Consider the following 48,566-nt stretch of genomic DNA (forward strand, 5'->3'; position numbering starts at 1 on the left):
GTACGGCGATGGCCATCGCCCAGAACGGACGCAGCATCAGTCGCCACGCGACGTAGGCCATCGGGCCGACCAGTGCGCTGAGGATCAGCTGCAGGTCCTTGAGGGCGTGGCCCACATCGGCGATGCCGTTGTGGAAGGCCTTGGCCCAGAGCGCGAGCAGGGCGGGGAACAGGGGCGGGTAGACCCCGGGCAGGCCCTTGTGGCGCATCATGTCGTTGGCCATGCCCATGAGGTTGCCGGGGTCGCCCTCCTGGCCGCCCAGGCCCCACGGCGTGCCGTTCAGGGCGACCGCGATGCCGCCCGCGACGATGCCGGTGGCCAGGCCCGCGAGGGCCGCGCACACCAGCCGCTGTGCGACCCGGTAGTAGCGCAGGGTGCCCCGGTAGGCGAGGAACAGCAGCGCCGCGAGGACGGGTATGCCGATCAGGGCCGCGTACTGCTGGACCTTGGCGAGGCCGCTGACCTGACCGATCCGGGTGACGGGGTTGACGCTGATGTGCGTACACAGCAGCATGAACCCGAGGGCGACGACGACACTGACCACGACCTCCGCCAGCGGGAGGAACCAGCGCTTCTGCGTCCAGCGGTCGAAGCGGCCGCCCGACCGGGCCGTCGACTTCCCGTCGGACGGGGCGCCTTTGGCGCTGTCCGGCGTGCTGGAGGGGGCGCCGATGATGTTCGGTGCCAAATCCGTCATGTCACATCGCTTCCGTGAAGCGGCACTCTGCCGCAGGTCGGGCCGGCTCGGCAGGGCGAGCGAGGTCAGCGGGCATCGGCCGGGGACTCCCCGGCGACACGCGTCCCCGGCATGACCGACGGGACTCCACGTCCGACACGCTAGCAAACCGGCGTCTTGCCCCCGTCGGCTACTGGCTAAACGGGGATCGGTCGGTCAATCGCGAGGCGGCCGACGTACGGTGACCGGACCCCCGTGCATCCCGGAGGTCCCACGGCCGGAGCCGGACCGGGACGCCGGAAGATCGCTGGCATCGTAGTGTTCCGCGTCGCAGACCGTGAAGTCCAGCCCGGATACCCGAACCGACGATCCGGCCATCAAGACGGCCGGGACCCGGTCGAGGTTCACCGGAACGCGCCCGAACCGACCTTGTGTGACTGACCTCACACCGACTTCGTCCACGTCGGCTTCGTCCGCGTCGCCCGCGATCTGGACGCCTCCTCCCACGAGCTCTGCCCCCGGACCCGCGAGGGCCCGGGGGCGGAACGACCGGTCGACGGCCTAGCGGCGGGCGGGCGCCACCCGGTGGGCCGGGTCGCGGACCTCGCCGACCAGCATTTCGAGGACGTCCTCCAGGGCGACCAGGCCGAGGACCCGGCCCCCCGGATCCGCCACCTGCGCGAGGTGCGTGGCGTCCCGGCGCATGACGCCGAGGGCGTCGTCCAGCGGGACGGTGGCGCACAGCGTGGTCATCCGGCGCCAGACCCGCTGCGGGACGGCCCGCTCCCTGTCCTCCAGGTCCAGTACGTCCTTGACGTGCAGGTAGCCCATGAAGGCGCCGCTGTCGGCACGGACGGGGAAACGGGAGTAGCCGGTGCGGACGGTCAACTGCTCGATCTGCCGCGGGGTCACCGCCGGGCCGACCGTGACCAGTCGGTCCGGTCCGAGGAGGACGTCGGTGACGGGGCGGCTGCCCAGTTCCAGCGCGTCCTCCAGCCGCTCCTGCTCGACCGGCTCCAGGAGCCCGGCCTGCCGGGAGTCCTTGAGGAGCCGGCCCAGCTGGGCGGAGGTGTAGACGGCCTCGACCTCGTCCTTGGGCTCCACCTTGAAGAGCTTCAGGACGAGCGCGGCGCAGGCACCGAGCGCGGTGGTGACCGGCCCGCACAGGCGGGCGAAGGCCACCAGGCCGGGACTGAACCACAGGGCGGTCTTCTCCGGGGCCGCCATGGCCAGGTTCTTCGGCACCATTTCGCCGATCACCAGGTGCAGGAAGACCACGGCGGCGAGCGCGAACGCGTAGCCGAGGGGGTGGATCAGGCCCTGCGGTACGTGGACGGCGTGGAAGAAGGGCTCCAGCAGCCGGGCCACGGTGGGCTCGGCGACCGCGCCGAGGGTGAGCGAGCAGACGGTGATGCCGAACTGTGCGGCGGCCATCATGCGGGGCAGGTTCTCCAAGCCGTGGAGCACCTGGCGGGCCCGCTTGGAACCGGCCGCGAGGGGCTCGATCTGGCTGCGCCGTACGGAGACGAGCGCGAACTCGGCGCCGACGAAGAAGCCGTTGGCGAGGACCAGCAACAGGGCGAAGAGGAGTTGGAGCGCGTTCATCGGGCGGCGCCTTCCAGCTCGGCCCGCTTCGGTTCGGGCACGGCCGCGCCGTCGGCCGCGGGCCGGTACGCACCGGCCGCGGGCACCGCCGCCAGCCGGACCAGCCGGACCCGCTCGGCGCGGTTGCGGCCGACGCGGCGGACGGACAGCTTCCAGCCGGGGAGTTCCGCGCGGTCCCCGGGGGCGGGGATCCGGCCGAGCAGGTCGGCGACGAGGCCGGCGACGGTCTCGTACGGGCCTTCGGGCACTTCCAGGCCTATGCGGCGCAGGGTCTGCACCCGGCAGCTGCCGTCGGCCTCCCAGGAGGGGCGGCCGTCCTCGGACGGTACGGCGGCCAGTTCGGGGGCCTCGTCCTCGGCGAGGTCGTGCTCGTCGCGGACCTCGCCGACGAGTTCCTCCACGATGTCCTCCAGCGTGACGACGCCGGCGGTACCGCCGTACTCGTCGACGACCACGGCCATCGGCTGCTCGCTGCGCAGCCGCTCCAGCAGCGGCTGCACCGGCAGGGAGCCGGGCACCAGCAGCGGGGCGACGCAGATCCGGCTCACGCTCGTGCGGTCGCGTTCGGTTTCGCGCACGGCGAGCGCGTCCTTGAGGTGGACGACGCCGGTGATCTCGTCGATGCGGTCGCGGTAGACGGGGAAGCGGGACAGGCCCGTGGCGCGGGTCAGGTTGAGCACGTCGGCCGCGGTCGCCGTGTGCATCAGGGCGCTGACCTTCACCCGGGGGGTCATGACGTGCTGGGCCGTGAGCTCGCCCAGCGAGAGGGTCCGGACGAAGAGGTCGGCGGTGTCCTGTTCGAGGGCGCCGGCCTGCGCCGAATGGCGGACCAGGGAGAGCAGCTCGCCGGGGGTCCGGGCGGACGCCATCTCCTCGGTCGGTTCCACGCCGAGCGCCCGCACGAGGCGGTTGGCCACGGCGTTGAGGCCGGCGATGACCGGACGGAAGGCGCGGGAGAAGACCTGCTGGGGGCCGGCGACGAAGCGGGCCACCTGGAGCGGTCGGGAGACCGCCCAGTTCTTCGGGACGAGCTCGCCGACGACCATCTGGACGGCGGAGGCGAGCAGCATGCCGATGACGACGGCGACACCGGAGACGGCTCCCTTCGGCAGGCCGGTCGCGGCGAGCGGCCCGGCCAGCAGTGCGGCGAGGGCGGGCTCGGCGAGCATGCCGACCACGAGGGAGGTGATGGTGATGCCGAGTTGGGTGCCGGAGAGCTGGAAGGACAGCTCCCGTAGGGCCTTGACCACCGTGCGGGCACGGCGGTCTCCGTCGGCTGCGGCGCGTTCGGCGTCGGGTCGCTCCACGGTCACGAGGCCGAACTCGGCGGCCACGAAGAAACCGTTGGCGAGGATCAGGGCGAAGGCCGCCGCAAGAAGAAGTAGCGGGATGGTCATGCCGCCGCCTCCGAGGGGAGGGCGGCGCGGGTACTACCGGACGATCCGTCCATTGCTGGAGGGAGTCACTCCTCAAGTCGCAGGTGCCCACGGGCCACGAGGTCCCGGGGCCGATGGGAGGGCGCACGGCTGCGCCCCGCCACCAGGGTAGTCATTGAGATCCCGGCCGCAACGGTACGCAGCCGTGGGGATCGGCCGACTCAGTGGTCGCCGGTGCCCGTTCCGTGGGTTTCGGCCAGGGTGCGCAGGGCTCGGGCGTCGCCGATCGCCTGCTGCTTGGCGATGCCCGGCTGGATGCCGAGGGCGGGCAGGCTGGTGCCGTCGCTGAGGTCGAGGAACACCCACGGGTCGCCCGGGCGGAGGTTGACCCGCAGGATCTGGGCCCACTCCAGGCGGCGGGTGTTGGTCAGGTTGACGACCGTGACGCCGGTCTCGTCCGCGACCACCTTGGGGCGGCTGAGCAGGACGAGTACGGAGCTCATCAGGACGGCGGTGAAGACGAAGCTGATCCGCTCGCCCGGGCTGAGGTTCTCCAGCAGCAGGGCGATCGCCGTGATGGTGACGAACATGGCGAGGCCGACGCCCAGCAGGACGACCCGGGTGCGGGTCGGCCGGAAGGTGACCGGCAGGGTGGGTGCGGCGGGCTGGGCGGCGGACTCGGCCATTGGTGCGGTGCCTTCTGGAGGTGGCGTGCGGGTCGGTGGGCGGCGTGCCGGGTTGCACGCCGGGCCCGAGGGACGGGCTAGAGGCGGCAGGCGTGGATCGAGGTGGTGAGGATCGCGCGCGCGCCGAGCTCGTACAGGTCGTCCATGATCCGCTGCGCTTCCTTGGCGGGGACCATCGCGCGGACGGCGACCCAGCCCTCGTTGTGCAGCGGGGAGACGGTCGGCGACTCCAGGCCGGGGGTGAGGGCGACCGCGCGCTCCAGGTGCTCGGCGCGGCAGTCGTAGTCCATCATCACGTAGCTGCGGGCCACCAGGACGCCCTGCAGGCGGCGCAGGAACTGCTGGACCTGCGGGTCGTCGGCGTCGGCGCCGTTGCCGCGGATGACGACGGCCTCGGAGGTGAGGATCGGCTCGCCGATGACCTCCAGTCCGGCGTTGCGCAGGCTGGTGCCGGTCTCGACGACGTCCGCGATGATCTGGGCGACGCCGAGCTGGATGGCGGTCTCGACCGCACCGTCGAGGTGCACGACGGAGGCGTCGATGCCCTTCTCGGCGAGGTGCTTGGCGACGATCCCCTCGTACGAGGTCGCGATCGTCATCCCGCCGAAGTCCTCGGGGCCCTTCGCCGTGCCGGGGGTGGTGGCGTAGCGGAAGGTGGAGCGGCCGAAGTTCAGCGGCAGGATCTCCTCGGCGCTGGCGCCGGAGTCGAGCAGCAGGTCGCGGCCGGTGATGCCGATGTCGAGCTTGCCCGAGGAGACGTAGATCGCGATGTCCTTGGGGCGGAGGTAGAAGAACTCCACCTCGTTCTCGGGGTCGACGACCACGAGCTCCTTGGACTCCTTGCGCATCCGGTAACCGGCCTCATGGAGCATCGCCGACGCCGGTCCGGAGAGTGAACCCTTGTTGGGGACGGCGATGCGCAGCATGGGGCTTCCTTTGGGGCGTGGATTACGGGTTTGCGGGCGGGTGTGCGTGCCGGGGTTCAGAGGTGCGCGTAGACGTCGTCGAGGGAGATCCCCCGCGCCACCATCATCACCTGGACGTGGTAGAGCAGCTGGGAGATCTCCTCGGCGGCGGCTTCCTTGCCCTCGTACTCGGCGGCCATCCAGACCTCGGCGGCCTCCTCGACGACCTTCTTGCCGATGGCATGGACGCCCTTGTGGACGAGCTCGGCGGTGCGGGAGGTGCTGGGGTCGCCTTCGGCGGCCTTGCGCTGGAGCTCGGCGAAGAGCTCCTCGAAGGTCTTGGGGGTCTTGTCAGCCATGATGCCCTTAGAGTACGGGCTCACCCGGGTGCCCCGGTGCCGGGGTTCACTCCTTGGACTAGCGCCAGGGCTCGCTCACGGTGCGCAGGGTCATGGCGGTGGCGACCGCGGCGGTGACCGCTTCGTGCCCCTTGTCCTCGTTCGACCCCTCGAGCCCGGCGCGGTCCAGCGCCTGCTCGTCGTTGTCGCAGGTCAGTACTCCGAAGCCGACGGGGACTCCGGTGTCGATCGAGACCTGTACCAGGCCCTGGGTGACGCCCTGGCAGACGTAGTCGAAGTGCGGGGTGCCGCCGCGGATGACCACGCCGAGGGCGACGATGGCGTCGTAGCCGCGACCGGCCAGCACCTTCGCCACGACCGGGAGCTCGAAGCTGCCGGGGACCCGGAGCAGGGTGGGCTCGTCGATGCCCAGCTCGTGCAGGGCCCGCAGGGCTCCGTCGACCAGTCCGTCCATGACCTTCTCGTGCCACTGGGCCGCGATCACGGCGACTCGGAGGTCTCCGCAGTTCTTCACGCTCAGTTCGGGTGCGCCCTTGCCGCTCACAGCTCTGCTCCTTGGTGGTTCGTGATGGGTGGGGTGGATGTGCGTACGGGTGGTGGTGCGTGCTTACTGGTTGCCGCAGGCGGAGGTGGTCACGGGCCCGTCCAGCCAGGGCAGGTCGTGACCCATTCGGTCCCGCTTGGTGCGCAGGTACCGCAGATTGTGCTCGCCGGCCTCCACCGGCATCGACTCCCGGCTGGTGACCGTGATGCCGTGCCGGACCAGGGCGTCGGACTTCTCGGGGTTGTTGGTCATCAGCCGGACGCCGTGCACGCCGAGGTCGGCGAGGATCTGGGCGCCGGCGCCGTAGTCGCGGGCGTCGGCGGGCAGGCCGAGTTCCAGATTGGCGTCGAGGGTGTCGCGGCCGCGCTCCTGGAGCTCGTACGCGCGCAGCTTGGACAGGAGTCCGATGCCGCGGCCCTCGTGGCCGCGCAGGTAGACGACGATGCCGCGGCCCTCGGCCTTGATGCGTTCCATGGAGGCGTGCAGCTGGGGGCCGCAGTCGCAGCGCTGGGAGGCGAAGATGTCGCCGGTCAGGCACTCGGAGTGGATCCGGACGAGGATGTCGGATCCGTCGCCGACCTCGCCGTGGACGAGGGCGACGTGCTCGACGCCGTCGACGGTGGAGCGGTAGCCGTACGCCGTGAACTCGCCGAAGGCGGTCGGCAGGCTGACCTCGGCCTCGCGGCGCACGGTGGGCTCGGCGGAGCGGCGGTAGGCGATCAGGTCCTCGATGGAGATGATCGTCAGGCCATGCTTGCGGGCGAAGGGGATCAGCTCGGGCAGGCGCAGCATGACGCCGTCCTCGCCGGCGATCTCCACGATGGCGCCGGCAGGGCGCAGGCCCGCGAGGCGGGCGAGGTCCACGGCGGCCTCGGTGTGGCCGTTGCGGACCAGGACGCCGCCGGGCTTGGCGCGCAGCGGGAAGACGTGGCCGGGGCGGACGAAGTCACCGGGCTCGGAGACCCCGTCGGCGAGGAGTCGCAGGGTGGTGGCGCGGTCGGCGGCCGAGATGCCGGTGGAGACGCCGTGGGCGGCGCTCGCGTCCACGGAGACGGTGAAGGCGGTCTTCATCGACTCGGTGTTGTTCGTGACCATCTGGGGGAGCTCGAGCCGGTCCAGCTCGGCGCCCTCCATCGGGGCGCAGATCAGGCCGCGGCACTCGCTCATCATGAACGCGATGATCTCGGGGGTGGCCTTCTCGGCGGCGATGACGAGGTCGCCCTCGTTCTCGCGGTCCTCGTCGTCGACGACGACGACGGGGCGGCCCGCCGCGATGTCGCGGATGGCCTGCTCGACGGGGTCGAGGCGGAAGGTCTCTTCGGGGATGTCGGGCACGGGCTTGAGGCTGGTCATGCCGTTGCTCCTTCCAGGGCCGGGGCGGGGTTGGTGCGGGAACGCTGGTACCAGTCGTAGGCGCCCCACAGCACGAGGGCGAAGTACACGACGTAGACGAGGCCGGAGAAGGCCAGCCCGTTGCTGAAGGCGAGCGGGACGCCGACCAGGTCGACGAGGAGCCAGGCGAACCAGAACTCGACGAGGCCGCGGGCCTGGGCGACCATCGCGACGATGGTGCCGACGAAGATGTACGCGTCGGCCCACGGGCTCCACGAGAGGTTCGGGAAGAGCGTGAAGAGGCCGCCGACGGCGAGGGTGCCGAGCGCCGCACCGGCCAGGAGGAGCCCGCGCTCCTTCCAGGTGGCGGTGCGCACGGCGATGGAGCCGTCCTGGGCCTGCTGGCGGCCGCGCTGCCAGGCGCGCCAGCCGAAGACGGCCACGCCGATGACGAGGAGCTGCTTGCCGACGCCGCCCGCGAGGTGGGCGGAGGCGTAGGCGGCGATGAGGATCAGGCCGGAGAGGAGCTGGGCGGGCCAGGTCCAGATGGAGCGGCGCCAGCCGAGCGCGAGCGCGGCCAGGCCCATCAGGTTGCCGATCATGTCGGACCAGATGACCTTCTGGCCGAAGACGGTGAAGGCCTCCGCGTTGAGCCAGTTCAGGGCGGTCACTGCTCGTCTCCCGCCGCGTGCAGGGGGTTCACGCCGGCGGCCAGCAGGCGCTCGACGTACTTGGCGAGGACGTCGACCTCGAGGTTGACGGGGTCGCCGCTCTGCTTGATGCCGAGGGTGGTCAGCGCGAGGGTGGTGGGGATGAGGCTGATGGTGAACCAGTCGGCCGCGGCCTCGACCACGGTGAGGCTGACGCCGTCGACCGTGATGGAGCCCTTCTCGACGACGTAGCGGGAGAGGTTCTTCGGGAGGGCGACCTTGACGATCTCCCAGTGCTCGGAGGGGGTCCGGGAGATGATCTCGCCGGTTCCGTCCACGTGCCCCTGGACCAGGTGGCCGCCGAGCCGTCCGCCGAGGGCCATCGGACGCTCCAGGTTGACCCGGGAGCCCTGGGTCAGGGCGCCGAGGCTGGAGCGGTTCAGGGTCTCCTGCATGACGTCGGCGGTGAACTCGCCGTCCGCGGTCTCCACGACCGTGAGGCAGACGCCGTTGACCGCGATGGAGTCACCGTGCTTGGCGCCTTCGGTGACGAGGGGGCCGCGCAGCCGGAAGCGGGAGGCTTCCTCGAGCTGCTCGACAGCGGTGACCTCGCCCAGTTCTTCGACGATTCCGGTGAACACTCAGTGCTCCTTGGTGGCGGTGGCGGTGGCGGTGGGTGCGGGGACGGGGACTGCGGTGATGCGGAGATCGGGGCCGATGTGGACGGCCTCGGTGATGTCGAGGCGCTGCGCGGCGGAGATGTTCTTGATCCCGGCGTCGGCGAGGGCCGCGGGGCCGGCGCCAAGCAGGGCCGGGGCGATGTAGCCGACGACGCGGTCGACGGCGCCGCCTTCGAAGAAGGCGCCGGCCAGGGTGGGCCCGCCTTCCAGCAGGACGGAGCGCAGGCCGCGCTGGAAGAGTCGGGTGAGCAGGTCGTGGACGGCGATGCGGCCGTCGTGCAGGGGCAGCCGGAGCAGTTCGACACCGGGCAGGTGCCGGGTGTCGGCGTCCTCGCCGACGACGAGCAGGGTGGGTGCGGCGTCGTCGAGGATGCGGGCGGTCGGCCGGAGCTCGGCGCGGGCGTCGAGGGCGATCCGCAGCGGCTGCACGGCGCCTTCCACGCCGCGGACGGCGAGGTGCGGGTCGTCGGCGCGCAGGGTGCCGCCGCCGACGAGGACGGCGTCGCTCTCGGCGCGCAGCCGGTGGACGTCGGCCCGGGACTCGGCGGAGCTGATCCAGCGGCTGCTGCCGTCCGCGGCGGCGCTGCGGCCGTCGAGGGTGGCGGCGTACTTCCAGGTGACGTGCGGCCGGCCCAGGCGCACGGAGGTCAGCCAGGCGGCGTTGCCCGCCTCGGCCTCGTCCGCGAGGAGCCCGGCCGTGGTGTCGATCCCGGCGGCGCGCAGGGTGGCGCCGCCGCCGCTGGCCTGCGGGTTCGGGTCGGATACGGCGTAGACCACGCGGGTGATCCCGGCGCCTGCGAGGGCCTGGGCGCAGGGCCCCGTACGGCCGGTGTGGTTGCAGGGTTCGAGGGTGACGTAGGCGGTGCCGCCGCGGGCGGCCTCGCCTGCCGCGCGCAGGGCGTGGACCTCGGCGTGCGGGCCGCCGGCCCGCTCGTGCCAGCCCTCGCCGACGATCGCGCCCGAAGCGTCGGTGATGACGCAGCCGACGACCGGGTTGGGGCTGGTGGAGCCGAGTCCGCGGGCCGCGAGCTCGATGGCTCGGCGCATGGCACGGGTGTCCGCGTCGGGTGCTGCGTGCGCGGCGTGTGTCGCCACCGGGTCCTCCTGCCTCATCGGGCACGGACTCCGGGGCCTGTCGGGATACGACAGATGAAGCGGTACAGCACACAGGGGACGCCGAGGCCGGAGAAACGGTTCGACCGGGCACATCCGCAGGGATGTGCCGATGAACCGCCGACGGCGGCGTACCGGTGACTGGCCCGCCGCGCACTGCCTCCCATCCGGACTTTAACCGTCGGTCCAGGAATCTCACCTGGTCAACCGGCCGCTGGCTGCGGACGGGTCGCGGACTATAACCGCCGGTTCGGAATTACACCGACCCCGGAGTGCGCTGCTACTGGTACTCCAGCCAGTCTGCCATGTCCGATCGGGCGCGATGCGGGTGATGTGGTGTGGCCTGGCTCACAGGGGGTCGGCACCGACGCGGACTTTGTCAAGTCGGACGGGATTGGTCCAGACCTATTGACGGGTTGGTCTAGTCCTCTTAACGTTCCCTTCAACTTCCCGGGAACGGCCCGTCAGATGTGCGCACGTCACGGGCCAACACGCTTCTGCACCAATCCTGTTGCTTCATGTTGTGTCCAGTTGTGTCCTGCATCCTCCCCTCCCCAGGAGGCACAATGCTGTCCCCCACACGTACGAGAGCGATGCTCCTGGCATCCGGCGCAGCGATCGCCGGACTCCTGGTGGGCGGGCTCTCGGCGGGCGTCTCGCACGCGGCCGACAACGAGGGCTGTCGCCCAGACGGGTTGTACAAGACCGCCGGCGTCGACGTCCCGTACTGCTCGGTCTACGACACCGAAGGCCGCGAGAAGATGGGCGCCGACCACCAGCGCCGCGTCATCGGATACTTCACCGGCTGGCGCACCGGCAAGGACGGCGCCCCCGCCTACCTCGCCAACAACATCCCGTGGTCCAAGGTCACCCACCTGAACTACGCCTTCGCCCACGTGGGCTCCGACAACAAGATCTCCGTCGGCGCGGACGGCGCGAACAACGCCGCCACCGGGATGACCTGGCCCGGTGTCGCCGGCGCCGAGATGGACCCGGCCCTCCCCTACAAGGGCCACTTCAACCAGCTGACGAAGTTCAAGAAGCAGTACCCGAACGTCAAGACGCTGATCTCGGTCGGCGGCTGGGCGGAGACCGGAGGCTACTTCGGCGACGACGGCAACCGGGTCGCCTCCGGCGGCTTCTACTCGATGGCCACGAACGCCGACGGCTCCGTCAACCAGGTCGGCATCGACACCTTCGCCGACTCCTCGGTCGAGTTCATCCGCACGTACGGGTTCAACGGCGTCGACATCGACTACGAGTACCCGACCACCATGAAGGACGCCGGCAACCCGCTGGACTGGCAACTGGCCAACGCCCGCCGCGCCGGCCTCGTACAGGGCTACGCGGCCCTGATGAAGTCCCTGCGCGAGAAGCTCGACCGCGCGGGCGCCGCCGACGGCAAGCACTACCTGCTCTCCGTCGCCGCCCCCTCCTCCGGCTACCTGCTGCGCGGCATGGAGACGTTCCAGGTCCAGAAGTACCTGGACTACGTCAACATCATGTCCTACGACCTGCACGGCGCCTGGAACGAGTACGTCGGCCCCAACGCCTCGCTCTTCGACGACGGCAAGGACGGCGAACTCGCGGCCGCCGGCGTCTACTCCACCTCCCAGTACGGCGGCATCGGCTACCTCAACACCGACTGGGCCTACCACTACTTCCGCGGCTCGATGCCGGGCGGCCGGATCAACATCGGCCTGCCCTACTACACCCGCGGCTTCAAGAACGTGCAGGGCGGCACCGACGGCCTGTGGGGCAAGGCGCCCGCGACCACCTGCCCGGCCGGCGCGGGCCTGACCAAGTGCGGCGACGGCGCGGTCGGCATCGACAACCTGTGGCACGACAAGGACACCAACGGGGTCGAGTCCCCGGCGGGCTCCAACCCGATGTGGCACGCCAAGAACCTGGAGAAGGGCGTCGTAGGCGACTACGTCACCAAGTACGGCTTCCCGGCGAACACCACGCTGACCGGCGCATACGTCCGCAAGTACGACTCCACCTTGGTGGCGCCGTGGCTGTGGAACGCGCAGAAGAAGGTCTTCCTCTCCACGGAGGACGAGCAGTCGGTGGCCGCCAAGGCCGACTACGTGATCAACAAGGGCATCGGCGGCACGATGGTCTGGGAGCTCGCGGGCGACTACGCGTACAACGCGGCCAAGGGCCAGTACGAGATGGGCGACACGCTCACCGACACGATGTACCAGAAGTTCAAGTCGGCCTCCCCCTACGGCGCGAAGAAGGCGGGCGCGACCGCGCTGCCCACCCAGGCCGTGGACATCAAGACGGAGTTCACCGAGTTCAAGCTGGGCGACTCCAACTACCCGCTCACCCCGAAGCTGAAGATCACCAACAACACGAACGCCACGCTGCCCGGCGGCACCGAGTTCCAGTTCGACTACGGCACCTCGGCCCCCAACAACGCCTCCGACCAGTCCGGCTTCGGCACGACCGTGATCAGCAGCGGCCACACCGGCACCAACGTCGGCGGCCTGAAGGGCGACTTCCAGCGGGTCTCCCTGAAGCTCCCGGCCTGGCAGACCCTGGCCCCCGGCGCCTCCGTCGACCTGGCCTTCAACTACTACCTGCCGGTGTCCACGCCCTCCAACTGGACGGTGAAGATCTCCGGCACCACCTACGCCCTCGCCGGCGACCTGGCCCGCGGTACGACGACGGTCCAGCCCGGCGGCGGCACCCAGCCCCCCACCACTCCCCCGACCACCCCGCCCACCACTCCTCCCACGACCCCGCCGACCACGCCTCCGGGCGGGACCTGCACCAACCCGGCGTACGCGGCGGGCACGGTCTACAACAGCGGCAACCTCGTCTCCCACAAGGGCCGCACCTGGAAGGCCCAGTGGTGGACGCAGAACGAAGAGCCCGGCACCACCGGTGAATGGGGTGCCTGGAAGGACCAGGGCGCCTGCTGACCCCCGCACCCTGATCCACGGACGAACGTGAGGACCCGGTGGCCCGGCGGCCACCGGGTCCTCGCTCGTTCCGCACGGACCCGGCCTCGTACGCTGCACCGGTGATCACACACATCCCCGCGTCCGACGCGGACTTCGAGGAAAACCGTCCCCGGATGTTCGGCATCGCCTACCGCATGCTCGGCTCCGCCGCGGAGGCCGAGGACACCGTGCAGGAGGCGTACCTGCGCTGGGCGTCGGCGGACCGCGAGGCGATCGAGCACCCCGGCGCCTGGCTCGCCAAGGTCGTCACGAACCTGTGCCTCAACACCCTCACCTCGGCACGGGTCCGGCGCGAGGCGTACGTAGGCCCCTGGCTCCCGGAACCCGTCCTCACCGGGGACGGCACGCTCGGCCCGCTGGAGTCCGCGGAGCAGCGGGACAGCGTGTCCATGGCCCTGCTGGTGCTGCTGGAGCAGCTGACGCCGGTGGAACGGGCCGTCTACGTGCTGCGCGAGGCCTTCACCTACAGCCACCGGGAGATCGCCGGACTCCTCGACCTCACCGAGGCCAACTGCCGCCAGCTCTACCGGCGGGCGGCCGGCCGGGTGGCCACGGAGCGGCCGACCGCGCCGGAGCCGCGCTTCGCACCGGACCCCGAGCGGTGGCAGAGCCTCGTGGAAACCTTCATGACGGCGGCGCGCAGCGGGGACCTGACCCGGCTGGAGGGGCTGCTGACGGCCGACGCCCGCTTCGTCTCGGACGGCGGCGGCGTGGTCAACGCGGCGCTCCGGCCGATCCTGGGGCGGGAGAAGGTGGCCCGGTTCGCGATCGGGGTGCTCAAGAAGTTCGCCGGGGACCTGCCGGTCAGCGTCGCGGAGGTCAACGGGGTACCGGCGCTGCTCTTCGGCGAGACGGGCGTTCTTCTGGTGGAATTCGAGAACGGGCTGGTCAGCGGGCTCAGCACCGTGCTCAACCCGGAGAAGCTGGAATTCCTCCATCGGCAGCTGTCACATTCCTGAGGGCCGTCCGGTCTCCGCTGCTGAAGGAAAGACATCGGCGAAAGGCGGAACCCGTGAGCACCATCCTCGTCACCGGCGGCACCGGCACCCTCGGCGTGCTGGTCGTGGACCGGCTCCGGAGCGCGGGCCACGAGGTCCGGGCGCTGAGCCGGCACGCCCCGGACTACCCGGTCGACCTGGCGGACGGCGGCGGGCTGGACGCGGCGACGGCGGGCGCGGAGGTGATCGTGCACTGCGCGAGCAACACGCGCGGCGGAGGCAAGGACGACGAAGCCGCCACCCGGCACCTCATCGAAGCGGCCCGGCGGGCGGGGACCGTCACCAACGTCGTCTACATCTCGATCGTCGGGGTCGACGTGGTGCCGCTCGGCTACTACCGGACGAAGCTGAAGGTCGAGCGGCTGCTGGAGGAGTCCGGGCTGGGCCTGACCATCCTGCGCACGACCCAGTTCCACGATCTGGTGGCGCAGTTGGTGGACACGGCGGCGAAGCTGCCGCTGGTGCCGGTGCCCGTGCCGAGGGGGGTACGGGTCCAGCCGATCGCCGTCGGTGAGGTCGCGGACCGCCTGGCGGAACTGGCCGTCCCGACCCCGTCGGGGCGGGTCCCGGACATGGGCGGCCCGCAGATCCACACCCTGGAAGACCTGGCCCGCACCTACCTGACCGCGACGCGCCGCCACCGCCGGGTGCTCCCCGTCCCCTTGGCGGGCAAGGCCTACGCGGGCTTCAGGCGCGGTGGCAACCTGACCCCGTCCCACGCGGTGGGCCGCATGACGTTCGCCGACTTCGCGGCGGAGCGGGGGCGGGGGCGCTAGGCGGGGGCTTCGGGGGGGGGCGGGGCTCCCTTGATCGGCATCAGGGTTGCGTATGGGGTTTTCCCGTCAGTCCGATGGTCTCCGTGTCGGGCCGGTCCCTCAAGGGCGCTCCTTCGTCGCGTCGCTTCGCGATGTCGCTGCGCTCCACCCTTGACCGACCGTCCCGCCCCGGAGGAACGAAGACTGCCGGGAAACCCCCAAAAGAACGGGCCGGGGATGCTTTCCAGGGACGGGGCGGTCAGAGACGCCCGTCCTGTCGGGCGCGAAGAGCCACGTCCGAGAGACGGGGCCCATGACAGCCGTCTGCCGGGTCGGGGGAAGCGCCCCCGATCGCTACGCGCTCCTCACCTCACAGCGTCTCCACCCCGTCCTGGGCCGGACATAAGCCGCCCACGGGCCCCAGGCGTTCCCGCCGAGAGCGCCCGACGACCGTCTACGGCTGGGCGTAGGACGCCCACGAGCTCGGGTCCAACGCTCGACCTGTGTCCGACGACCGACCGGGGGCCGCCTCGCACGCCCCTTGACGGAGTTCGACGCCGACAGCGGCGGCCCGTCCTGGACGTTCAGCTCGATGGCAGTGGCCCACCCACACGACGTCGATCTGCCACGGCTCCGACGCAACCAGTCCGCGAACGGCCCAACCGGAGCGAAGTCGAATCGCTCACCACATCGTGCACCTGCAGCGCGGCCGTCGCGAACGAACATCCCAGGACGTCATGAGCCTGAGCGAGTGATGGATCGCGACCCGTTTCGTCATGACCGCGACCGCCGGTCGTCAGCGGCTGATGAGAGCCGATGCGTCGGCCGCTCGGCGTCGTCGGTAGTACGCGACGGTGAGGATCGCCAGGAGCGGGCCCCAGGCGAGGAGGGGGGCGTACGCCGCCCACAGCGCCCAGGCGGCCGGACCGCTGGTAGGGCCTCCTTCGCCGCTCTCGTTATTCGGCTCCACGAAGCCGAAGATCTGGTTCAGGAAGGCGTACGCCCACAACAGCATGAGCAGCGTTGCCCCGAGTGCGGCCGGAGTGACCACCGCCCGGATCGGGATCCGCCTACCGTGCAGCCCCGGCACCCAACGGGGGACGACTTCGCCCCACGGCCGCACCAGCCCGAGGGCGAGCAGCGCGAGTCCTTCGCTGACCACGGACAGGCCGATCACGTAGGGGCGTTCCCACGCCGCCCACTCGTAGTCCGTGTCGTAGCCCGCCAGGCCCAGGACCAGCGCTACACGCCATAACCCCGACGGCAGGACGCAGAGCGGAATGGCGTGGGCCACCCGAACCGCCCAGCGGGGAACGGGCTCGGCGGGCTTGCGGCCGGTTGGCGCGCCGACCGTCATCTCGGCTGCCGGTACCGCCGTGTCCCTGGCGTGCGTGGTCATACGTGCCCTCCCCCGTGAGATCCGACGTTGTCAATCCTCGGTCGCGGGGTGAACCCTCAGCGTCCTCCCCCGGGTTGAACCGATGGGCGACCGCAGGATGACCCGTTCGCACGGGAGGCGTCCGATGACCCCCGTGCGCTGACCCGCATCCACGACGGAATGACCGCTGTCCCACTCTCCTCCGCCCCGGACAGCCGCCGGACGCCTCCCAAAGGAGCGCCAAAGGGGCGTGGCCGGCCTATGACCCGCCCAAGACGGCCGCCGGACGCATACCGGGCGTCGGGCCGAGGTCGTAGGCGGCTTGTGGCCGGCCACAGGCGGTCGTCGGGCGCTCTCGGCGGGAACGCCTGGGGCCCGTGGGCGGCTTATGTCCGGCCCAGGACGGGGTGGAGACGCTGTGAGGCGAGGAGCGCGTAGCGATCGGGGGCGCTTCCCCCGACCCGGCAGACGGCTGTCATGCGCCCTGTCTCTCGAATGTGGCTTTTCGCGCCCGACCAGGCTGGGCGTCTCCGACCGCCCCGTCCTGATCCTTGAACACCCGGCCCGTTCTTTCGGGGGTTTCCGGCAGTCTTCGTCCCTCCGGGGCGGGACGGTCGGTCAAGGGTGGAGCGCAGCGACATCGCGAAGCGACGCGACGAAGGAGCGCCCTTGAGGGACCGGCCCGACACGGAGACCATCGGACTGACGGGAAAACCCCATACACAACCCTGATACCGGCCGAGCGGCTCCCGCCTACCGAAGCCCCCCGCCCCCTACCCCCTACCCCCCGAACAGCACCGCCTGCGCGGCCTCCCGAGCCGCCAGTTCGGCTCCCGCCAGGACCGCCGGGTCGCCCAGGGTCGTGGCGCGGATCTCCGTCGGGACCGGGGTCAGTTTCGCCACGCGGTGGGCGACCCGGGCGGCCAGGGCGGGGCCGCCGGCGCGGCCCAGTTCGCCCGCCAGGACCACGCAGCCCGGGTCCAGGATCGCCGCGGCCGCCGCCGCGCCGAGCGCGAGCCGTTCGGCCAGGGCTTCGAGGAAGGCCTCCCCCGCGGCTCCGGCCACGGCCTCCTCCGCCGGGCCCGCGAAGCCGTGTGCGCGGGCCAGCGCGGTCACGGCTTCGCGGCCCACCAGGGCGTGGAATCCGCCCGCGCAGTCCTCGGCCGACGGCAGTCCGGCGGTGCCCGGTACGGGGAGGAAGCCGATCTCGCCCGCCCCGCCGGAGGCGCCGCGGCGCAGCCGGCCGTCCAGGACGACGGCCGCGCCCACGCCCGCGCCGAGCCACAGCAGGACGAAGGAGTCCAGGTCGCGGGCCACACCCAGGCGCTGCTCGGCGAGGGCGGCCAGGTTGGTCTCGTTCTCTACGACGACCACGGCGGGCAGGCTCCGCTGCAGGGCGGTGACGAGGTCCCGGTGCCAGGCCGGGAGGCCGCTGGTGTCGCGGAGTTCGCCGGTGGCGGGGGCGACCAGGCCCGGGGCGCCCATGACGACGGTGTGCAGCTCGGCGGCGCCGGCCTCGCGTGCGGTGCGCAGCAGGGCGGCCACGGCGTACTCGGGGGCTCCGACGGGCAGGGCGGCTTCGGCGAGGGGGCGGCCGAGGAGGTCGGTGATGACGGCGGTGACCCGGTCGGTGCGCACGTCGAGGGCGGCCAGGTGGGCGCGGTCGGCGACGATCCCGTACAGCTTGGCGTTGGGGCCGCGGCGCTGTTCGCCGGATTCGCCGGCGACTTCGATGAGTCCGGCTTCGGTGAGCCGGTCGACGAGGTCGGCGACCGAGGGGCGGGAGAGGCCGGTCATGGTTTTGAGCTGGGTGGCCGTCAGCGGCCCGGATTCCTGGAGGAGTTGCAGGGCGAGGCGGTCGTTGATGGCCCGGGCCGTGCTGGGCGAGGCGGGGGACGGTACCTGGGTGCTGGTGGGGGCAGGAGTCACGGCGCCCATCCTAGGGAGTTGGGCCCATTATCTATCAGGCAGGGTCCCTGATAGTTTAATCCTCATGACCGGGGACACCGACCTCAGCCCGGCGCGCCTGCGCCATGCCCGCTATGCCATCGCCGCCGTCTTCTGCACCCACGGTGCCGTCACCGGCTCCTTCGCCACCCGTATCCCCTGGATCCAGGAGCACGCCCAGCTCAGCCCGGGCACGCTGGGCCTGGCCCTCGCGGCCCCCGCCGTGGGCGCGGCCCTCGCCATGCCACTGGCGGGCCGGATCAACCACTGGCTCGGCGCGCGGGCCGCGCTGCGGGCCCTGCTCTCGCTCTGGACCCTCTCGCTGATCCTGCCGAGCCTCGCCCCGAACCTGCCCGCCCTCTGCTTCGTGCTGTTCGTCTACGGAGCCACCGCCGGCATGTCGGACGTGGCGATGAACGCGCTGGGTGTGGAGACGGAGAACCGGCTGGGTCGCTCGATCATGTCCTCGCTGCACGGCATGTGGAGCGTGGGGGCGCTGCTCGGATCGGCCGCGGGTACCGTCGCCGCCCACGCCGGGGCCGACGCCCGGCTGCACCACCTGGTCGCCGCGCTGGCCCTGACGGCGGTCGGGCTGTTCGCCGTACAGGGCGTACTGGACCTCAGGGCCGACCAGGAAGCGCAGGCTCCGCCGCACTTCGCGCTGCCGCCGAAGTCGGCGCTGCTGATCGGGGCCGTCGGGTTCTGCGCGGTCTTCGCCGAGGGCGCGAGCCTGGACTGGTCGGCGGTCTACCTGCGGGACGTCCTGCACACGGACGCGGGGCTGGCGGCGGCCTCCACCACCGCCTTCGCGCTGACCATGGCCGTGGCCCGGCTGGTCGGGGACCGGGTGGTGGACCGGTTCGGGGCGGTTCGCACGGTCCGGGCGGGCGGGGTGGTGGCCACGCTGGGCGGGCTGCTCGTGGTCGGGGCCCGGCATCCGGCGGGCGCGCTGGCCGGGTTCGGGTTGATCGGGCTCGGGATCGCGGTGGTGGTCCCGCTGGCCTTCGCGGCGGCGGGGCGCAGCGGCCCGGCCCCGGCGCAGGCCATCGCCGGTGTCGCGACGATCACGTACACGTCGGGGTTGATCGCCCCGTCGGCGATCGGTGCGGTGGCGGACGCGACCTCGCTGGTGGTGTCCTTCGGGCTGGTCACCCTGCTGGCGTTCGGGCTGGTCGCCGGTGCCGCGGTACTGCGCCAAGGGCCGCCGGTGGGGCAGGCTGGGGGCGATCCCGGCGGGGCGGCGGCCACGTCCGGTCCCGCCGACCTCGACGAACCTGCTCAAACCCGGCCGTAATATGTCGACTGGCCGCAGCGGCACGTACCCCGTGCGCTGCGGCCTCGACGTGTGAGCAGCCGGATCGGCGACCGTCCGGAGAAGAGGAGTGGAACATGGGCCTCGGCGTGGGCTGGACCCTGCACGGAGACGGGCGGACTCCCGCCCCCGGGGCGGTGGTCCGGCCGGAGGAGCGGCTGTCGTGGCCGCGGACCGCCGGGCTGGGCGCGCAGCACGTCGTGGCGATGTTCGGCGCGAGTTTCGTGGCTCCGGTCCTGATGGGCCTGGACCCGAACCTGGCCATCATGATGTCGGGCGTCGCGACGGTGATCTTCCTCCTCGCGACGCGCGGCCGGGTCCCGTCGTACCTCGGCTGTTCGCTGTCGTTCGTCGGTGTCGCGGCGGCGATCCGGGCCGCGGGCGGGGACAGTGCGGTGGTCACGGGCGCCGTCTTCGTCGTCGGCGTGGCACTGTTCCTGGCGGGACTGGTGGTCCAGCGGTTCGGCGCCCGCGTCATCCACACGGCGATGCCGCCCATCGTGACGGGCGCGGTGGTGATGCTGATCGGCTTCAACCTGGCGCCGGTGACGGCGAGCACGTACTGGCCGCAGGACCAGTGGACGGCGTTGCTGACGATGCTGTTCACGGGGGCGGCCGTGGTCTGTCTGCGCGGCTTCTGGTCGCGCATCGCGATCTTCCTCGGTCTGCTCTTCGGGTACGGGATCTCCTGGCTCTCCGACCTGCTCTTCGGGAAGATCCACTCGACGTTGGGCGGGGAGGCCGCCGTCGACCACTGGCGGCTCGACCTCTCCGCGGTCGCCAAGGCGGACTGGATCGGGCTGCCGTCCTTCCACGCGCCCGCCTTCGAGTGGTCGGCGATCCTGATCGCCCTGCCGGTGGTGATCGCTCTGATCGCCGAGAACGCGGGCCACATCAAGGCCGTGGGCGAGATGACCGGCGATCCGCTCGACGACAAGCTGGGCACGGCGATCGCGGCGGACGGCGCCGCGTCCATGCTGTCCACGGCGGTCGGCGGCCCGCCGAACACCACCTACTCCGAGAACATCGGTGTCATGGCAGCCACCCGCGTCTACTCCACGGCGGCCTACTGGGCGGCCGCGGGCTTCGCGCTGCTCTTCGGGCTCTGCCCCAAGTTCGGTGCGATCGTCGCCGCGATCCCGGGCGGAGTGCTCGGCGGCATCACGGTCATCCTCTACGGGATGATCGGCCTGCTCGGCGCGCAGATCTGGATCAACGGCGGGGTGGACCTGCGCAATCCGCTGAACCTGGTGCCGGCGGCGGCGGGCATCATCATCGGCATCGGCGGTGTGAAGCTGCAGATCACCGACAGCTTCGAGCTGGGCGGCATCGCTCTGGGCACGATCGTGGTGATCACCGGCTACCACGCGCTGCGCTACCTCGCGCCCGCGCACCTCAAGCAGGAGCCCCTGCTCGACGCGGGCACCTCCGGCTACGACGAGGGCTCCGGGGACGGCCGGGACAAGCCCCGTTGACGGTGTTTCGCCCGAACCGGGGAAGCGTACGGCCAAGTTCCCCGGATCCGCGTCGGCGCCTGGCACCCTGCCCCCATGGATGCGGTGCTGGCGCGGATGCGCGCCCTGGAGGAGCGGCTCCCGCCGCAGGACGGCGTCGCCGTCTTCAACCGGGTCTACCTGACGGTGACGGAGACCCTGCACCGGCGGATCGAGCACGGCGGGTTCCCGGCGCCCCGGCGGGCGCAGACGCTCAGCGTGCGGTTCGCGGAGCGGTACCTGACGGCGGTCGAGGCGGACCGGGCCCCGGCCTGCTGGCGCCCCCTGCTGCAGTACCGCCGCCACCCCGGGATCCGCCCGCTCCAGCACGCGCTGGCCGGGATCAACGCGCACATCGGCCATGACCTGGCGCTGGCGGTGGTGACCACCTGCGGTGAGCTGGGCTGTGAACCACAGGCCCTGGAGGCGGATTTCGACCGGGTCGGCGACACGTTGGTCTCGCTGGAGGAGCACATCCGGGAGGACCTGATGCCGGGCCCGGACCTGTTGGAGATCGCCGATCCGCTGACCCACCTGGTCGGCTCGTGGAGCCTGGAGCGCGCCCGCGCCGCGGCCTGGTCGGCGGCCCGCTTGCTGTGGACGTTGCGCCGGGTGCCGGAACTGGCCGAGGAGTTCACGGACTCCCTCGACGCGGGCGTGGGCCTGGTCGGCCGCTGCCTGCTGACCCCGCGGGGCTGAAACCCCGCTGCGGGCCGGGCGGGGCCGCCTTACGCTCCCGGAATGACCAGCTTCGCCACGCACCGGCTCCGGGTGCACGACGTCTCGCTGGCGCCGGTGCAGAGGTTCTGCGGGTTCCGGACCTGCGTGGCCGAGTTCGCGCCGTACGGCGTCCGCGCGACCTACCACCACTTGGTCCACAGCGCCCGGATCCCGGCGGACCTGGAGGAGGATCCGGACGCGCTGGTGAGGGCGGTGGAGGAGCTGCACGCCGCCCGGGAGATCTGGCAGGCCGCACACGCGACCTGGGTGGTCGCGCGACGCGCGCAGAAGGCGGCCGGGGTCCGGATCCCGGATCCGCCCGAGCCGACGCGCCGGCTCTGGTGCCCCGACCCGGAGTTCCACCCCGTGGAGCCGCTCACGGCCACGATGCCGCGCATCCTGCGCGCCCTGCCCGGGGAGTGGGCGAGCTGCCCCGTCTGCGACGTGGACCGCGGCACGACGCCGTACCACAGCGGTCACGGCGTCCACCGGCTGTGCGCCAGGTGCGGGGTGAGCCTGGGGTACCGCCCCACCGGACCGGAGGACGACGTACCGGCAGCGCGCGCCGCGATGGCCGCGCGCTGGAGGCTGGTCTGGAGGCGTACGGCCCCGCCGTGGCGCGGGCATTGAGAACGGGCCGTCCCCGCGCTGCTCGCGCGGGGACGGCCCGTGGCCTTGGGTGCCCGGAGGATCAGTCCTCGGGGAGTTCGACCGGGGCGATCTCGTCGTAGACGTCGCCCGGGCCCGGGTTGGTGGAGTCCGTGGACCCGCCGAGGTGGTGCATGACGCCCCAGACGGCGTTGAGGGCGGTCTGGACCGCGCCCTCGGCCCAGCCTGCCGTCCAGGAGATGTCGTCGCCCGCGAGGAAGATGCCGCGCTTGTCCTCGGGGAGGCGGTCCTGCATGAAGTGGGTGAACAGGCGCCGCTGGTAGCGGTAGTGGCCCGGGAGGTTGGCCTTGAACGCGCCCATGAAGTAGGGCTCGTCCTCCCAGGAGACGGTGACCGGGTTGCCGATGATGTGACGGCGGATGTCGACCTTGGGGTAGATCTCGCCGAGGGACTTCAGCATGACCTCCATCCGCTCGTTCGCGGACAGCGGCAGCCACTTGAGGCTGTCGTCGCACCAGGTGTACGAGAGGCAGATGACGGCGGGCTTGTCCGGACCGTTGTCCAGCAGGTACGTGCCGCGGGTCATGCGGTCGGTCAGCGTCATCGACATGACGTCGCGGCCGGTCTCCTCGTCCTTGTCCAGCCAGAACGGCCGGTCCACGGGGACGAACAGCTTCGACGACTCCATGTAGTGGGTGCGCTCGATCGCCGTCCAGTGGTCGATCGGGAACAACGTGTCGTCGCACTCGATCTTCGACAGGAGCATCCAGGACTGGGCCGTGAAGATCGCGGCGCGGTACGTGCGGATGTCGCCGGAGGAGTCGGTGACCGTGATGCGGTTGCCGGCCGTGCGGTGCAGGCGGGTGACCGCCGGGCGCGGGGTGCCGTCGTGCAGGGTGGCCAGGGAGGTGCCCTGGGCCCAGTGGACGATCTTCTCCGGCTCGCGCTCCCACAGGCGCAGCGGCAGCTGCTGCGAGCCGCCCACGATGCCGCGGTGGTGGTCGTCTGCCTCGGTGTAGACGACGCGCAGGATCTCCAGGATGGAGTTCGGGAAGTCGGTGTCCCAGCCGCCGGTGCCGAAGCCGACCTGGCCGAAGATCTCGCGCTTGCGGAAGGACTTGAAGGCCTCCGACTTGCAGAGGAAGCCGTAGAAGGTCTCGTCGTCGAGCTTCTCGACGAGCTTGGCCCAGATCTCGCGGATGCGCGGGACGTCCCGCTCGCGCATCGCGGTGTTCATGTCGGAGAAGTCGGCGCCCTCGTCGAGGCAGGCGTTCCACGCGGCGGACACGTCGCGGTAGATCTGCGGGAGGTCCGCGATCGTCTCGGCGTAGTGGGTCTCGCCCTTGAGGTCGACGACCGTCGAGGGGGTGGACTCGGCGAGCGGGTTCGGGAAGGGCTCCGTGACCAGGCCGACGAGGTCGATGTAGTGCTGCAGGGCCGTGGAGGAGGGCGGGAAGCGCATGGCGCCCATCTCCGCCGTGAGGCCCTCGGTCTCGGCGCCCTCGAAGCCGACGGTGCGCAGGCGGCCGCCGATCTGGTCGGCCTCGTAGACGACGGGCTTGAGGCCCATCTTCATCAGCTCGTAGGCCGAGATGATGCCGGACAGCCCGCCGCCGATGACGGCGACCTCGGTGCCGAGCTCGGTCGCCGGTATCTGGCCGAGGCCCGCCGGGTGGGCGAGGAAGTCGTCGTACGCGTACGGGAAGTCCGGGCCGAACATGGTGATCGGCGGCTGTCCGTCGCTGTGCGGGACGGCGGTGGTGGGCACCGTGGACGTCATGGGGGTACGTCTCCTTGCGGCAGGGCTGGGGGAAGAAGAGGGCTTAGACGAGGGAGGCGTAGAGCCCGGGTCGGCGGTCGCGCAGGTACGGGTTGTTCTCGCGCGAGGCCGACAGCAGCTCGGGGTCGGCCTCGCCGAACACCAGCTCCTCGCCGCGGCCGGCCCGGGTCCGGGTGACCCCGTCGGGGCTCGCCAGGCAGCTGAGTCCGACGAACTCGAACTCGCCTTCCGGACCGGTGCGGTTGACGTACGCGATGTACATCTGGTTCTCGAAGGCCCTTACGGGGACGAGCTGTTCGGCGACGAACTGGAACGGGTGCATCTGCGCGGTCGGCACCAGGAGGAGGTCGGTGCCGGCGAGCGCGTGCGCCCGGACGTTCTCGGGGAACTCCACGTCGTAGCAGATCATGATGCCGATGCGGAGGCCGTTCAGGTCCGCCTGGACGACGGGGGTGTCGCCGGGGGTGAAGGCGTCCTGTTCGAAGCAGCCGAAGAGGTGGGTCTTGCGGTAGTTCGCCAGCGCCGCGCCGTCGGGGCCGATGAGCTGGGCGGCGTTGTAGACGACGCCGTCCGCGCTCTCCGGGTAGCCGTACAGGACGGCGATCCCGTGGCGCCGGGCGATCTCGCCGATGGCCCGGGCGGAGGCGCCGTCGGCGGCTTCGGCGAGGCCGGGGATGTCCTGGAGGTCCAGCGCGTAGCCGGTCAGGAACATCTCCGAGGTCACGAGGAGCCCGGCCCCGCTCTGTGCGGCGCGCGCCGCTGCCTCGTCGAGCGCCTTGAGGTTCTCGGCGGTGTCGCCGAGAACGCCGGAGCTCTGGAGGAGGGCGGTGCGCAGCGGGGGCATGGGCTACCTCTGTGACAGGCGGGGAGGGGGTCATAAAACGGTACGTTCGCGCGTTCGACCCGGACAAGCCGTGAGCGTTGCGCTCCGCGCATCGATTCGTTGCGTGTTCCCTGGCCTACGCGGCGATTCGTTGCGCGGGCGCCCCGGGCCGCCCCGTGGACCCCGTACGGCCCCTGTTGCGGCGCCTGCTGTGCCCCTTGCTACGAACCCGCGCGGAAGGCGGGGTGGGCGGCCAGGAAGCGCAGGTCGTCGAGGATGTCGGGGGTGTGGTCGGAGACTACGCGGCCGCTCCAGGAGTCGACGAGGGCCGGGACGGTCAGGGCGCCGTCGAAGTGGTGGCCGGTGGCCTCGTAGGCCAGCCGCAGCGCGGTGTACCCGGCCGCCCCGGGCTCCGTACCGAGGACGGTGACGGCGATGGAGCGGGTCAGGCCCAGCGCGGCGAGGGCGGCGGTGACCTGCTGCGAGGGGAGACAGTCGGCGCGGAGGTAGAGGTGGTAGCGGTGCGGTACGGGGGAGAAACCGGCTCCGATGCGGCCCCGCGGGGCGGGCGCCGGGCCGGTGCGGGGCAGCGGGGTGAGGGGCAGCGGAGTGCGGGGCAGGACGGTGTGCGACATGACTCTCCTGGCGTGGAGGACAACACGGCTGGGCCCCGGGCGGCGCGGGGCGCGCGCCCGGTCCGGGTCACTCGTCTCTGAGGGGGTCAGCCGAGCGGGCCGAAAGCGCTGCACACCCGCAGGAGGTCGATGTGCAGGCGTCGGGTGAGCCAGCAGCGCCGGAGGGTCCGGGCCCGCGTGTCCGTGTCCGCCGTCCGGGCCGTGTCCACCGCCGCCCACCCCCGTCCTCGTCCTCGGTCGCCCGCGTCCGGTGCTGGTTAGGCTTCCGGTGGCGGGCGTTGTCCGTCATGGCTGTCCCCCGAGTCTCGTGGCGGCGCCCGGGGCCGTCAAGAAGGCGGTCACCAGCCGGACGCCGTCGCCCCGCTGAAGGAGTCCTGCACCCATGTCCCCCGAGAGCGGCACGCTGTGCGGCAGTGAAGTGCTCGACGAGGTACTCGACAATCCGGTCTGGGCCGCGCTGACCGGGCCGCACCGCGGTTTCGCCGAGTTCGGTCCCGCTGGTCTGGCGGCCCGCTACGCGCCGGACACGTCCCCGTTCTCGGCGCTCGCCGATCCCGGGGACCCGCGGGCGTGGGCGGATCTGGCCGTACTGGCCGGCCCCGGGCAGGAGGTCTGGGTGACGGGGTTGCTGACCCCGCCGCCGGGGTGGCACACGCTGGTGACGGTTCCGGGGGTGCAGCTGGACGGGCGGACGGTACGGGCCGGGGCGGCGCCGGAGGCGGTGGTGCTGGGGCTCGATGACGTACCGGAGATGCTGGAGCTGGTGGCGCTGACCAAGCCGGGCCCGCTCCTGGACCGGACGGTCGAGCTGGGCACGTACCTCGGGATACGTCACGAGGGCCGGCTGGTCGCGATGGCCGGGGAGCGGATGCGGCCGGCGGGCTGGTCGGAGATCAGCGCGGTGTGCACCCACCCGGACCACCGGGGCCGGGGCCTGGCGGCCGGGCTGATACGCGCGGTCGCGGCGGAGGTCCGCGGGCGCGGGGAGCTCCCGTTCCTGCACGCGGCGGCGGCCAACACCGGGGCCGTGCGGCTCTACGAGTCGATGGGCTTCGCCCTGCGCCGCAGCCCGCTCTTCCTGGGTTTGCGCACTCCGGAGGCGTGACCGCCCCGGCCCCGCCCCGCTCCCGGCCCGCCGCGGAGCGTTACGCGGGCGCGCCCGAGGTGAAGCGGCGCAGGAGCGGGGAGAGGACGAGCACCGACTTGGTGCGTTCCACGAACGGCTCGCCCGCGATGCGTTCCAGGACCCGTTCGAAGTGGCGCATGTCGGAGGCGAAGACCTGAACGAGGGCGTCCGCGTCGCCGGTGACGGTCGACGCGGACACCACCTCGGGGTATCGCTCCAGTCCTCGCCGGATGTCGTCCGGCGAGGTGTTGTGCCGACAGTAGATCTCGATGAAGCCCTCGGTCTCCCAGCCCATGGCGGCCGGGTCCACGCGGACGGTGAAGCCGGTGATGGCGCCTTCGGCGCGCAGCCGGTCCACGCGCCGCTTGACGGCGGGCGCGGAGAGCCCGACCTCGGAGCCGATGTCCGCGTAGGAGCGGCGGGCGTCCTCGGCGAGGGCGTGCACGATGCGTTCGTCGAGATCGTTCAGTCGCACGGGGGGTGAATCACTTCTATTCAGCGACCTCCGCGGCCGAGGCGGCCGTGGCGGCCACAGTGGCCAGGCTGGAGCGGCGCATGCCGTAGAAGAAGTAGATCACGAGCCCGACGGCCATCCAGCCACCGAAGACCAGCCAGGTGATTCCGGGCAGCTCCGTCATCAGGTAGGCGCAGAAGATGAAGCCCAGGATCGGGGTGACCGGGAAGAGCGCGACCTTGAAGGTGCGGTTCATCTCCGGGCGGGTGTAGCGCAGGATGACGACGGCGATGTTGACCAGGCCGAAGGCGAAGAGGGTGCCGATGCTGGTGGCGTTCGCCAGTTCACCCAGCGGGATGAAGGCGGCGAGCAGTCCGCAGAAGAGGCAGACGATGATCGTGTTGACCTTCGGGGTGCCGGTCTTCTCGTCGACCTTGGCGAAGGCCTTCGGCATCAGGCCGTCGCGGGACATGGCGAAGAGGATGCGGGTCTGGCCGTAGAGGACGGCGAAGACGACGCTGGCGATGGCGACGACGGCACCGGCGGCGAGGATGACGCTCCAGAAGGAGTGTCCGGTGACGTTCTCCATGATCTGGGCCAGGGCGGCCTCGCTGCCCTCGAACTCCTGCCACGGCATGGCGCCGACGGCGACCAGGGCGACGAGGCAGTAGATCACGGTGACGATCAGCAGCGAGAGCATGATCGCGCGGGGCAGGTCCTTCTTCGGGTTCTTGGCTTCCTCACCGGCGGTGGAGGCGGCGTCGAAGCCGATGTACGAGAAGAAGAGCATCGATGCGGCGGTGCTGATGGCGGTGACGCCGAGCGGGGCCAGCGGGGTGTAGTTCCCGGCCTTGATGCCCATGAAGCCGATGACGATGAAGACGGCCAGCGTCACGATCTTGACGGCGACCATGATCGTGTTGATCCTGGCGCTCTCCTTGGCTCCGCGGAGCAGGAAGACCATGCACAGGAGCACCACGACGAGGGCGGGGAGGTTGATGTAGCCGCCCTCGCCCAGCGGGGCGGAGAAGCCCTCCGGGATGGTGAAGCCGAGGGTGCCGTCGAGCAGCTCGTTGAGGTACTGGCCCCAGCCGACGGCGACGGCCGCGACGGAGACGCCGTACTCGAGGACCAGGCACCAGCCGCAGACCCAGGCTATGAGCTCGCCCATGGTGGCGTAGGCGTAGGAGTAGGAGGAGCCCGAGACGGGGATGGAGCCCGCGAGCTCGGCGTAGGAGAGCGCCGAGAAGAGCGCGGTCAGGCCCGCGACGATGAAGGCGATGAAGACGGCCGGGCCGGCGATCGGGGTGGCTTCGCCGAGGACGACGAAGATGCCGGTGCCCAGGGTCGCGCCGATGCTGATCATGGTCAGCTGCCACATGGTGAGCGAACGCTTGAGCGCGCCGCCCTCACCCTGGCCGCCCTCGGCGACCAACTGCTCCACCGGCTTGCGGCGGAGCAGCGGGTTGACGGGCCTCTTGGCCTCGGTAGCGAGCGGTGGCGCCTGGCCGTGGTCGAGCACGAGGGGACTCCTTGTCACTGCGGATCGGGGAGGTCAGGGGAGGCGTCGACCGCGACGATCCGGAGCAGGGCAGGGCCCGACGAAAGAAGGGTCTGCTCATGGGGGACCGCCGAGCAGGCGATCCGCGCCACTCCACGTACAGCGAGTGAGCCTACGAGCTGAGTGATACCGCCCGTAATGGACCATCCTTGCACATTGGCGCACGATCATTGCGCGGATCAGTCACTGACAGTCGTTTGTTGCGTAGGGATGATCGATCGCTGCGCAGGTCGCCGCGGACCCCCTCTCTTGACACTTCATCAGATCTGCCGCAGCGTGCCGCCGTGGATCCGGGCGTGCTCCACGGAGATCGGCCCCCCGGAGCCCCGTCCGGACCGCCGGGGCCGCCCCGATGGCATTGGTCCGCTCCGCGGCGGTGGAACCGGGCTCGAGCGGGGTACGGGTGAACGCGGTGGCAGTGGGGGTGGTGCGGCCCCCGCGGGTCACCGCCCCGCCGGGCACCGGGGGGCGGTGACGCAACGCGGAGGACGCCCTGCCGGGCCGGGTCGCCGAGACCGCGGGCAGCGCGGCCGCCCCGTACGTCCCGGCCTCGCCGCCGTCCTCGTTCGTCGCGGGGCGGGCGGTCGGGGTGGACCGCGGGGTCGGCGCGAGGTTCCCGTACCCGACGATCGGAGGCGACCGGTGAGACCAGCAGGACCAGCGGGGGCAGCAGGACCAGCGGGGGCAGCGGGGGCAGCGGGGCCGGACGGTCCAGGACTGCCGACCGGTTCGACGGGACCGACCTGGTCGGCAGGGCTGCAGCGCCACCCCGACGAGCCGGCGCCCTGGCAGGACGCGCTGCCCTTCCTGCGCGGGGTCGCCTGGCTGGACCGGGGGCGGCCGGTCCGCGCCGATCCGACCGACACCATGCGGCTGCCCTGGGACACCGGCGAGCGCTCCACCCTGCCCATCGGCGTCCGGCTCGAATTCACCACCGAGACCGCGCGTTCGGTGGAGGTCCGCTACCGGGCGACCGTGCCCGGCCCCACCGACGCGCTGCGCGACCTCGCGCACGGCTTCGCGCTGTGGGACCGGCACGGGGTGGTCACCGAGGTGTTCACCGAACCGGCCGCGGAGGCCGTCGTACGGATCGACCTGGGCGGCGGCACCGGCCCCTTCACCATCCACCCGCCGGAAACCCAGTCCCCGCTGATCCTCGGGCTGCGCGGGATCGGCGGCCCGCTCGCCCCGGCGCCGCCCGCACCGCGCTGGGTGGTGCACGGCGACTCCATCACCGAGGGCTGGTGGTCCACCCGCCCCGCGCACGGCTGGCCCGCCGTCACCGGCCGGGCCCTCGGTTGGGACACCGTCAACCTCGGCTACGCGGGCGCCGCGCGCGGTGAGCTGACCACCGCCGAACAGCTCGCGGGCCTGCCCGCCGACGTCCTGACGCTCGCCTTCGGCACCAACTGCTGGTCCCGGGTGCCCTTTTCGTCTCCCCTGCTGTACGAAACCACCCGCGCGTTCCTCGAACTGGTCCGCCAGGGGCACCCGCGGACCCCGATCCTGCTGGTCTCCCCCGTCCTGCGGCCCGACGCCGAGCGCACCCCGAACAAGCTCGGCGCCACCCTCGGCGCCCTGCGGCACGCGATGGAGCGCGCGGCCCGGGACCGGATGGCCGCGGGGGACGACCGGCTCGCCGTGCTGCCGGGCCGGGACCTGCTCGGTCCCGAGCACCTGGCGGACGGGCTGCACCCCAACGACAGCGGACACCAGGTGCTCGGCCTCGCTGTGGCCACGGCCCTGCGGCGCTCCGGGTTCGGCGTGGGGTGAGTGAAACAGCCCACACCGGACGAGTTGAACAGTTCCCTGCCATCGCGGCGTGTCCTGGGCAGAGTTGACGCCATCACGGTGGCGGACGCGAAGGACACCACGAGTGGGAGAGATCAAAATGGGCATCAAGCGCGGAACCACCCTGGCCGCGGCCGCGATCGTCGTCGTCCTGGCGGCGACGGCCTGCGGCCCCGCCGACGACAAGGCCGCGGACACGACCAAGCCGGTCGGGGCCGCCGCTGCCGCCCAGGACACCGGGAAGGCCTCGGACGCCGCCTACGGCTCCGACGGCGCTGCGGGTGCCGAGGGTGCTGCGGGCGCCTCGGGCGCCAAGCCGGCCGGGCAACTGGCGATCACCTCCAACGACAAGGTCGGGCCCGTCCTCACCGACAGCGCCGGAATGACCCTCTACCGCTTCGACAAGGACACGGCCAAGCCGCCGAAGTCCAACTGTGACGGGGACTGCGAGAAGACCTGGCCGGTGGTCGCCGCCGGTGACGTCACCGCCGCCGCCGGCATGGACGCGTCGCTGCTGGGCGAAGTGGTGCGCACCGACGGCAGCAAGCAGCTGACGGTGGGCGGCTGGCCCGCCTACCGCTACAGCAAGGACACCAAGGCGGGCGACGTCAACGGGCAGGGCGTCGGCGGGGTGTGGTTCGCCCTCGCTGCGGACGGCAAGAAGGCCGCGAAGGCGGCGCCGGCCGAGGGGGCGCCGCCGGCCGAGGGGGCGCCGCCGGCCGAGGCGGCGCCCCCGGCCGCGGGCGGCGCCGCCGAAGCCGACGGGAAGCTCTCGGTGGCCAAGGACCCCAAGCTGGGCGACCACATCGTCGACGGCAAGGGCATGACCGTCTACCGGTTCAAGCCGGACACCCAGTGGCCGATGACCTCCAAGTGCGTGGGCGACTGCCTGACCAAGTGGCCGGTCGTCGCGCCGGTGGAGAAGGCCAAGGACAAGGGGATCGTCGAGAAGAACTACACGGTGCTCAACCGCCCCGACGGCCAGAAGCAGCAGAGCGTCGACTGCTGGCCCGTCTACACCTTCTCCGGTGACAAGAAGCCGGGTGACGTCAACGGCCAGGGCGTGGGCGGCACTTGGTACGCCGTGTCCCCGGACGGCAAGCTGATCACCGTCCAGTAGCCCCTGTCCCCGTCCCTCCCCCACCACCCACCGATCCCCTCCCTCCCCCCACCCCGTTCGCGCGGCCCTCGCCCACCTCCCCCCTGGGCGGGGGCCGCGCCCCTTCGGCGTTCCGCCGCGGCCCGGTCGTCTCTAGACTCGGCCGCATGCTGCGCGTACTGGCCGTCGACGACGAGAAGCCGCTCCTGGAGGAACTCCTCTACCTGCTGCGCTCGGACCCCCGGGTGCGCAGTGCGGAGGGCGCCTCGGACGCCACCGAGGCCCTGCGCCGGGTCACCCGGGCGCTGGAGTCCGGCCCGGACGGGGCCGACGGCATCGACGTGGTGTTCCTGGACATCCACATGGCCGGGCTGACCGGGCTGGACGTCGCGCGGCTGCTGGCCGGCTTCGCGCGGCCGCCGCTGATCGTGTTCGTCACCGCCCACGAGGGTTTCGCCGTACAGGCCTTCGACCTGAAGGCCGTGGACTACGTGCTCAAGCCCGTGCGCCCGGAGCGGCTGGCCGAGGCCGTCCGGCGGGCCTGCGAGCAGCTGGGCCGGTTCGAGGAGGGTCCGGCTGCGCCGGCGGGCGCCGATGCCCCGGTGTCGGGCGCCCCGGCCGCGGCGGCGCCGCGCCGGCCGGTGGCCGAGGTCACCGTCGCCGACCGCACACCGGACCAGATCGCCGTCGAACTGGGCGGGGTCACCCGCTTCGTGGCGATCGCGGACATCTCCTACGTCGAGGCGCAGGGCGACTACGCCCGGCTGCACACCGACGAGGGCAGCCACCTGGTCCGGATCCCCGTGTCCACGCTGGAGGAGCGCTGGGCGGCGCGCGGGTTCGTACGGATCCACCGCCGCCATCTGGTGGCGCTCTCGCGGATCGACGAGCTCCGGCTGGAGGCCGGGACCACCAGTGTCCGGGTGGGGGCGGCGGAGCTCCAGGTGAGCCGCAGGCACGCGCGGGAGCTGCGGGATCTGCTGATGCGGCAGGCGACCGGCTGAAACCGGCCGATCCCCGACCGTTCCCCGGCCGTTCCCCGGCTGTCGTCGGGCCGTTCGCGCCCGACCGTCCGGCGCTCGGGGGCGCCGTTCGTCGCGCCGGGAGGGACGTACGGCGATCCGCCGGAGCCGTCGGCCGCACCGCCGCGCCGATCGGCCCTCGGGGCCGTCGCCCCTCTCGTATCGTGGATCTTCCGGCGCGGGAGGAGCGCGATGTCCGAGATCCAGGCGCTGGTCGACACCCTGAGCGGGCTGCCCCGGGCCCGGCCGGCCGGGCCCGCCGAGGCCGAAGCGCTGCTGGCTCGGTTGCGCAGTGCGGCCGCCCGCTGGGCCGACATCCTGTACGAGGCCCGCGAGGGGGTCCGCGAGCAGGTTCCGCCGCGTGCGGAGGCGGCCCTGACGCTGGCGTTCCGGCGCGCGGAGGAGTCGTACGTGGAGTTGGAGATCGCCCTGCGCGACTGCGCGGAGCACCGCGACCCGGCGCTCTGACGGGCCGGTCCGGCTGGGCGGATCCGACGGGTCCGGTGGGTCCGAATCGAGCCTGTCGCCCGGTCAGGGGGCGTGCATAGACTCCGGACACCCCTCCCCTGCCGAAGGACCGCCCGGTGAACCAGACGTACGCGCTGACCGCGGTCGCCGTCGTCGTCCTCGTCACGGTTCTGGTCGGCGCGCTGGGCCTGCGGATGTCCCGGACCACATCCGACTTCTACGTCGCCTCGCGCACGGTGGGGCCCCGCCTGAACGCGGCGGCCATCAGCGGCGAGTACCTGTCCGCCGCGTCGTTCCTCGGGGTGGCGGGGCTGGTGCTGCTCCAGGGGCCCGAGATGCTCTGGTACCCGGTGGGCTACACCGCCGGGTACGTGGTGCTGCTCGTGCTGGTGGCGGCCCCGCTGCGCCGCTCGGGCGCGTACACGCTGCCCGACTTCGCGCAGGCGCGGCTGGAGTCGCTGGTGGTGCGCCGGATCGCGGTGCTGTTCGTGCTCGGGGTCGGCTGGCTGTACCTGCTGCCGCAGTTGCAGGGGGCCGGGCTGACGCTGGGGATCCTGACCGGGGCCCCGCACTGGGTCGGTGGGCTGGTCGTCGCGTTCGTGGTGACGGTGGCGGTGGCGTGCGGCGGGATGCGCTCGGTCACCTTCGTCCAGGCCTTCCAGTACTGGCTGAAGCTCACGGCCCTGCTGGTGCCGGCCTTCTTCCTGATCGCGGCGTGGGCCGGGGACGGCGCGCCGCGGGCCACCTTCGACGCACCGGCCGTCTTCCGGGAGCACACCGCGGTGACGGTCGCGCAGGACGTGCGGCTGTCGGTGGCGCATCCGCTGACAGTGACGGTGACCGGGCAGGTCGACGGGCACGGCTACGTGTCGGCGCCGGTGACCCTGGCCGCCGGTGAGCATTCCGTACGGGCCCGCGCGCGGCTGGAGTTCGCCCCCGGCGCGCCCGTTCCGGAGACCCGGGCCGAGGCGCGGCCCGGTGTGTCCACCTGGACGGCGGCGACCTCCGGCGGGCTGCGCGCGCACCGGCTGTACGCCACGTACGGGCTGATCCTGGCGACGTTCCTCGGCACGATGGGCCTGCCGCACGTCGCGGTGCGGTTCTACACCAGCCCCGACGGGCGGACCGCGCGGCGCACCACGCTGATCGTGCTCGCGCTGGTCGGCGTCTTCTACCTGCTGCCGCCGGTCTACGGGGCGCTGGGCCGGATCTACACCCCGGAGCTCGCCCTGACCGGCGACGCGGACGCGGCGGTGCTGGTGCTGCCCGGGCGGATGCTCGGCGGGGTGCTCGGCGATCTGTTGGGGGCGCTGCTGGCCGGGGGTGCCTTCGCGGCGTTCCTGTCGACGGCCTCGGGGCTGACGATGGCGGTGGCGGGGGTGCTGCACCAGGACGTGCTGCCGGCGCGCGGGGTGCGCAGCTTCCGCGCGGCGGCGGTCGTGGCGATCGTGGTGCCGCTGGCCGGGAGCGTGGCGGCGACTCAGGTGCCGGTGGCGGACGCGGTGGGCCTGGCCTTCGCCGTGTCGGCGTCCTCGTTCTGTCCGCTGCTGGTCCTGGGCATCTGGTGGCGCGGGCTGACTCCGCCGGGTGCGGTGGCCGGGCTGGTCACGGGCGGCGGGGCGGCGCTGGGCGCGGTGCTGGCGACCCGGGCCGATCTGGCGCCGCCGGGCTGGACGCACACGCTGCTCGCGTGGCCGGCGGCGTGGTCGGTGCCGCTCGGGTTCCTGACGATGGTGGTGGTGTCGCTGGCCACCCGGTCGCGGATCCCGGCGGGGACGGCGGCCACCCTGGCCCGGCTGCACCTGCCGGAGGTCGTGGCCGGGGAGCGGGCGGGGGGTCCCCGGTGACCGGGGTGGCGCCGGCGGTTCTGGTGTTGCTGGCGGTGGCCGGTGCGGTGCTGCTGCTGGGTGCGGGCTGGGCGGCGGGCCGGTGGCACGCCCGCCGCGGGGAGCGGGCGGCCGGGATGGACCTGGGGACCCCGGTGGAGCGGGCCACCTTCCACACCCTGCACACGGCTTCGCTGGCCGCTCCCCCGCTGCGCGCCGGGCTGACCGAGGACGCCGCCCGCAAGGCGGCCCGGCGGCTGCGGTCGCTGCTGGGGACGGAGGCGCTGTGCCTCACCGACCGGGAGTCGGTGCTGGCCTGGGACGGGCCGGGCGCCGACCACCACCAGCGGCGGGCGATGGCCCGGGTGGCGGTGATGCTGGCGTCGGGGCGCAGCCAGAGCGTGCGGACCGAGTGCCAGCGGCCCGACTGTCCGCTGAAGTGGGCGGTGGTGGCCCCGCTGACCGGCGAGGACGGGGTGCTGGGTGCACTGGTGGCGTACGGCTCGCGCGAGTCGGCGGTGCTGGTGCGGGCGGCGACGGAGGTCGCGCGGTGGGTGTCGGTGCAGTTGGAACTGTCCGAGCTGGACCGGTCGCGGACCCGGCTGATGGAGGCGGAGATCAAGGCGCTGCGGGCGCAGATCTCCCCGCATTTCATCTTCAACTCCCTGGCCGCGATCGCCTCGTTCGTCCGGACGGATCCGGAGCGGGCCCGGGAGCTGTTGCTGGAGTTCGCGGACTTCACCCGGTACTCCTTCCGGCGGCACGGTGATTTCACGACGCTGGCCGACGAGTTGCGCTCGGTGCAGCAGTATCTGGCGCTGGCCGGTGCCCGGTTCGGCGACCGGCTGAAGGTGACCTTGCAGGTGGCGCCGGAGGTGCTGCCGGTGGCGCTGCCCTTCCTGTGTCTGCAGCCGCTGGTGGAGAACGCCGTGAAGCACGGGCTGGAGGACTCCACCGCGCAGTGCCGGATCACGATCACGGCGCGGGACGCGGGTGCGGAGGCGGTGATCACGGTGGAGGACAACGGGGTCGGGATGGATCCGGCGCTGCTGCGCCGGATCCTGGCCGGGGAGCACGGCGGTTCCTCGGGGATCGGGTTGCCCAATGTCGACGAGCGGATCCGGCAGGTGTACGGGGACGAGTACGGTCCGGTGATGGAGACGGGGGTCGGCGCCGGCATGAAGGTCACCCTGCGCATTCCGAAGTACCGCGTGGGCGTGCATAGTTCACCGCCCGGACAGCGGCCTCCGCCGCTCTGAGCTCCGCCGGCGTGACGCCCTGTGACCGGCGCGTCGCGGCCGGCGGGTGCCGCTGCGCGGGTCCGGGGCGGAGCCCCGGCAGCGGTGACGCGCCCGGGAACGCACGTGGCCCCGGCCGTCCGCGAAGGGACGGCCGGGGCCACGGGACGGGACGGTCTAGCTCCAGCTGGCGTGCAGCGGCTTGCCCTCGGCGTAACCGGCGGCGGACTGGATGCCGACCACGGCCTTCTCCTCGAACTCAGCGAGGGAGCCGGCACCGGCGTACGTGCACGAGGAGCGGACGCCCGCGATGATCGAGTCGATCAGGTCCTCGACGCCCGGGCGGGCCGGGTCCAGGAACATGCGCGAGGTGGAGATGCCCTCCTCGAACAGGCCCTTGCGGGCGCGGTCGTAGGCCGACTCCTCGCTCGTGCGGTTCTGCACCGCGCGGGCGGAGGCCATGCCGAAGGACTCCTTGTAGAGACGGCCCTCGGCGGACTGCTGGAGGTCGCCCGGGGACTCGTACGTACCGGCGAACCAGGAGCCGATCATCACGTTGGACGCACCGGCGGCCAGCGCCATCGCCACGTCGCGCGGGTGCCGGACGCCACCGTCGGCCCACACGTGCTTGCCGTACTTCTTCGCCTCGGCCGCGCACTCCAGCACCGCGGAGAACTGCGGGCGGCCCACGCCGGTCATCATGCGGGTGGTGCACATGGCGCCGGGGCCCACACCGACCTTGATGATGTCCGCGCCGGCTTCGATGAGGTCCTTGACGCCCTCGGCGGCGACGATGTTGCCCGCCACGATCGGGGCCTGCGGGTCCAGGGCGCGGATGGCCTTGATCGCGTTGATCATCGACTCCTGGTGGCCGTGCGCCGTGTCGATGACGAGCGTGTCCACGCCCGCGTCGAGCAGCTGCTTGGCCTTGGCCACGAAGTCACCGTTGATGCCGACGGCGGCCGCGATGCGCAGCTTGCCGTTCGCGTCGGTGGCCGGGGTGTAGAGCGTCGCGCGCAGGGCGCCCTTGCGGGTGAGGATGCCGACGAGCTTGCCGTCCTTGTCGACGGCCGGGGCCAGCTTGCGGTGGCCGGCGTCGAGCTGGTTGAAGGCCTCGCGGGGGTCGATGTCGGCGTCGATGAGCAGCAGCTCCTTCGACATGACCTCGGAGAGCTGGGTGAATCGGTCGACACCGGTCAGGTCGTGCTCGGTGACGACGCCGACCGGGCGGCCCTCGTCGTCGACGACGACGCCGGCGCCGTGGGCGCGCTTGGGCAGCAGGGACAGCGCGTCGGCGACCGTCTGGGTGGGCGCCAGCGTGATCGGGGTGTCGAGCACGTGGTGGCGGGTCTTCACCCAGGAGATGACGTCGGTGACGACCTCGATCGGGATGTCCTGCGGGATGACGACGATTCCGCCGCGGCGGGCGACCGTCTCGGCCATCCGGCGGCCCGCGATGGCGGTCATGTTGGCCACGACGAGGGGAATGGTGGTGCCGGTTCCGTCGGGCGAGGACAGGTCGACACCCTGACGGGAACCGACCGCGGAGCGGCTCGGCACCATGAACACATCGTCGTACGTCAGGTCGTACGGCGGCTTCAGGTCATTGAGGAAACGCACGTGCTGAACATCCCAGTCGATCGAAGGATCCGTCTACGCCCCGGCAGGACAGCCGGGGAAACGCACGTACTTCATTCTCCCACGGCCTGGCGTTCACACCTTCCGGGCTGATCGTCCAGGACATACCGGGCCGGGTGGTCCTTTCCTACGGGACCTTGGTCCCGGCGGGCCGGGTTCGGCGGTGGACGGGGCCGCGCCGCCGGGCCAGCGGGAGCACCGATCCGCCGTGCCGGACGGCCGTGAACTCGGCGGCGATGGCCAGCGCGGTCTCCTCCGGGGTGGCGCCGCCGAGGTCGAGTCCGATGGGTGAGCGCAGGCGGGCCAGGGCGGCGTCGGTGACGCCCCGGGCCCGCAACCGTCTCTCGCGTTCGGCGTGGGTGCGCCGGGATCCCATGGCTCCCACGTAGCCCAGGGGCAGCCGCAGGGCCAGTTCCAGCAGCGGTACGTCGAATTTGGCGTCGTGGGTGAGGACGCAGACCGCGGTACGGGAGTCCAGGCGGCCCGCCGCCCATTCGGCGGCCAGGTGCCGGTGCGGCCAGTCGACGACGACCTCGTCGGCGTCGGGGAAGCGGGCCGGGGTCGCGAAGACGGGCCGGGCGTCACACACGGTGATCCGGTGGCCGAGGAAGGCGCCGATCCGGGCGAGGGCCGCGGCGAAGTCGATGGCCCCGTAGACGAGCAGCCGGGGCGGCTCGGCGGCCGATTCCACGAGGAGGGTCAGGGGCTGCCCGCAGAGCCCGCCGGCCGTGCCGAGCTCGGCGGTGCCGGTGCGCCCGGCCAGCAACAGCGCCCGTACCTGCCGGGCGGCGGCCCGGTCCAGGTCGGGGCCGCCGGCGAGCCCGCCCTCGTAGGTGCCGTCGGCGTGGACGGCGAGCGCCCGGCCCAGCTGGGGCGGCGGTCCGGAGACCACCCGGGCGAGCGCGGCCCGGGTGCCCCCGGCGGCGGCGTCGAGCACCGAGCCGAGCACGGGCCGGACCGGGTCGCGCCCGCGCACCGGGGTGACCAGGACGTCGAGGACTCCGCCGCAGGTCAGGCCGACGGCGAAGGCGTCGTCGTCGCTGTAGCCGAAGCGGTGCAGGCCGCCTTCGCCGGAGGCGATGGCGTCGAGGCACAGCTCGTGCACGGCGGATTCCACGCAGCCTCCGGAGATGGAGCCGAGCGCGGTGCCCTTGTCGTCGACGGCGAGGGAGGCGCCGGGGCCGCGGGGAGCGCTCCCACTGACGGCGACGACGGTGGCGAGTGCGAACTCCCGCTGCGCGGCGCACCACGCGCGTAGCTCGTCGGCTATGTCGAGCATCAGCGGATGTACTCGCGGCGCGGGACGGGTCCGGGCAGGTGCGGGCGCGGCGGCAGGACGGCCGGGGTCGCCGGCCGGGCCGCCGGTGGTCGGGCTGCGGGTGGTCGGGCCGTCGCGGCGGCCGACCGGGTGGGTCCGGGGTATCCGTCGGGTAGCGGTGGGCGCGCGCCGAGCAGTTTCGCGGCGTGGGCCACGCTGGCGAGGGTGGCGTGGTGGTGCCAGCCCCGGAAGGAGCGGCCCTCGAAGTCCCGGATGCCCACGGGTTCGCAGGTCTCGGCGAAGTCGAGGGAGACGCGGTCGGTGAGTTTGGCGAGCAGGAAGAGCTGGGCGAGCGGCCGGTCACCGATGTTGGTGATCCAGAACTCGGAGGGCAGCAGGGCTGCTTCGGTCCAGGCTCCGACCAGCAGCAGCGGGGTGGGCGGCACGGGTACGGGGCGGTCCTCGCCGGGGGTGGCGAAGATCGAGGCCGAGGTCAGCAGGGTGACCGCGCCCTCGGCCCGGCCGTGCCGGGTCCATTCGACGACGCGGCGCTGGGAGCGCAGGGAGTCGATGAGTTCGCGGGCGGGGGCGGTGTGCGGCCCGGGTTTGTACCGGCCGGCGCCGCCGAAGGAGACCGGCAGCGAGCCGTCGACCTTGAAGACGAAGGGGATGTCCTGGAGGGTGAAGGACTCGATGCTCTGCGTGAGGTCACCGTTGGCGACCTCCATCACCACGGGCCGGCGCTGGAGTTGCCAGCTGGCGGCCATCCGCTGGACGGCGTGTACGGCGTCTTGGGCGGGGGTGAGGGAGCGGGCCGTGTCGGGGATGCCGGCCCGGCGGCGGCGCATGAGTTCGCTGGTCCAGGGCCCGGGGAGGGTGAGGGTCCATTCGACCGGGAAGCTGGCCTCGCTGGAGGCGAGCCAGATCCCGCTCGCCTGCTGACAGTTGGCGGTGCGGCCGAGCTGGGGGACGAACTGCCGGCCGACGCCGACGGAGCGGTCCCCCGCCTTCTCTATGACCATGGGCTGGAGCACCCAGGCCAGGGGACGCTGTGCGGTGCGTTCGAGGTGCTGGGCGAGGGAGCGGCGGACCGGGGTCCAGTCCCAGGGAGACTTGCTGATGAACTGCTGGAGGCTCTGCTCGACGGAACTGGCCCCTGTTCCGGCGATGTTACGAATTGTTTTCTTACCGGTGGTCCGCACCAGGCCGTTCAGATAAACGCGGGCCCAGTTTCGCTGGTCCCGCCGGGGTAATGATTCGAAGAGCAGAGAGATCAGGACGTCGATCAATTCGGAGATTTCCGTCGTGGAATCCTCCGGCAGGACTACGCGAGCCATCTGGGCCTCCCCCGCGACCAGCTAGATCCAATACCCTACTTGACCGTGTAGAACGGCCGTAGGCCCCGGCGGCTACTTCCTGAGGTCGCTGGCAGTTTCGAGCCGCTCTTCCTCTACCACGAGGGGGATGGGGATCTGGTTCGCCGCATAGTAGATCGCGATCAGGAAGTGGGCGACAAGTGTGAGTGGTGCGGAGTAGAAGGCCAGCAGGACGGTGAGGGGGTACGCGATGGCCCCGAGGCCGAAGCGCACTCGTGTGGCGCGTGCGCCCTCCTTGTCCACCTGCTCGTGGAAGAGGTGGCCGACGCGGGTGACGTACCACCAGAAGGCCAGGAAAGCCAGGGCGTAGGCCACGGTGACGGCGCTGTAGAGGACGGCGGCCGCGTTGGCGGAGCCGCCTTCCTCCATGAGGTGCTCGGCGAGGACATTGGTGGTGTACGGAATCACCGACACCACCATCAGCACCAGGAGATTCAGGAACAACAGGGGTCGGTCCACCCTCCTGAGGTGACTGAAGATGGTGTGGTGGTTCACCCACATCACGCCGATGATGAGGAAGCTCACGACGTAGGCGGCGTAATGGGGCCACTGTTCGCGGACTCCGTGCCAGAAGTCCGAGCCGGTTTCTTCCGGAACCTTTAACTCCAGAACGAGGATCGTGATGATGATGGCGAATACACCGTCACTGAATGCCTCGATCCGCCCGGTTTCGTTTTCCATTGCCTCCCCTTTGCCACTTCACGCATATAAGCAGCCCGTGCGCGCTATGCCACACATACGGGGAGGGCGCTGCGGCGCCCTCCCCGCACACGCTACCCAGAATCCGGCCGTCAGCCGCCGAATCCCGCCGTCTGGCGCCAGATTCGGCCATCGCGGACGACGAGTGTCCCGAACGCGTGCTCCGGTTCGCCGTTCAGGTTCATGATCGCCCGGTAGAAGATGGTGTCCTCGGTCTCGATGTACTCCTGGAGTTCCACGAGCGAGGGCTTCACCGTGAGGTAGCCGGTGAACGTCTCGCGAACCTCCTCGATCCCCACCGAGGCCCCCTCGAAGCGCAGCAGCACGGCGTCGTCGGTGTAGTTCTTCATCACCGCCTCGATGTCCAGGGCGGCCAGCGCCTCCATCTGGCGGACGAACACCGGGTGCAGCTTGGAGATGTCGTACTTGGCCATGTCGACTCCGTTTCAACTGGGAGAGGTGCCCGGGACGGGTGCCGTTTCGGGTGCCGTTTCGGGTGTTTTCGCAGGTGGGGCACAGGACTGGGCGCTGCCGGCGAAGGGCAGGCGGACGACCATCCGGGTCTCACCGGGACGCGAGCGGGCGGTGATCGACCCGTGGTGGCGCTGGGTCACGATGCGGTAGCTGAGGTGCAGCCCCAGGCCCGTGCCCTTGCCCACGTCCTTGGTGGTGTAGAAGGGTTCGAAGATCCGCGGCAGGGATTCGGCCGGGATGCCGCGGCCGGTGTCGGCGATCTCGACGACCATGCAGACGCCCTCGGCGCGGGCGCGCAGGGTCAGCACCCCGGAGCCCTCCATGGCCTCGGCCGCGTTGTCGACCAGGTTGGTCCACACCTGGTTCAACTCGCTCGGATAGCCCGTCAGTTCGGGCAGACCGGGCTCGTACTCACGCACGATGGTGATGCCGGCGAGCTTGGCGCGCAGCACGACCAGTGTGTTCTCCAGTCCGTCGGTCACCGGGAAGCGCTGTTCGGGCGCCCGGTCGAGGTTGGCGTAATCCCGGGTGGCGGAGACGAGCTGGGAGATCCTGGGCCCCGCGGCCCGGAGCTCCGCCGCGAGCGAGCGGATCTCCAGCAGCGCCGCCAGGTGGTCCAGGGCGGGGGCGAGCGCCGGCTCCCCCACGCCCTCCAGCCGCTCCAACAGCCAGCCCAGCTCCAGTCCGAGGTCCGCCACCCCGGATCCGAGCAGGCCGGGCCGTTCGGTGCCCGCCTCCTCGGCCCAGTCGGCGATCTCCTCCTCGGCATCGGCCTGGGCGAACGGGTCGGTGGTCGCCGGCGGCGGCAGCTTGTCCAGTTCGTCGGCGAGCCGGTCGAGGAGCGAGCGCTCCGCCCCTGAGGCGGCCGCGCCCCAGGCCTGGGCGGTACGGGTGAGCCGCTCCAGGGCGGGGGCCAGTTCCTGGGCGGCCCGGGCCACGGCCGCCGCCGGGTTGTTCAGCTCGTGGGCGAGTCCGGCGGCCAGGGTGCCGAGCGCCTCTACGGTGGCCCGTTTGCGGGCCTGCACCTCGGAGGACTTGATGCGCCAGGCCAGTACGGGGATCAGTACGGCGGCCACCCCGTGGCAGCGGGTCAGCATCTCGAAGAAGACCGGCTTCGGGTAGGCCACCACCGTGGTCGACGGGCCGCTGGCGGCCGCGGTGGCCACGTAGGACCCGTCGGTCAGCAGGGGCAGTTCGCCGGTGAACCGGTGGGCGGCGGACGGCTTGCCGTCGTGGTCCTCGGCGGCGGCGCTCTCCTCCTCGGTGGAGTGCCGGGTGAGCACCTCCTCCCGGCCGTCGACGACCTTGGTGACGACCAGCCCGCCGGAGAGCAGGACGTGGAAGCCGGTGGCCTCTTCGCCGTCCCGGAAGAGGACGTCGCCGTCGGCCAGGACCCGGGGCTCGGACACCGAGACCAGCCAGTCCAGCTGGTCCTCGGTGATCCCGGCGAAGATCTCCAGCTCGCGCAGGGCCGACCGCAGCCCGGGGCCCTTCGTGTCCGCAGCGTTCACGCCGCGCTCCCCTCGGCCCGGGTACGGGCGGCCAGTCGTAGGGTGGCCAGCAGGGCCAGCGCACACACGCCGGCCACGGCGGCCATGAAGCCGACCGAGGTGCGGTGCAGCCCGTGGATGTTGGTGAGCATCCCGGCGAGGACCGCCGGAATGCTCATCGCGAGGTACGCGAAGACGTATACGGCGGCGGTCAGTTCGCCGCGGTGCGCCGGCTGCGCGAGCGTGCTCAGCGCGCGGAACGAACCGAGGAACGCGGCGCCCCAGCCGCTGCCGAGGACGGCCGTGGCCACGAGGAACACGGCGGCCGAGCGGATCCCCAGCGCGAGGAGCACCAGGCCGAGTCCGGCGAGGAGGCCGAACAGACCGAGCACGGCGGTGCGCAGCGCCTCGGTGCTGCCGAGCACCAGCTGGGCGGCGGTGGCGGCGCCGGCGAGCAGGGCGACCGTGGCCCCGCCGACGAGGTAGTTGGTGGACTCCAGCAGCGACAGCGCCAGGTGCGGACCGAGGGAGAGGTAGAAGCCGCCCACCGACCAGACCGCGACGATGGTCAGGACGAGGACGGTGAAGCGACCCCGGGCGTCCGCCGGTACGCGGATCCGGTGCGGGACCACCCGGAAGCGGCCGCCGGCGCCCGGCGCGCTCTCCCGCATCCGGACCACCCCCACCAAGGTCGCGGCGAAGGCCCCGACCAGCAGCAGGTAGCTCAGTGCCGTCGGCGCGGGCGCGAACTGGACGAGGAGTCCGGCCCCGATCCCGCCGAGCCCGATGCCCACGGTGGGGCCGGCGCTGTTGACCTGGGCGCCGAGCGCGGGTCTGGAGGCGGGGCTGAGTTCCAGCAGGGCCGCGCCCATCGCCCCGGTGGCCAGGCCCACGGCGAGCCCCTGGACGGCGCGGGCGGCCAGCAGCAGTCCGAGGCCCCGGGCCCCGGCGAACAGGCCCATCGAGACCATGGCCAGGACCAGTGCGCCGCCCAGGACCGGGCGCCGGCCCAGGGTGTCGGAGAGGGAGCCGAACAGCAGCAGCCCGGCCAGCACGGTGACCGCGTACAGGGCGAAGACCACCGTGATCGTGCCGGAGGAGAGCCCCCACTCCTGCTGGTAGAGCACGTAGAGGGCGGAGGGCACGGAGGAGGAGAGCATCAGCAGCACGAGGACCGCTCCCACCACCCAGAAGCCGGAGCCTCTGGGCGCACTGGCCGCGCGGGCGGCTGGGTGCACGGTTACCCCCGTGGTCGTCTCGGATGTGTCGGCCACTGCGTCACTCAACTCCCCCGTGATGGGGCCCGTGGCGGGCCCCGTGGCGTGCCCTTCCGGGCTATCGGTCGAGGGCCTGCTCGGCCCTCTGCAAGGCTCGGGCCGTGAGGACCCCCACGAGATGACCGAGGTACTCGGCCGAGGTGCCGCGCCCGGGGACGAAGAGCTCCCTGGGTTCGGCGCGGAAGGCCGCGAGCACGGCGTCCGTGCCGTACGGGCCCCCGCGCAGCCGGTCCTCGACCCCGCGCAGCCGCAAGGGCCGGGGGGTGGCCCCGGTGACGGCGATGCGCGGCCCGCCGGGGGTGATCCGTACGGCGGTGGCGCACACCGGGTAGCGGGTGGCGCGGTCGGCGGTCTTCTCGAAGGCGGCGGCAGGTCCCGCGGCCGGTACGAGCAGCGCGGTGAGGACCGCGGCGGTGGGCGGGCTGCCGGCCGCGAGCTCTTCGGCGGCCAGGGTGGAGCGCCCGCCGGGGCCGGCCAGTTCGACCACGGCGTCGGCGGCCATGGCGGCGACCGGCAGGTCGGTGGCCCGCCCGGCGGCGGCGAGGTTGCCGCCGACGGTGCCGAGGTTGCGCACCTGGGGGTCGCCGTTGGCGCGGGCCGCGGCGGCCAGTTCCGGGGCTTCGGCGAGCGCCAGCGGGTCGGCGGCGAGCTCGGCGAGCGTGGTGAGGGACCCGATCCGCAGCCGGGTGCCGTCGGGCGTGCGCGTGACGCCGCGCAGCTCCGCCAGCCGCCGGATGTCGACCAGCAGGGCGGCCCGGTCGGCTCCCGCACGTAGGTCGGGCAGCAGGCTCTGGCCTCCGGCCAGGACCCGGGCGCCACGCGTCCCGGACAACAGGGTGAGCGCCTCGTCGAGGTCGGCGGGCCGCACGTAGTCGAACTCGGTGAGGATCACTGGGCTTCCCCTCTCAGGCGGCGCCAGACCTTCTCGGGGGTGAGGGGCATGTCGATGTGCTGGACACCCAGGTCGGACAGGGCGTCGACGACGGCGTTGACGACGGCCGCGGCGGGCGGGACGGTGGCGATCTCGCCGGCCCCCTTGGCGCCGAGCGGATTGTGCGGGCTGGGCGTGACGGTCTTGTCGAGCGTGAAGAGCGGCACGTCGGCGGCGCGCGGCAGGGCGTACGTGGTCAGGTCGGAGCTGATGAGCAGGCCCTGTTCGTCGTAGACGGCGGCCTCCATCAGGGCCTGGCCCAGGCCGTGCGTGATGCTGCCCTCGATCTGACCGAGGACGATCTTGGGGTTGCCGATGTGGCCGGCGTCGTCGACGGCGGTGTAGGACACCACCTCGGTCTCGCCGGTCAGTTCGTCGATCTCGACGACCGCCACGTGCGTGCCGAAGGGGTAGTTGAAGTCCGGCGGGTCGAAGTGGGTGGTCTCGTCGAGGGCGGGTTCGATCTCCGCGGGCAGCCCCCAGCCGTACCACATGGCCGTGGCCAGCTCGGCAAAGGTCTTGGTGTTCTGCTCGTTGCCCTCTTCGTAGACGCGGCCGCCCTCGTAGACCACCTTGTCCTCGGGGACCCCGAGGAAGACGGCACCGGCACGGATCAACTTGCTCTTGATCTTGCGGGCGGTGAGGGCGACGGCGGGCGCGGCCATGCTGTAGGAGCGGGACCCGTAGGTGCCGTGCCCGTACGGGGCCTTCTGCGTGTCGCCCTCCAGGACCTGGACGGTGTCCGGGTCGATGCCGAACTCGTCGGCGGCGACCTGCGCGAAGACCGTGCCGTGGCTCTGGCCCGTGGAGGCGGAACCCACGATGACGGTGACCTCGCCGGTCGGGTGGACGCGGATGTTCGCGCTCTCCCAGCTGCCGCCGAGCATGCCCTCCTGGGACATCCGGGTGGAGGGGCCGACCCCGCAGATCGCCACGTAGGTGGCGAGGCCGACGCCGAGCCGCTTGCCGCGGGTGCGGGCCTCGGCCTTGCGGGCGGGCATGTCGGCGTAGCCCGACAGCTCGATGGCCTTGTCGAAGTTCAGCTGGTAGTTCCCGGAGTCGTAGGTCCAGCCGAGGCCGTTGTCGTACGGGAACTTCTCCTTCGGCACCAGGTTCTTGCGGCGGACGGCCGCCGGGTCCATGCCGATCTCGCCGGCGTACCGGTCGACGAGGCGCTCCATGAGGAAGGCGGCCTCGGCGCGCCCGCTGCCGCGCTGGGCGCCGAGCGAGACGGTGTTGGTGAAGGCGGCGTAGACCTCGCAGAAGGCGGCGTCGATGTCGTACATGCCGCTGATGGAGCGGCCCATCAGGGCGGTGGCGACACCGGGGCCGATCGTCGAGGGGTACGCGCCGAGGTTGGCGTAGCTGGTGCAGCGCACGGCGGTGATCCGGCCGTCGCGGGTGCCGGCGAGCGTCACGTGCTGGCGGTGGTCGCGGCCCTGGACGGTGGAGTTCATCAGCCCGGTGCGGGTGTCCACCCACTTCACGGGCCGGCCGAGCGCCTTGGACAGCAGCAGCACCAGCGCCATGTCGGGGTACAGGTAGCCCTTGGTGCCGAAGCTGCCGCCGACGGTCGGGGCGATCACCCGGAGCTTGTTGAAGGGGATGCCGAGGACCAGCGCGGAGAGCAGGAAGCGGTGGTTGTGCGGGCCCTGGGTGGAGGCGTAGAGCGTGTACTCGCCGGTGGCCGCGTTGTAGTCGCCGACGGCGCCGCGCGGCTCGATGGGGCTGTTGATGGTGCGCTGGTTGACGAGGTCGAGCTCGACGGTGACCTCGGCTTCGGCGAGGGCCGCGTCGGTCCGGTCCTTGTCGCCGCAGGTCCAGTACGCGTTCAGGTTGCCGGGGACGGTCTCGTGCAGCTGGGGCGCGCCCTCGGCGAGCGCCTCGTCGGCGCGGGTGACCACGGGCAGCGGCTCGTACTCGACGGCGATGGCGGCGAGCGCCGCGGTGGCTTGGCGCGGGGTCTCGGCGACGACCACGGCGATGGGGTCGCCCACGTGCCGGACGGTGTCGCCGGTCAGGACCGGGCGGGCGCCGGGCAGTCCGTAGGGGTGGGGCGGGAAGTGGCTCTCGACGCCGCCGGGGATCCAGATGCAGGGCAGCGGCATGACGTCGGTGAAGTCGGCGGCGGTGGCCACCTTGAGCACGCCGGGCAGCTGCTCGGCGGCCTTGGTCTCGATGGAGAGGATCTTCGCGTGCGCCACCGGGCTGCCCAGGATGGCCATGTGGGCGGTGCACGGCAGGTCGATGTCCGCCACGTACGTGGCTTCGCCGCGCAGCAGCTGCGGATCCTCACGGCTGTCCAGTGGCTGCCCGAGGACTCCGCTCCCCGTGGCCGGGGTCTCCCCCGTCACTGCGGTCATGTCCCTCACACCTCCTGTCCGGCAGTGGTGGATGCGGCGACGGCGGGCTCGCCGACACCGGAGGGCGCCTCGGCGCGGGCTGCCGCACAGGCGCGCTGCACGCCCCGTACGACGCTGTGGTAGCCGGTGCAGCGGCACAGGTTGCCGGTGAGCCACTCGCGGATCTCGGGTTCGGTGGGGGCCTCGCCGCCGGCGGTGGAGTCGACGAGTTCGCCCAGCGCCATGACCATGCCGGGGGTGCAGAAGCCGCACTGGGTGCCGTGCTCCTGGCGCAGTGCCTCCTGGAGGCCGGACAGTTCACCGCCGCGGGTGGTCTCGCCCTCGATGGTGGCCACCTCGCTGCCGGCGGCGGAGACGGTCAGGACCAGGCAGCTCTTGACGGACCGGCCGTCGAGGCGGACGACGCAGGTGCCGCACTGGCCGGTGTCACAGCCGACCTTGGTGCCGGTGAGCCCGAGGCCGTCGCGGAGCCGTTCCACGAGCAGTTCGTTCGGCCGCGCCGTGAACTGCTCGGGTCTTCCGTTCACATTCAGTGTGATATCCATGCCAGCGCCTGCGCTTCCGTGAGCGGCCGGTTGAAAAGGGGCCCGCCGGGCTGTTGGAGAATTCCTCCGGAGTGCAACGGGCCGGTGTCCACGGGTGCGAATCCCAGATCCGTGATGATTCCCGCGACGATTTCCTTCGACTTCGCGTCGTCGCCGGCGGTGAAATGTGCCAGGCGCTCTCCGGGGGCGGTGCCGGCGACGGCGAGGGTTTCGAAATGCATGGTGTTCAGGGATTTGACGACCTGGGCGTCGGGGTACCACTCGGCGACCAGGTCGCTGGAGCCGCGCCCGCCGAGGTCGGCGGGGGTGCCGGGGCCGCCGAACGCGTTCGTGGCGTCCACGAGCACCTTGTCCTGCACGGCGTACGGCGGGAGCAGCCCGCGGACGCGTTCGAAGGGCACCATCAGCACCAGGAGTTCGGCCCGGTCGGGGGGGGGGGGGGGGGGGGGGGCCGCCGCGCCCCCCCCCCCCCCCCCCCCCCCCCCCCCCCCCCCCCCCCCCGCCGCCCCGCCGGGGGGGGGGGGGGGGCCCCCCCGGGCCCCCCCCCCCCCCCCCCCCCCCCCAACCCAGGCCGAACGGCAG

43 protein-coding genes and 1 riboswitch (1 of these 44 running past the window's edge) are annotated in these 48,566 nt (G+C 72.1%); of the genes, 14 read left to right on the top strand and 29 right to left on the bottom strand.

Annotation, left to right across the window (positions count from 1 at the left end; genetic code table 11):
- The 11 genes from ACIQK6_RS36695 to ribD all read right to left on the bottom strand — a co-directional run.
- On the bottom strand, window positions 1–697 hold the start of the coding sequence (locus ACIQK6_RS36695) for a hypothetical protein (RefSeq protein WP_329104173.1). Its footprint begins 1,118 nt before the window's first position; the window shows 697 of its 1,815 coding nt (coding positions 1–697); the start codon lies at window positions 695–697; its stop codon lies off the left edge, out of view.
- 540 nt (window positions 698–1,237) lie between these two features.
- Window positions 1,238–2,281: a hemolysin family protein gene (locus tag ACIQK6_RS36700; protein WP_329104171.1), complete on the bottom strand. Its 1,044-nt coding sequence runs from the start codon at window positions 2,279–2,281 to the stop codon at window positions 1,238–1,240.
- Window positions 2,278–3,678 carry a hemolysin family protein gene (locus tag ACIQK6_RS36705; RefSeq protein ID WP_329104169.1) on the bottom strand — a complete coding sequence of 467 codons (1,401 nt, stop codon included), beginning with the start codon at window positions 3,676–3,678 and terminating at the stop codon, window positions 2,278–2,280. Before ACIQK6_RS36705 ends, ACIQK6_RS36700 begins: the two co-directional genes overlap by 4 nt.
- Before the next feature lie 200 nt (window positions 3,679–3,878).
- Window positions 3,879–4,343: a PH domain-containing protein gene (locus ACIQK6_RS36710; protein WP_329104167.1), complete on the bottom strand. Its 465-nt coding sequence runs from the start codon at window positions 4,341–4,343 to the stop codon at window positions 3,879–3,881.
- 77 nt (window positions 4,344–4,420) lie between these two features.
- Window positions 4,421–5,269, bottom strand: a complete 849-nt coding sequence (gene hisG, locus ACIQK6_RS36715; protein ID WP_329104165.1) for an ATP phosphoribosyltransferase — start codon at window positions 5,267–5,269, stop codon at window positions 4,421–4,423.
- Window positions 5,270–5,325: 56 nt separating this feature from the next.
- A complete protein-coding gene (locus ACIQK6_RS36720; protein WP_329104162.1) occupies window positions 5,326–5,607 on the bottom strand; it encodes a phosphoribosyl-ATP diphosphatase in 282 nt (93 codons plus the stop codon).
- 58 nt (window positions 5,608–5,665) lie between these two features.
- Window positions 5,666–6,151 (bottom strand): 6,7-dimethyl-8-ribityllumazine synthase, encoded by a 486-nt coding sequence (gene ribH, locus ACIQK6_RS36725; protein ID WP_030775419.1) that lies wholly within the window; start codon window positions 6,149–6,151, stop codon window positions 5,666–5,668.
- Window positions 6,152–6,214: 63 nt separating this feature from the next.
- Window positions 6,215–7,504 (bottom strand): bifunctional 3,4-dihydroxy-2-butanone-4-phosphate synthase/GTP cyclohydrolase II, encoded by a 1,290-nt coding sequence (locus ACIQK6_RS36730; protein WP_329104159.1) that lies wholly within the window; start codon window positions 7,502–7,504, stop codon window positions 6,215–6,217.
- A complete protein-coding gene (locus tag ACIQK6_RS36735; protein ID WP_329104158.1) occupies window positions 7,501–8,154 on the bottom strand; it encodes a nicotinamide mononucleotide transporter family protein in 654 nt (217 codons plus the stop codon). Before ACIQK6_RS36735 ends, ACIQK6_RS36730 begins: the two co-directional genes overlap by 4 nt.
- Window positions 8,151–8,774 carry a riboflavin synthase gene (locus ACIQK6_RS36740; protein ID WP_329104156.1) on the bottom strand — a complete coding sequence of 208 codons (624 nt, stop codon included), beginning with the start codon at window positions 8,772–8,774 and terminating at the stop codon, window positions 8,151–8,153. Before ACIQK6_RS36740 ends, ACIQK6_RS36735 begins: the two co-directional genes overlap by 4 nt.
- Window positions 8,775–9,926, bottom strand: coding sequence for a bifunctional diaminohydroxyphosphoribosylaminopyrimidine deaminase/5-amino-6-(5-phosphoribosylamino)uracil reductase RibD (gene ribD / locus ACIQK6_RS36745; RefSeq protein WP_402696822.1), 1,152 nt, complete (start codon window positions 9,924–9,926; stop codon window positions 8,775–8,777).
- Window positions 9,927–10,075: 149 nt separating this feature from the next.
- A riboswitch (FMN riboswitch) is annotated at window positions 10,076–10,206 on the bottom strand.
- 286 nt (window positions 10,207–10,492) lie between these two features.
- Between ribD and ACIQK6_RS36750 the strand changes: the two genes are divergently transcribed.
- The 3 genes from ACIQK6_RS36750 (at window position 10,493) to ACIQK6_RS36760 (ending at window position 14,672) form a co-directional block, all read left to right on the top strand.
- Window positions 10,493–12,856 carry a chitinase C-terminal domain-containing protein gene (locus ACIQK6_RS36750; protein WP_402696824.1) on the top strand — a complete coding sequence of 788 codons (2,364 nt, stop codon included), beginning with the start codon at window positions 10,493–10,495 and terminating at the stop codon, window positions 12,854–12,856.
- 101 nt (window positions 12,857–12,957) lie between these two features.
- Entirely contained in the window at window positions 12,958–13,857 is a 900-nt protein-coding gene (locus tag ACIQK6_RS36755) for an RNA polymerase sigma-70 factor (RefSeq protein WP_402696826.1), read from the top strand.
- A 53-nt stretch (window positions 13,858–13,910) separates the two neighbouring features.
- Window positions 13,911–14,672 carry an SDR family oxidoreductase gene (locus ACIQK6_RS36760; protein ID WP_402696827.1) on the top strand — a complete coding sequence of 254 codons (762 nt, stop codon included), beginning with the start codon at window positions 13,911–13,913 and terminating at the stop codon, window positions 14,670–14,672.
- A 775-nt stretch (window positions 14,673–15,447) separates the two neighbouring features.
- Here ACIQK6_RS36760 and ACIQK6_RS36765 read toward each other — a convergent pair.
- Window positions 15,448–16,050: a hypothetical protein gene (locus tag ACIQK6_RS36765; protein WP_402696829.1), complete on the bottom strand. Its 603-nt coding sequence runs from the start codon at window positions 16,048–16,050 to the stop codon at window positions 15,448–15,450.
- A gap of 759 nt (window positions 16,051–16,809) precedes the next feature.
- A complete protein-coding gene (locus ACIQK6_RS36770) occupies window positions 16,810–17,967 on the bottom strand; it encodes an ROK family protein (RefSeq protein WP_402696831.1) in 1,158 nt (385 codons plus the stop codon).
- Between the two features lie 55 nt (window positions 17,968–18,022).
- Here ACIQK6_RS36770 and ACIQK6_RS36775 point away from each other — a divergent pair, with 55 nt between their 5' ends.
- The 4 genes from ACIQK6_RS36775 to ACIQK6_RS36790 all read left to right on the top strand — a co-directional run bounded on the left by ACIQK6_RS36775 (window position 18,023) and on the right by ACIQK6_RS36790 (window position 22,131).
- Window positions 18,023–19,270, top strand: a complete 1,248-nt coding sequence (locus ACIQK6_RS36775; RefSeq protein WP_402696833.1) for an MFS transporter — start codon at window positions 18,023–18,025, stop codon at window positions 19,268–19,270.
- A gap of 95 nt (window positions 19,271–19,365) precedes the next feature.
- The gene (locus ACIQK6_RS36780) at window positions 19,366–20,763 is read left to right on the top strand and encodes a solute carrier family 23 protein (protein WP_329104139.1); all 1,398 of its coding nucleotides are present in this window, start codon (window positions 19,366–19,368) and stop codon (window positions 20,761–20,763) included.
- A gap of 75 nt (window positions 20,764–20,838) precedes the next feature.
- On the top strand, window positions 20,839–21,480 hold the full coding sequence (locus ACIQK6_RS36785; RefSeq protein WP_329104137.1) for a DUF5995 family protein: 642 nt from the start codon (window positions 20,839–20,841) through the stop codon (window positions 21,478–21,480).
- 42 nt (window positions 21,481–21,522) lie between these two features.
- Window positions 21,523–22,131 (top strand): hypothetical protein, encoded by a 609-nt coding sequence (locus ACIQK6_RS36790; protein WP_402696835.1) that lies wholly within the window; start codon window positions 21,523–21,525, stop codon window positions 22,129–22,131.
- Between the two features lie 61 nt (window positions 22,132–22,192).
- On the opposite strand, the gene ACIQK6_RS36795 is transcribed toward ACIQK6_RS36790, so the two are convergent.
- From ACIQK6_RS36795 to ACIQK6_RS36805, 3 genes are all read right to left on the bottom strand, one after another.
- Window positions 22,193–23,890, bottom strand: coding sequence for an NAD(P)/FAD-dependent oxidoreductase (locus tag ACIQK6_RS36795; protein ID WP_329104133.1), 1,698 nt, complete (start codon window positions 23,888–23,890; stop codon window positions 22,193–22,195).
- 43 nt (window positions 23,891–23,933) lie between these two features.
- Window positions 23,934–24,734 carry a carbon-nitrogen hydrolase family protein gene (locus tag ACIQK6_RS36800; protein ID WP_329104131.1) on the bottom strand — a complete coding sequence of 267 codons (801 nt, stop codon included), beginning with the start codon at window positions 24,732–24,734 and terminating at the stop codon, window positions 23,934–23,936.
- A gap of 200 nt (window positions 24,735–24,934) precedes the next feature.
- Window positions 24,935–25,348, bottom strand: a complete 414-nt coding sequence (locus ACIQK6_RS36805; protein ID WP_329104129.1) for a hypothetical protein — start codon at window positions 25,346–25,348, stop codon at window positions 24,935–24,937.
- 382 nt (window positions 25,349–25,730) lie between these two features.
- Here ACIQK6_RS36805 and ACIQK6_RS36810 point away from each other — a divergent pair, with 382 nt between their 5' ends.
- On the top strand, window positions 25,731–26,453 hold the full coding sequence (locus ACIQK6_RS36810; protein ID WP_329104128.1) for a GNAT family N-acetyltransferase: 723 nt from the start codon (window positions 25,731–25,733) through the stop codon (window positions 26,451–26,453).
- 40 nt (window positions 26,454–26,493) lie between these two features.
- Here ACIQK6_RS36810 and ACIQK6_RS36815 read toward each other — a convergent pair whose 3' ends face one another.
- Together ACIQK6_RS36815 and ACIQK6_RS36820 are read right to left on the bottom strand one after the other, a co-directional pair.
- Entirely contained in the window at window positions 26,494–26,949 is a 456-nt protein-coding gene (locus tag ACIQK6_RS36815; protein ID WP_007262967.1) for an Lrp/AsnC family transcriptional regulator, read from the bottom strand.
- A gap of 16 nt (window positions 26,950–26,965) precedes the next feature.
- Window positions 26,966–28,450, bottom strand: a complete 1,485-nt coding sequence (locus tag ACIQK6_RS36820; protein WP_329104126.1) for an amino acid permease — start codon at window positions 28,448–28,450, stop codon at window positions 26,966–26,968.
- Window positions 28,451–29,245: 795 nt separating this feature from the next.
- Between ACIQK6_RS36820 and ACIQK6_RS36825 the strand changes: the two genes are divergently transcribed.
- From ACIQK6_RS36825 to ACIQK6_RS36850, 6 genes are all read left to right on the top strand, one after another.
- Window positions 29,246–30,262, top strand: a complete 1,017-nt coding sequence (locus tag ACIQK6_RS36825) for a GDSL-type esterase/lipase family protein (RefSeq protein WP_329108108.1) — start codon at window positions 29,246–29,248, stop codon at window positions 30,260–30,262.
- A 118-nt stretch (window positions 30,263–30,380) separates the two neighbouring features.
- The gene (locus ACIQK6_RS36830; protein WP_402696848.1) at window positions 30,381–31,400 is read left to right on the top strand and encodes an SCO0930 family lipoprotein; all 1,020 of its coding nucleotides are present in this window, start codon (window positions 30,381–30,383) and stop codon (window positions 31,398–31,400) included.
- Window positions 31,401–31,546: 146 nt separating this feature from the next.
- Window positions 31,547–32,383 (top strand): response regulator transcription factor, encoded by an 837-nt coding sequence (locus tag ACIQK6_RS36835; RefSeq protein ID WP_329104122.1) that lies wholly within the window; start codon window positions 31,547–31,549, stop codon window positions 32,381–32,383.
- 210 nt (window positions 32,384–32,593) lie between these two features.
- On the top strand, window positions 32,594–32,869 hold the full coding sequence (locus ACIQK6_RS36840) for a hypothetical protein (RefSeq protein WP_329104120.1): 276 nt from the start codon (window positions 32,594–32,596) through the stop codon (window positions 32,867–32,869).
- 116 nt (window positions 32,870–32,985) lie between these two features.
- Window positions 32,986–34,716 (top strand): cation acetate symporter, encoded by a 1,731-nt coding sequence (locus tag ACIQK6_RS36845; protein WP_329104118.1) that lies wholly within the window; start codon window positions 32,986–32,988, stop codon window positions 34,714–34,716.
- Complete coding sequence (locus tag ACIQK6_RS36850; RefSeq protein WP_329104116.1) at window positions 34,713–35,954, top strand: histidine kinase; 1,242 nt, start codon at window positions 34,713–34,715, stop codon at window positions 35,952–35,954. Before ACIQK6_RS36845 ends, ACIQK6_RS36850 begins: the two co-directional genes overlap by 4 nt.
- A 156-nt stretch (window positions 35,955–36,110) precedes the next feature.
- Here ACIQK6_RS36850 and ACIQK6_RS36855 read toward each other — a convergent pair whose 3' ends face one another.
- The 11 genes from ACIQK6_RS36855 to ACIQK6_RS36905 all read right to left on the bottom strand — a co-directional run bounded on the left by ACIQK6_RS36855 (window position 36,111) and on the right by ACIQK6_RS36905 (window position 48,388).
- Entirely contained in the window at window positions 36,111–37,553 is a 1,443-nt protein-coding gene (locus ACIQK6_RS36855) for a GuaB1 family IMP dehydrogenase-related protein (RefSeq protein ID WP_402696840.1), read from the bottom strand.
- A 145-nt stretch (window positions 37,554–37,698) separates the two neighbouring features.
- Window positions 37,699–38,850 carry an XdhC family protein gene (locus ACIQK6_RS36860; protein ID WP_329104112.1) on the bottom strand — a complete coding sequence of 384 codons (1,152 nt, stop codon included), beginning with the start codon at window positions 38,848–38,850 and terminating at the stop codon, window positions 37,699–37,701.
- The gene (locus ACIQK6_RS36865) at window positions 38,850–40,166 is read right to left on the bottom strand and encodes a transposase (protein ID WP_329104110.1); all 1,317 of its coding nucleotides are present in this window, start codon (window positions 40,164–40,166) and stop codon (window positions 38,850–38,852) included. The genes ACIQK6_RS36860 and ACIQK6_RS36865 overlap by 1 nt, the downstream gene beginning before the upstream one ends.
- Window positions 40,167–40,238: 72 nt before the next feature.
- On the bottom strand, window positions 40,239–40,886 hold the full coding sequence (locus ACIQK6_RS36870; RefSeq protein WP_329104108.1) for a TMEM175 family protein: 648 nt from the start codon (window positions 40,884–40,886) through the stop codon (window positions 40,239–40,241).
- Window positions 40,887–40,996: 110 nt separating this feature from the next.
- Window positions 40,997–41,338 carry a nuclear transport factor 2 family protein gene (locus ACIQK6_RS36875; RefSeq protein ID WP_329104106.1) on the bottom strand — a complete coding sequence of 114 codons (342 nt, stop codon included), beginning with the start codon at window positions 41,336–41,338 and terminating at the stop codon, window positions 40,997–40,999.
- Window positions 41,339–41,350: 12 nt separating this feature from the next.
- A complete protein-coding gene (locus ACIQK6_RS36880) occupies window positions 41,351–42,889 on the bottom strand; it encodes an ATP-binding protein (protein WP_329104104.1) in 1,539 nt (512 codons plus the stop codon).
- A complete protein-coding gene (locus ACIQK6_RS36885) occupies window positions 42,886–44,142 on the bottom strand; it encodes an MFS transporter (RefSeq protein WP_329104102.1) in 1,257 nt (418 codons plus the stop codon). The genes ACIQK6_RS36880 and ACIQK6_RS36885 overlap by 4 nt, the downstream gene beginning before the upstream one ends.
- A gap of 61 nt (window positions 44,143–44,203) precedes the next feature.
- Window positions 44,204–45,037 (bottom strand): FAD binding domain-containing protein, encoded by an 834-nt coding sequence (locus tag ACIQK6_RS36890; RefSeq protein ID WP_402696844.1) that lies wholly within the window; start codon window positions 45,035–45,037, stop codon window positions 44,204–44,206.
- A complete protein-coding gene (locus ACIQK6_RS36895; RefSeq protein ID WP_402696845.1) occupies window positions 45,034–47,439 on the bottom strand; it encodes a xanthine dehydrogenase family protein molybdopterin-binding subunit in 2,406 nt (801 codons plus the stop codon). The genes ACIQK6_RS36890 and ACIQK6_RS36895 overlap by 4 nt, the downstream gene beginning before the upstream one ends.
- Before the next feature lie 5 nt (window positions 47,440–47,444).
- Complete coding sequence (locus tag ACIQK6_RS36900; RefSeq protein ID WP_329104097.1) at window positions 47,445–47,966, bottom strand: (2Fe-2S)-binding protein; 522 nt, start codon at window positions 47,964–47,966, stop codon at window positions 47,445–47,447.
- Window positions 47,967–47,968: 2 nt separating this feature from the next.
- Window positions 47,969–48,388: an NADPH-dependent F420 reductase gene (locus tag ACIQK6_RS36905; RefSeq protein WP_402696847.1), complete on the bottom strand. Its 420-nt coding sequence runs from the start codon at window positions 48,386–48,388 to the stop codon at window positions 47,969–47,971.
- Window positions 48,389–48,566 lie beyond the last annotated feature (178 nt).

Origin of the sequence: Streptomyces sp. NPDC091682 (assembly GCF_044756625.1) — a bacterium.
Classification (GTDB): Bacteria; Actinomycetota; Actinomycetes; order Streptomycetales; family Streptomycetaceae; genus Streptomyces.

Bases quoted from the DNA above. Each gene is read 5' to 3' on its own strand.
- ACIQK6_RS36865 (WP_329104110.1), bottom strand. From the start codon at position 40,166: ATGGCTCGCGTAGTCCTGCCGGAGGATTCCACGACGGAAATCTCCGAA.
- ACIQK6_RS36860 (WP_329104112.1), bottom strand. From the start codon at position 38,850: ATGCTCGACATAGCCGACGAGCTACGCGCGTGGTGCGCCGCGCAGCGG.
- ACIQK6_RS36830 (WP_402696848.1), top strand. From the start codon at position 30,381: ATGGGCATCAAGCGCGGAACCACCCTGGCCGCGGCCGCGATCGTCGTC.
- ACIQK6_RS36870 (WP_329104108.1), bottom strand. From the start codon at position 40,886: ATGGAAAACGAAACCGGGCGGATCGAGGCATTCAGTGACGGTGTATTC.
- ACIQK6_RS36905 (WP_402696847.1), bottom strand. From the start codon at position 48,388: ATGGTGCCCTTCGAACGCGTCCGCGGGCTGCTCCCGCCGTACGCCGTG.
- ACIQK6_RS36720 (WP_329104162.1), bottom strand. From the start codon at position 5,607: ATGGCTGACAAGACCCCCAAGACCTTCGAGGAGCTCTTCGCCGAGCTC.
- ACIQK6_RS36835 (WP_329104122.1), top strand. From the start codon at position 31,547: ATGCTGCGCGTACTGGCCGTCGACGACGAGAAGCCGCTCCTGGAGGAA.
- ACIQK6_RS36790 (WP_402696835.1), top strand. From the start codon at position 21,523: ATGACCAGCTTCGCCACGCACCGGCTCCGGGTGCACGACGTCTCGCTG.
- ACIQK6_RS36775 (WP_402696833.1), top strand. From the start codon at position 18,023: ATGACCGGGGACACCGACCTCAGCCCGGCGCGCCTGCGCCATGCCCGC.
- ACIQK6_RS36750 (WP_402696824.1), top strand. From the start codon at position 10,493: ATGCTGTCCCCCACACGTACGAGAGCGATGCTCCTGGCATCCGGCGCA.
- ACIQK6_RS36765 (WP_402696829.1), bottom strand. From the start codon at position 16,050: ATGACCACGCACGCCAGGGACACGGCGGTACCGGCAGCCGAGATGACG.
- ACIQK6_RS36710 (WP_329104167.1), bottom strand. From the start codon at position 4,343: ATGGCCGAGTCCGCCGCCCAGCCCGCCGCACCCACCCTGCCGGTCACC.
- ACIQK6_RS36895 (WP_402696845.1), bottom strand. From the start codon at position 47,439: ATGACCGCAGTGACGGGGGAGACCCCGGCCACGGGGAGCGGAGTCCTC.
- ACIQK6_RS36705 (WP_329104169.1), bottom strand. From the start codon at position 3,678: ATGACCATCCCGCTACTTCTTCTTGCGGCGGCCTTCGCCCTGATCCTC.
- ACIQK6_RS36840 (WP_329104120.1), top strand. From the start codon at position 32,594: ATGTCCGAGATCCAGGCGCTGGTCGACACCCTGAGCGGGCTGCCCCGG.
- ACIQK6_RS36785 (WP_329104137.1), top strand. From the start codon at position 20,839: ATGGATGCGGTGCTGGCGCGGATGCGCGCCCTGGAGGAGCGGCTCCCG.
- ACIQK6_RS36730 (WP_329104159.1), bottom strand. From the start codon at position 7,504: ATGACCAGCCTCAAGCCCGTGCCCGACATCCCCGAAGAGACCTTCCGC.
- ACIQK6_RS36780 (WP_329104139.1), top strand. From the start codon at position 19,366: ATGGGCCTCGGCGTGGGCTGGACCCTGCACGGAGACGGGCGGACTCCC.
- ACIQK6_RS36700 (WP_329104171.1), bottom strand. From the start codon at position 2,281: ATGAACGCGCTCCAACTCCTCTTCGCCCTGTTGCTGGTCCTCGCCAAC.
- ribD (WP_402696822.1), bottom strand. From the start codon at position 9,926: ATGAGGCAGGAGGACCCGGTGGCGACACACGCCGCGCACGCAGCACCC.
- ACIQK6_RS36770 (WP_402696831.1), bottom strand. From the start codon at position 17,967: ATGGGCGCCGTGACTCCTGCCCCCACCAGCACCCAGGTACCGTCCCCC.
- ACIQK6_RS36805 (WP_329104129.1), bottom strand. From the start codon at position 25,348: ATGTCGCACACCGTCCTGCCCCGCACTCCGCTGCCCCTCACCCCGCTG.
- hisG (WP_329104165.1), bottom strand. From the start codon at position 5,269: ATGCTGCGCATCGCCGTCCCCAACAAGGGTTCACTCTCCGGACCGGCG.
- ACIQK6_RS36800 (WP_329104131.1), bottom strand. From the start codon at position 24,734: ATGCCCCCGCTGCGCACCGCCCTCCTCCAGAGCTCCGGCGTTCTCGGC.
- ACIQK6_RS36795 (WP_329104133.1), bottom strand. From the start codon at position 23,890: ATGACGTCCACGGTGCCCACCACCGCCGTCCCGCACAGCGACGGACAG.
- ACIQK6_RS36875 (WP_329104106.1), bottom strand. From the start codon at position 41,338: ATGGCCAAGTACGACATCTCCAAGCTGCACCCGGTGTTCGTCCGCCAG.
- ACIQK6_RS36810 (WP_329104128.1), top strand. From the start codon at position 25,731: ATGTCCCCCGAGAGCGGCACGCTGTGCGGCAGTGAAGTGCTCGACGAG.